This is a genomic window from Nocardia sp. CWNU-33 (genome assembly GCF_046764895.1).
Lineage (GTDB): Bacteria > Actinomycetota > Actinomycetes > Mycobacteriales > Mycobacteriaceae > Nocardia.
This window is the reverse complement of record NZ_JBKOQN010000039.1, coordinates 1-55520: the sequence shown is the minus strand read 5'-3', so window position 1 is coordinate 55520 and position 55520 is coordinate 1. Positions and strand designations below refer to the sequence as shown.

The window sequence follows — 55520 nt, the reverse complement described above, 5'->3', positions numbered from 1 at the left end:
CCAGAACGGCAGGGCGGCCACTCCTTCGAAACCACCCAGCGGCAAGAACTGATCAGCCACACCCCGCCGCCCTGGGCATTCAAGGCACCCGGCCCTGAACACCTACAACCTTATGGAGAACTGATGGCGGACAACGAATTCGGCTACACCGCCTGGGGCATGGACTGGGTTCGCCTTGCCGAGCCGATACGCCAGACCCGTCCCGAACCACTGCTCCCCCGAGCCCGCAGCATCGCCCGCAACAACGGCGTTCAGGCCACGATCGAGGGCCGCATCGTCCGCGGCGCCATCCACCGCGGCGGCCAGGCCTCGGTCACCCACGTCGAGGTGACGCCGCTGCCACGGGCCGCCGTCACCGCGATCGCGGAGATCATCACCGACCCGACGGTCCTCACCGACGACATGCACCGGGCACTCGTTACAGCGAGCGTCGCCACCGCGCCCGTGCTCGCAGGTACCGACTGCTCATGCTCGGCCCGTTCGGCCCGCTGCGTGCACGTCTTGGCGGTGTTCTACGAGGTCGCCCGCCGCGTCGACGAGAACCCGCGCCTCGCCCTCGAACTCCAGGGCTATTTCCGGCCGGCCCAGGATGCGGCGGCGACCACAGTGGAAGCACCGCGATGGGTGCCGATCAACACCCTCGACCCCGCCGGCTACTTCGGATCGCACCCGAGCTGACCGGCTGAGGTCGCGACCTTGGGGATTGCACTCGCTGTCGACGTATGAACCCGAAGACTCGCGGGGTGCCGTCGCCGATCTTCACGGGGTTCCTGGCCGATGGGCACGGAATCGGAAACTGCCTGCGCCGGTGTCGATCTCGATATCGGTGAAGCCGACCCTGGCGAGACGCTCCGCGGCATCTTGCGGGAGTACCGGCAGGCAGGTGTCGCTCAGGTGCATCAGGCGGAAGACTCGGGTGTCGAGTCCATCGCTGCCCGCGAACACCCCGCCCGGCTGCAGCACCCGGAACGCCTCGGCGAACAGTGCGTCCTGCTGCCGGACCGTCGGGACGTGGTGCAGCATGGTGAAGCACACCACGGTGTCGAATTCGCGGTCCGGCAGCGGCATTTCAGCGCCGTCGCCCTCGACCACGGTCATCGCGCCGCCGTGCCGGTCACGCAGGCGGTCGGCCAGTGCGGTGTCGATCTCGAGTCCGGTGAGGGTGCTGGTTCGCTCCAGCAGGGCGCGCACGTTCGCACCGTAGCCGGGGCCGATCTCCAGTGCGGAGGAACCGAGTTCGAGACCCGACAGCGCCCACGGAATGATCTTCGTCGCACTGGCCCGCTCCCACATCGCCGACCGGCAGAGGATTCGGTGGAAGTAATTCATCGCCATCAGCTCACGCTAGGGGCGCGCGGGCACGGCCACGACAGGCTACGGTGACACACTGTGTCGCAGAACGGCCAACCTTCGGTCTTCGGCCGATCCCTGGTGCTCCCGGCCACCGCCGGCGACACCGCGATGGTCTTCGGTGACCGCGTGCTGCCCGCAGGCCACTGGTTCGACACCCACGAGCATCCGCAGCATCAAATCGCCTGGGCCGCACGGGGTGTCCTCGTGGTCGAGATCGGCGACGGCCACTGGGTGCTGCCACCCACCCGGGCGCTGTGGATTCCCGGCAACACCGGGCACCGGACCGGGACCTCCGAGGGGGCCACAATGCACGGCATCTTCGTGGAACCGGACCGGTGTCCGGTCGCCTTCGGCGCGCCGACCATGCTGCGGGTCACCCGGCTCCTGCACGAATTGTTCGACCATCTCACCGCACCCGACACTGCCCCCGCGCCACGTCGCCGCGCGGAGGCAGTGGTTTTCGATCTGCTCGAACCGGTCGAGGTGATCCCGATCGGCGCGCATCCGCCGTCGGATCCACGAGCCAGGCAGGTGGCCGATGCGCTCGCCCGTGATCCGGCCGATGCTCGCACCCTCGGCCAGTTCGCCGTCCACGTGTCCGCCGCGCCGCGCACGCTGGCCAGACTGTTCGTCGCGGAGACCGGAATGAGCTTCGGCCAGTGGCGAACTCAGATCCGGCTTGCCGCCTCGCTGCCGCCGCTGGCCGCCGGCGTGCCGATCGCGCGGATCGCCGGGCGGGTCGGATACTCCACACCGAGTGCGTATGTTGCGGCGTTCCGGCGCGCGGTCGGCGTATCGCCCGGGCGCTACTTCGCGCGCTGATCAGGAGTTCGTACCGCCGTCGACGGTGAAGAACGCACCGGTGATACTGCGGCCGGTTTCCCCCGCGAGGAAGGTCACCATTGCGGCAATGTCGTCGGCAGTGCCGAAACGACCGAGCGCGGACAGTTCCCGCTGGTGGGCGGCATGGTCGCCGTCGGCCGGATTCATGTCCGTGTCGGTCGAGCCCGGCTGCACCAGGTTGACCGTGATGTTGCGCGGACCGAGTTCGCGCGCAAGCGCTTTGGTGAATCCGTTCAGCGCGGACTTGCTGAGGTTGTACAGCGAAAGCCCACCGAACGGCGCATGCTCGGACAAATTGGTGCCGATGCTGATGATGCGGCCGCCGTCGGTCATATGCGCCACCGCGGCCTGTGCGCCGACGAAAGCGGCGCGGGCGTGGATGTTGAGCGCGCGGTCGACCTCCGCCACCGTGAACTCCTCGAACGGTTTGGCCGGGAAGATGCCCGCATTGTTGACCAGCACATCGAGCCCGCCCAGTACGGCGGCGGTCCGGTCGACGGCGCCCTTGACATCGGCGGCGTCGGCGCTGTCGGCCTGAATCGCGATGGCCCGGCGACCGAGCGCCTCGATCTCGGCGACCACGGACTTCGCCAGCACATCGGCGCTCTGGTAGGTCAGTGCCACATCTGCACCGGCGGCGGCCAGCTGCCGCGCGATCGCGGCGCCGATCCCCCTGCTGCCACCGGTCACCAGCGCCACCTTGCCTGTCAGGTCCGACATTGTCGCTCCTCCAATTTCTGTGTCGATCAGTACATAAATAGCTAAGCGCATACCCGGGCCCGCGTCAAGGGGTATATTTAACGATCGACACAGAAAGGAGACCGCCATGGCGACCCGCGGACGCCCGCGTGCTTTCGACCGCACCGAAGCATTACGACGCGCCATGGAGGTGTTCTGGGAGCACGGCTACGAAGGTTCGTCGATGAGCGACCTCACCTCCGCGATGGGCATCAACTCACCGAGCCTGTACGCCGCATTCGGCGGTAAGGAAGCACTGTTCCGCGAGGCTATCTCGCTCTACGGGCAAACCGAAGGCGGCTACACCGACCGCGCCCTACGCGAGGAACCAACCGCCCGCGCCGGCATCGAGGCAATGCTGCGCGACAACGCGGTCGCCTACACCGTCGAGGACAAGCCGCACGGCTGCATGGTCGTGCTCGCGGGCTCCACCTACACCACCCGCAACGAGAGTGTGCGTGACTTCCTCATCGAAAAGCGGCGCGAGACAACCGAAAACATCCGCAGACGGCTCGATCGCGGTGTCGCCGAAGGCGATCTGGCCCCGACTGCCGACACCGCCGCACTGGCCAGCTTCTATACGACGGTCCTCTACGGGCTATCCATCCAGGCCCGCGACCGCGCCGATCTGGCCGAGCTGACACGGTCGATCGACTGTGCCATGGCGGCCTGGCCCGCCGACATCTCGGTGCCGAGCGCGCCATGAAGGACGCTCCGAACTACAGGCGCGGATCGTGCATCAGCCGAAAGCTGTGCAGCGCAGTCGAATCACCGATCGCGGTGAACTCCCGGCCGACCACCTCGACCGCCGAGATATCGCAGTCGTCGGCGATATCCTCGACCGACAGCCGCATCGGCCGATCGGCACGATGCCACGGCGTCACCGCGTACGCGGCATCCTCGACCGCCAGCATCACCCAGAGCGGAATGCGGCCGTCGGGCAGAACTCGGTAGTTGCGTGACACCCGGCGCTACTTCCTCCGCAGCGCCGCGATGCGCTCGACCAGCTGATCCGCTGTAGCCAAAGCTGTTGGCGGGCCGCCACATTCGCGGCGCAGCTCGCCATGGATGACGCCGTGCGGTTTGTTGGTGCGGTGATGGTGCATAGCGACGAGACTGTTGAGCTCGCGGCGCAGCTCGCCGAGCCGGTCGGCCGTCGCGACTCGCTGCGCCGCACTGGCGACCTGCGGGCCGGGGTCGGGGGTGCTCGACTCGCCGCGCTCGGCGATCTGTCTGGACTGGCGATCGCGCAACAACGCCCGCATCTGATCGGCGTCGAGCAGACCAGGGATGCCGAGATAGTCCGCCTCCTCGGCACTGCCCGCGATGGTGGCGGTGCCGAACGAAGAACCCTCGTAGATCACCTGATCGAGCTCGGCGTCGGCGGCCAGGGCGACAAACGGCTTCTCGTCCTCGCCCGGCTCGTCCTTCTGCTTGTTGGCATCGATCAGCAGCTCGTCGTCGAGGCCGTCCTTCTCCCGATGCGGCTTGCCGATGACGTGGTCGCGCTGCAACTCCAGCTGCGCGGCCAGATCCAGCAGCACCGGCACCGAGGGCAAGAACACGCTCGCGGTCTCACCCGGCTTGCGCGCACGCACGAAGCGGCCGACGGCCTGGGCAAAGTACAACGGGGTCGAGGCGCTCGTGGCGTACACGCCGACCGCGAGGCGCGGCACGTCGACGCCCTCGGACACCATCCGCACCGCGACCATCCACGGCTGGGTGTTATTGCTGAACTCGGCGATCCGCTTGGAGGAGTCGGGATCATCCGACAACACCACCGCGGGCCGCTCCCCCGAGATGTGCTCCAGCAGTTCGGCATAGTCGCGGGCGCGCTCCTGATCGGTGGCGATCACCAACCCGCCCGCGTCGGGCATGCCGGAGGTGCGTTTCTGCCGCAGGCGGGTGTCGGCGGCGCGCAGCACCGCGGAAATCCAGTCGCCGGCCGGGTCCAGCGCGGTACGCCAAGCGCGTGCGGTGTGCTCGGCGCTCAGCGGCTCGCCGAGGCGCGCAGTGTATTCCTCGCCCGCACTGTCGCGCCAGTGTGCCTCGCCGGAGTACGCGAGGAACACCACCGGCCGCACCACGCCGTCGGCGAGCGCCTCGGCGTAACCGTAGGCGTGGTCGGCGCGCGAACGCGGGAACCCACCCTCGTCGGGTTCATAGGTGACGAACGGGATCTGACTGTCGTCGCTGCGGAACGGGGTACCGGTCAGCGCGAGTCTTCGGGTGGCATCGCCATAAGCCTCGGCGGTCGCGTCACCCCAGGTCTTGGCGTCGCCCGCATGGTGGATCTCATCGAGAATCACCAGGGTCTTGCGGTTCTCGGTGCGCACCCGATGTCGGGAAGGATGCGAGGCAACCTGCGCGTAGGTGACCACGACACCGTGGTAGTCGCCGGAGGTGCCGCCCGTCGCGTTGGAGAATCGCGAATCCAGCGCGATGCCGACCCGGTTCGCGGCCTGCGCCCACTGGTGCTTCAGGTGCTCGGTCGGCGCGACAACGGTGATCTGGTCGACGGTGCGGTCGGCGAGCAACTCTGCGGCGACCCGCAGTGCGAAGGTGGTCTTACCCGCGCCGGGGGTGGCAACCGCGAGAAAGTCCCGAGGCTTGGTCGTCAGATATTTCGTCAGTGCGCGACGCTGCCACGCACGGAGCGAACCACCTGAAACCGTGGCGCTCGATGCTTCCGAATCGCCCGGCGTTGCCGCTTCTCCCGCCACAGCGGCGCCCGACCCAGTCACGCAGAAGACCCTACTGGCCCGGTAGGGCGTGTCGCCAAACCGACGCGGCCGAGGCGACCGGCATCACATATCGACCCTGGAGTTCCCGCCGCGTTCACCTGCCGCACGCCGACACATTGCACCGTCGAAGCGGTGCCGAACCGACTTGTGCGGGATGCTGTAGAGACCATGACCGACGACAGTGCCCTATCGAGCGCCACCACCGCTATCCACAGCGGCGGCGGCGCTGAACCCGTCGGGGGGGCCCGCTATGTCCGCGGCACGGCCGCCTGGCTGGCGCGCGCGGGCCGGCAGAGCGGCAGGCTCGTCGCCCGCGTCGCGGTGAAGGCATGGAACGATTCCATATTCGCGAAGTCCGCGGCCGCGGCGTTCTGGCAGACGATGTCGCTGGCGCCGCTGCTGCTCGGTGTGCTCGGCAGCCTCGGCTACGTCGGCGAGTGGTTCGGGCCCGACACGGTGGAGATCGTCGAGCAGAAGATCATCGCGTTCAGCCGGGATCTGTTCAGCACAACCGTGGTGTCGGACCTGATCGAGCCGACGGTCACCGATGTGCTCGGGCGCGGGCGGGCCGCCTTCGTGTCGGTGGGTTTCGTGTTGTCGCTGTGGGCGGGATCCTCGGCGATGGCGACCTTCGTCGACTCCATCGTCGAGGCGCACGGACAGCAGGATGCCCGGCATCCGGTGTGGCAGCGGATCTTCGCGTTGCTGCTGTATGTGCTGTTCCTGATCGCGGCGGTGTTCATCCTGCCGCTGATCGCACTCGGACCGACGCTGATCGGGCGAGCATTACCGGACTCGTGGCGCGAGCCGGGACTGCGCTTGATCGACTCGTTCTACTACCCAGGTGTCGGCTTGCTGCTGATCATCGGCCTCACCACGCTCTACAAGCTGGCATTGCACCGATCGCTGCCGTGGCACCGGCTCTTCGGCGGGGCCCTGGTCGCGGGTGTGTTCTTCATGGCCGCCAGCGAGGGATTGCGCCGATATCTGTCATGGGTGACCAAGACCGGTGTCAGTTACGGCGCACTCGCCACCCCGATCGCGTTCCTACTGTTCACGTTCTTCCTCGGGTTCGCGGTGATCCTCGGCGCGGAATTCAATGCCACGGTCCAGGAGTTCTGGCCTGCCGGCAGCACCCGCATCGATCAGATGAAGGAGTGGCTGTCCAACCAGATTCTCGGTGATGTGGCGGATGACGAAGAGCCGGCCGCCGACGTTCCCGCCTCGGACACCGCGAGCGCCGATACCGAATCCGCGCCGAATCGCGCGGCGGAGACAGAATCCGTGCGCCTATCGAAGACGCCGCGGCCCGAGACAGCACAAAGCCCCGAGCCGAACTCGGGGCCGCAGGCACGATCGAATACCCGGACGGCATCGATCACGACGCCGCCGGGTGGGGCCGACTCGACTCAGTCGCCCTTGCGTAGCCCGTCGTAGACCTTCTTGCACTCGGGGCACACCGGCGAACCGGGCTTCGCGGAGCGGGTTACCGGGAAGACCTCGCCGCACAGCGCAACCACGTGGGTGCCCATGACGGCGCTCTCGGCGATCTTGTTCTTCTTCACATAGTGGAAGAACTTCGGGGTGTCGTCGCCCGTCGTCTCGTCGGTAGTCGTGTCCGGGCGAACCAGAGTCTCGGTACTCACGGATTCCATGATGCCGCATCCGCGCGCGAGTGGCCGAACACGGTGGCGGCACAACTCGCTGACCAGGTCATGTGCGGTTGACCGCCGACAGTGGGAGACTCGAGAGTATGCAGCAGTACGGCGATTCCCCCAACGCCGACGACATCGGCCGCGGTGATCGCCCGGACGTGACGGTGCCCACTCCCGAACGCTCCTCCGGCTACTTTCCCGGCAGCGACGACAAACACCCGGTGCTGATCACCGAGGCCGCACCGTCGCTGGAAGATCAGCATCGCGCCCGCGTCCGCAGGTACACGATCATCATGGCCTTCCGCATCCCCTGCCTGGTGCTGGCCGCGTTCGCCTACAGCGCCTTCAGCAATGCCCTGATCTCGATTCTCATCATCGCCGCATCCATCCCGCTGCCCTGGATCGCGGTGCTGATCGCCAACGATCGCCCGCCGCGCCGCAAGGACGAGCCGAGCCGCTGGGACGAACGCCGCAAGGCCATCGAATCGCGTCCACACAACGCCATCGACAGCTGAGTTCCCGCCCGAACGAGACTATGTGGGAACCGGGGCGGTCGTGCGCCGAATTCCCGCCGAGAGCAGTGCCGCGATACCGCAGAGCCCACCCGCGATATACCAGGCCGTGGTGTAGCTGCCCTGGAGATCGCGGATGACGCCCGCACCGGTCGCGGCGATCGCCGAACCGATTTGGTGCGCGGCGAACACCCAGCCGAAAGCGACCGGACCATCCGCGCCGAACAGTTCGCGGCACAGCATCACCGTCGGCGGGACGGTGGCGATCCAGTCGAGGCCGTAGAAGATGATGAACACCCACATGCTGGGCTGGGTGTGCGGCGAGAACAGCGACGGCAGGATGAGCAGCGACAGTCCGCGCAGGGTGTAGTAGCCGACCAGCAGGTAGCGGGGGTCGACCCGGTCGGTGAGCCAGCCCGAGGCGATAGTGCCCGCGACGTCGAAAATACCGACCAGCGCGAGCAGGCCGGCCGCGGTGGTGGACGGCATGCCGTGGTCGTGTGCGGCGCTGACGAAGTGGGTACCGACCAAGCCGTTGGTCGATGCGCCGCAAATCGCGAATCCGGCTGCCAACAGCCAGAATCCGGGTCGGCGCGCAATGGTGGCGAGCACGGTCAGCGCGCGCATCGCACCGCCGGTCGCGGGCGTGCGCAGGCCCACCGAGCTGCCCGCTTCCGCGCCGTAGGCGGAAACACCTGCGTCGCTGGGGAAATCGCGGATGAACAGCCACACCAGCGGCACCACGGCCAACGCGGCGCCGGCGACGATCAGCGACGGCACCCGCCAGCCGTGATCGTGTGCCGCCGCCGACACCAGTGGCAGGAAGATCAGCTGCCCGGTCGCGCCGGCGGCGGTGAGCACTCCGGTGATCAGTCCACGCTGGCGCACGAACCAGCGGCCGGTGATGGTCGCCACGAACGGCATCGACATCGAGCCGACGCCGACACCGACCAGCAGACCCCAGGTCAGCACCAGATGCCAGGGCTGTGTCATGAACACGGTCAGCCCGCTGCCCGCCGCGACGAGCAGCAGTGCGCACGCCACCACTTTGCGGATGCCGAAGCGATCCATCAGCGCGGCCGCGAACGGTGAAATCAGGCCGTACAACAACATATTCAGCGAAACTGCCGCGCCGATCGTGCCGTGCGACCACCCGAATTCCTCGTGCAGCGGATCCATCAGCACGCTCGGCACGGACCGGAAAGCCGCGGCGCCGAGCAGTGCGACGAACCCCACACCCGCCACGATCCATGCCGGATGCAGCCACGGCCGGTTCATGGAATCGATAGGTCCCTGCGCCGGGGGCGTCTGCAGTTCGGTCACCTGCTGAGCGTGCCGGAATCTCCCTCGGGGAACGAGTGGCCGGGATGCCATTAACCGCCAAGATCGTGCCACTCCGGCGCGACCGGCACCGCCTCGACAGCGCACCGGCCGCCCCCTACTGTGTGGCGGGGGAATTCGACAGAACGTCATTGTGGCGTGGCACACCGTCACGCGGCAGGCAAGAGGCGCAGTGCCGCACCAGCGTTCACGCGGCCGTCGGGGCATACCCCGCAGGACAGAGGAGACAGCATGATTCGGTGGGCCTGGGCCTTCCTCGATCGGCCCGCGCAGCGTTTCGACGACTGCGCGACGTTCTGGTCCACCATCACCGGCACCCAGCTCTCGCCCCGCCGCGGCGCGAACGACGAATTCCTCACGCTCCTACCGGATCCCGCGCTGTTCGCCGCCGCAGGGGTCAAAATGCAGTCGGTCACCGGCCTCGGCGGCGTGCACATCGACTTCGATGTCGACGACATCGCCGCCGCCGTCCGCATCGCGCTCGACCTCGGCGCCGACCTGGTCGCCAACCACCCGGACTATGCCGTCCTGCGCTCGCCGTCGGGCCAGACGTTCTGCTTCACCCCCAGCGGCCGCGCCAAGGGCCAGCCCGCGCCGGCCGTCAGCGCGCCGGACGGCACGCTGACCCGTTTGGATCAGGTGTGCCTGGACATCGGCGCCGCCGATCACGAGGCCGAGTCAGACTTCTGGACCGTCCTGACCGGCTGGGATCACCAGCAGGGCAGGCTGCCGGAATTCTCCCGGCTGCGCGCAAAGAATCAGCTGCCCCTGCAACTGCTGCTGCAGCGCCTCGGTGCGGACCGCCCGACCAGTGCGCATATCGACCTGTCGTCGTCGGATATCCACGCCACCGCCGCCTGGCACGAATCCCTCGGCGCGACCCGAATCCAGAATCACGAACACTGGATCGTCATGTCCGACCCCGCCGACGCCACCTACTGCATCACCTCCCGCGACCCCAGCGGAGTCTGACGGCCGCCGAGCGGCACCCGGCCGAGCGTCGACGGTACGCGGATCTGTGACACGGCGAACACCTGGCGAGTGCTGCGCGGTTGCGGTGGCAGAGTACCGATGTGCCTACGAACCAGACGACGACCGGATCGCTGCTCACCGCGTTGTGCCCGGATCTGCGGACCGCGCTGACCCGAGTCCGCTACGACGCGGACACGCTGCTCGAGGTGCTCGGAGTCGATGTACACGCGGCGCTCGGTCGGTCGGAGCCGGTGCCGGTGCGGCGCGCCGCACGGGACGCGGGCGAACTCGGCACCCTGATCCGGTTGCTGTTGCTCGGCGACGCACTGCCCCAGCGAGACGTCGCCGCCGCGCTCGCACTCGTGGATATCGAGCGCGCCGTCGAGGCAGGATTGCTGGACCGGGACGGTGATCTGGTGCGCGCGGCATTGGACCTGCGCCCTTTGGACGTTGGCGTCGGCACTCGGTGGATCCTGTCCGATCTCGACGACTCGATGCGAAGGCGCACGCTGACCGAAGAGCATGTACTCGGTGTCGGCCACGCTTCGCTGTCGCTGCTGCGCGCGACGCCGACCCGCAAGGTCGGTTCGGTACTCGATCTCGGCACCGGCTGTGGCGTGCAGGCCGTGCACGCGGCCTCCTATTCCGACCGGGTGACCGCCACCGACGTGAACCCGCGCGCGTTGTGGCTTGCCGAAGCGACCGCCGCACTCAACGGCCTCGACATCGAGCTGCTGGACGGTTCCTGGTTCGAGCCGGTGGCCGGACGTCGCTTCGACCAGGTGGTGGCCAATCCACCCTTCGTCGTCGGCCCCGCCCGCATCGAGCACACATACCGCGATTCCGGCCTCGCCCTCGATGGCGCAAGCGAACTGGTGATTTCCCAGGCCTCGGAGTTACTCGCCCCCGGCGGCACCGCGGCGATGCTCGCGGCGTGGGTGCATGTGGACGGCGAGGACTGGCGGCACCGGGTGTCGTCCTGGCTGCCCGCGCACGGCGTCGACGCCTGGGTGGTGCAGCGCGATGTCGCCGACCCCGCGTTGTATGTGGGCACCTGGCTGCGCGACGCCGGGCTCGATCCGCGCGACCCGGCCGCGCAGGCCCGTGCCGAACAGTGGCTCGACGCCTTCACCGCGGCCGATGTCGAGGGCATCGGCTTCGGCTTCGTCTATCTGCGCGCCATCGACGGCCCGACCGAATTGCTCGCCGAGGACCTCACGCACGGCTTCGACGACCCGCTCGGCGACGAGGCGACCAGGTATTTCGAGCGCTCGGCCTGGCTGCGCGCCGCCGCAGGCGACGAAAACCTGGCCTGGTCTTCGCGTTTCGCGGTGGATCCGGCGACCGCGCTGGAACGTGTCTATCTGCCGGGCGAGGACGGCTGGGCTCAGGAGGTCGCTCGGCTGCACCGCGGTGACGGACCACGCTGGCAGCACGAGGTTGACGAATCCACCATCGCCCTCGTCGCGGGAATGCGGGCGGACGGGATGCCGTTGTACGAGTTGATCGAACTGCTGGCGGTTGCCACCGGATCCGACGAGGTAACCACCGAGTTCATGGCCGACGCACTGTCGGTGGTGGCCGGACTGGTCCGCCACGGATTGGTGCGACCCGTCTGACCGACGGCCGCACCGGTGGGCGGCGGACGCGCTCGACAACGAGTGTTCCGATTCCGGATGCTTCTCAGGAACTTCTCAGACGGAAGTGACGGAACCCGCAGTTCAGAGCGGTTTATCTGGGCGGTAGCGGGGAACTTTCTCATTGTCGGGTCCGTTGTTCGGAGTGAGACACCACCGACAGGAGGCAAGTCATGACCAGCCCCGCCACCACTCGTGTGCGCACCAGCGATATGGACCTCGACGCCCAGAGCCCCGCCGCCGACCTGGTACGCGTGTACCTGAATGGGATCGGTCGCACTGCACTGCTCACGGCCGCCGACGAGGTCGAGCTGGCCAAGCGCATCGAGGCGGGCCTCTATGCCCAGCATCTGCTGGAGACCGGCAAGCGTCTATCGGCCATGCGCAAGCGCGATCTGGCCATCGTCGTCCGCGAGGGCCAGTCCGCCCGGTCTCATCTGCTCGAGGCCAACCTCCGCCTCGTGGTCTCGCTTGCCAAGCGCTACACCGGCCGCGGCATGCCGCTGCTGGACCTGATCCAAGAGGGCAACCTCGGCCTGATCAGGGCGATGGAGAAGTTCGATTACGCCAAGGGCTTCAAGTTCTCCACCTACGCCACCTGGTGGATTCGGCAGGCCATTACCCGCGGCATGGCCGATCAGAGCCGCACCATCCGGCTACCGGTCCATCTGGTCGAGCAGGTCAACAAGTTGGCCAGGATCAAGCGCGAGCTGCATCAGCAGCTCGGCCGCGAAGCCACCGACGCCGAGCTCGCCAACGAGTCGGGCATTCCGGTCGAGAAGATCTCCGATCTGCTCGATCACAGCCGCGACCCGGTAAGCCTCGATATGCCGGTCGGCAACGACGAAGAGGCCCCGCTCGGCGATTTCATCGAGGACTCCGAGGCCACCTCGGCCGAGTCCGCGGTCATCGCGGGTCTGCTGCACCACGATGTGCGCAGCGTGCTCGCCACCCTGGACGAGCGCGAACAGCAGGTCATCCGGCTGCGCTTCGGCCTGGACGACGGCCAGCCGCGCACCCTCGACCAGATCGGTAAGCTCTTCGGACTCTCCCGCGAGCGGGTGCGTCAGATAGAGCGCGAGGTCATGTCGAAGCTGCGCAAGGGTGAGCGGGCCGATCGGCTGCGCGCCTACGCGAGCTGATCACAAGGTAATTCGCGACCGCGACCCCGGCACCCCCATGGCGCCGAGCCACTTCGAGGCCGGTTCGGCGCCCCGGCTCGGTGACCGTATCGGTCACCTGGAAACGCCGACCGGTGTCCGCGCATCCCGTCCCCTCCGGGTTCGCGCGAGCCGGTCGGCGACGCTTACTTCCGGCGGCCGGCAGTGCTCATTTGTGTCCCGCTCAGCCCAAGCGCCGCGGGCCCGCGTCGAAACGGCTGGGTTCCGGGCCTATTCGGGCTCGGGCGTAGAGGATCGAGGCCGAGGCCGCCGAGGCGAGAACCGGATCGAAGGACAGTTCACGGAGTTCGGGGATGTCGTCGAAGAGGGCCGAAATGCGTTGGGCCAGTTCGGCGAGGGCAGCCTTGTCGACACGCGGGCTGGCCGGGGTGCCGGACAGCAGTGGCGCGGCGCGCGGCGCGTCGATCAAGGCGGTGGCCTCGTCCTCGGTCAGCGGCAGAGCGCGGTAGGCACGGTCGCCGAGAAGTTCGATGATCAGACCGGACAGACCGAATTCGATCACGGAACCGAACGACGGATCGTCCTGCACGCGTAGGACACAACCGACGCCGGGGGTCGCCATCTTCTGGATATGCAACACGGGGTCACCACTGAGTTCTGCCAGATGGGCGTAGGCCTGGCGCACCGCCTCGGGCCGCCACAGATCAAGTCGGACACCACTGAGGTCGGGCCTGCGCCGCCACAGTTCCCCGGTCGCCTTGGCCGCCACCGGATAACCGAGTTCTGCTGCCGCTGCGACGGCCTCGTCGGCGTTGTGCACTTCGCGATATTCCACAACGTGGATGCCGTAACAGTCCAGCAGGTCGACGGTTTCCTGGTCGGTCAGCCTGCGTCCGGCAGGGTCCGCCATCCATTGCGCCACCAATCCCCTGGCCCGCTCGGTGTCGATGTCGTTCGGGCGGCGGACCACCGAGACCGGCTTGGTGCGCCACTGTGCGTAGCGCCGCACCCTGGCCAGCGCACGCGCGGCACGTTCGGGGTCCGGGTAGGACGGTATCGAGCCGCGCACGGCCGCCCCGCCTTGCCCGCGCATCGCCAGCAGGTTCGGAATCCCCTGTTCGGCAACGAAGGTGGTCAGGATCGGCTTGCCGGAGTCGGGCACGGCCATGGCCGCCTCACGGATGGCGTCGGCGAATCCGGCTATCGGCAGCGGCACCGGAGGGGCGAAAACCACGATCACCGCGTCGATCTCATCCGACCGCAGTGCCGCGACCACGGCGTCCAGGTAGGCGCCAGGCGTCGCCTCCGGGCCGAGGTCCACTGGCTCGCCCACCGACTGCTCGTCGACGCCGCGCTCGGTCGGACGGGGGCGTCGAGCGCTCTCGGTCGCGTCACTCGTCGGTCGTCGCACCTCCAGCCCCTCCCCTCGGGCCGCATCGACGGCCAGCCAGTTCAACGCGGCGCTGTTGCCGATCACCGCGACCCGGGGACCGGCGGGCAGCGGCTGGTAGCCCAGCAGAGCCGCGCAGTCGAACAGCTCCGAGATCGAGTCGACCTGAACGATGCCGGCCTGCGCGAACAGATCCCGCACGATCGAGCGGTCCATATCGCCGGTCGGCTGGGCCCGCGCAGCGAGCCTGCCGCTGCTCACTGCGACGATCGGCTTGGTCCTGGCGACCCGGCGCGCAATGCGAGAGAACTTCCGCGGATTACCGAAACTCTCCAGATACAGCAGGACTACCTCCGTGGCGGCATCGGTGTCCCAGTACTGCAGCAGGTCATTGCCGGACACGTCGGCGCGATTGCCCGCCGACACGAAGGTCGACAATCCCAGATTGCGTGCGGCAGCCTCACCGAGAATCGCGGCGCCCAACGGTCCGGACTGACAGAAGAATCCGATGCGCCCACGTCCCGGCAGCAGCGAGGCAAGGGTCGCGTTGAGCGCGACCGCCGGATCGGTATTGGCGATGCCGAGCGCGCTGGGACCGACCACACGCATCCCGTGCCCGCGCGCGGCGGCGACCAACTCGCGTTCGGCGGCGTCGCCGTCCGCGCCGGTCTCCCCGAAACCCGCGGTCAGCACCACCAAACCCTTGACGCCTTTGGCCATACAGTCGTCGAGGACCGAACCGATGGCCGCGGCAGGCACGGCGACCACCGCCAGATCCACCTCGTCCGGAATGTCGCGCACCGTCGGATAAGCCCGCACTCCGCGCACCGACTTCCGATTCGGATTGACCGGAAACACCGGCCCCTGGAACGCACCGGAGAGCAGATTCGCCAGCACAACCCCACCCACCCGCCCGGTGCCAGGGGTCGCGCCGATGACGGCCACCGAACCCGGCGCGAGCAGATTGCCCACACTGCGCGCCTCAGAGGCCCGCTCACGCGAATCACGCACCGAGAGCAGGGCTTCGGTCGGGTCGATGGCAAATTCCAGGTGCAGCACCGAGCCGTCCCTGCTGCGCTCGACCTGATAGCCCGCGTCGCGGAAGACCGTCACCATGACGGTGTTCTCGGCGAGGACCTCGGCGACGAACGTCTCGATCTTGTTCTCCGCGGCGGCGCCTGCCAGATGTTCGAGCAGAATCGAGCCCAGGCCGCGGCCCTGATGCTCGTCGGCCACTACGAACGCGACCTCCGCGGCGCGCGGTCCGGTGCGAGCGAGTAGCTCGTAGCGGCCGACCGCGATGATCGCCTCACCGAGTTCGAGCACCAACCCGACTCGGTCGTGGTGGTCCACGTGGGTGGAGCGGTAGAGGTCTTTGGGCGAAATCCGTGGGTACGGACCGAAATAGCGCAGATACCTGGTGCGGTCGGACAGCGCGGCGTGGAACTGCTGCAGTCGATCGGCGTCATCGGGAGTGATAGGGCGAAGCCGCACCACGCCACCGTCGGAGGCGAGCACGTCGGCGAACCAGTGCTGGGGCGGCGCCGCGGGGGTGTCCGGAGAATCCGGGACAGGTGTCGGCTCAGTCACGGGGGTCCTCCGGATCCAGGCCGAGCAACCCGAAGGTGGCCCGACGCGTGGCCAATACGGCCGTGTCGATGGCACGTTGAGCGCGGTCGATCCGCGCGTCCCCAGTCTCCCCGGTGCCGCCGGGCCCGTCCCACCGGTGGTAGGCGATGTCGCCACCGTCACCCATGGTCCACGGCAGGTCGACGGCAGGCGCTTCGACGCGAACGCGGTCGATCCAGTCCTGCGGCACTGCGGTTTCCGGTGCGACGGTGCGGTCGAGCGCAGTCGCCAGCAGGTGCGTCCAGGCCCGCGGCACCACCCGGACCAGGCCGTATCCGCCGCCGCCGACGGCCAGCCAACGGCCTTCCGCATGCCGGTCGGCCAACTCTCGCATAGCGAGGAAGGCCGCGCGCTGGCCGTCGACGGTGAGCTCGAGATCGGCCAGCGGATCCTCGCGATGGGTGTCGACGCCGCATTGGCTGACGATGATCTGTGGCCGGAATGCCGCCACCGCACCGGGCACCACCGCGTGGAAACCGCGCAGCCACTGGGCGTCTCGGGTGCCCGGCAACACCGCAAGATTGATCGCGGTGCCCTCGGCGGGACCGCTGCCGGTCTCCTCCGGCCATCCGGTGTTGGGCCACAGAGTGGCCGGATGCTGGTGGATCGATATCGTCAGCACCCGGGGATCGGAGTAGAAGGCCCGCTGCACGCCGTCGCCGTGGTGTACATCCACGTCGATGTAGGCGATGCGGTCGAAGCCGTGATCGAGCAGCCATGAGATGGCCACCGCCGCGTCGTTGTAGATGCAGAACCCGGCGGCCGAATCGGCCATCGCGTGATGCATGCCGCCGCCGATGCTCACCGCCCGCCGCGTGCGACCCTCCGCGATTTCGCGGGCCGCGGCCAGGGTCCCGCCCACGATCACCGATGCGGCCTGATGCATCCGGGGAAATATCGGGTTGTCCGGCGAACCGAGTCCGTAGTCCGGCGCCAGCGGCAAGCCGACCGGCGCGGTGGCGTGCGCCACGGCCTCGATGTACGCCGGGGTGTGGATGCGCAGCAGATCCGCGACGTCGGCTGCGGCGGGCTCCAACCGCTCGACACCGTCGAGCAATCCGAGACTTTCCGCCAACGCCATGGTGAACTTCAGCCGCGCCGGTTTCATCGGATGCTGCGGCGTCCAGGCGTAGTCGAGGAACCGGTCGGTCCAGACAACGGTTCCGGTAGCGGTGGCCATGGTTGCCACGCTAGAGCGTTGCGAGCCGCTTGTCGGTTCCTGCCGGTATAGCAGCGCAGATGTCGATCGAGTTGTCGACACGCTCCGGCGGGAAGCTAACAACCCCACAGGTTGTTCGTATGCAGTAGAACTACAGGCAAGTGCGAACACGGCGACGCCGTGCGCCGACAGGATTCCCGCAGCACAGTGCATTGGATCGTGACACCGGAGCGCGAAACGGTCCGGCACACGATGGTGCCGCTGTGCGTGGGTAGAATTCGTGCCGACGAAGGGGTAATACAGGTGAAGGATCTGGTCGACACCACGGAGATGTACCTCCGTACCATCTACGACCTCGAGGAGGAGGGCGTGGTGCCCCTCCGCGCCCGGATCGCCGAGCGCCTCGAGCAGAGTGGTCCGACGGTGAGCCAGACCGTCGCTCGCATGGAGCGCGACGGTCTGCTGTTGGTCGCCGGTGACCGTCATCTCGAGCTGACCGACAAGGGACGAAGCATGGCTGTCGCGGTGATGCGCAAACATCGCCTCGCCGAACGCCTGCTGGTCGACATCATCGGCCTGGACTGGCAGAACGTGCACGCCGAGGCGTGCCGCTGGGAACACGTCATGAGCGAGGATGTCGAGCGGCGGCTGGTCGAGGTGCTCAACCATCCGACCACCTCCCCCTACGGCAACCCCATCCCTGGCCTCGACGAACTGGGCATCATTCCGCCCACAGGCTCCGAGGAGACCCTGGTGCGACTGTCGGATCTGCCGCACGGGCAGGTGCACGCAGTCGTCGTGCGTAGGCTCGCCGAGCACATCCAGACCGACCCCGAGGTCATCGGCCAGCTGCGTGAGGCGGGCGTGGTGCCCGACGCGCGCGTGACGGTCGAGACCAAGCCGGGTTCGGTGGTCATCACCGTGCCGGGCCATGAGGGTTTCGAGCTCTCGGACGAAATGGCCCACGCCGTCCAGGTGAAGCTGGTCTGACACGTGAAACTTCTGGTCACCGGCGGCGCAGGCTATGTCGGCGGGGTGTGTGCACAGGTCCTGCTCGAAGAGGGTCATGAGGTCGTGGTGGTCGACGATCTGTCGACCGGCAATGCCGACGGCGTCCCGGCCCGCGCCCGCTTCGTCGAGGGTGACGTTGCCGGTGCCGCGCCCGCGCTGCTTGCCGCCGAAACCTTCGACGGCGTCCTGCATTTCGCCGCGCAATCGCTGGTCGGCGAGTCCGTGCAGCAGCCGGAGAAGTACTGGCAGGGCAACGTGGTGAAGACACTGGAGCTGCTGGAGGCGATGCGCAGCACGGGCACGCCACGGCTGGTTTTCTCCTCGACTGCGGCCGTCTACGGCGAGCCCGAGCAGGTGCCGATCACCGAGGATGCGCCGACCCGCCCGACCAACCCGTACGGCGCGTCGAAGCTTGCCATCGATCACGCCATCACCTCCTACTCGAACGCGCACGGGCTGGCAGCGACCAGCCTGCGCTACTTCAACGTCGCGGGCGCTTACGGCGGGCTCGGCGAAAACCGGGTGGTGGAAACTCATCTCATCCCCCTCGTGTTGCAGGTCGCCCTCGGGCACCGCAAGGCGATCTCGGTCTTCGGCACCGACTGGCCCACCCCCGACGGCACCGCCGTCCGCGACTACATCCACATCCGCGACCTCGCCCAGGCCCACCTGCTGGCGCTGGACACCGCCGAATCGGGCACACACCGGGTCTTCAACCTCGGCAGCGGCACCGGATTCTCGGTCCGCGAGGTGATTTCGGCCTGCGAACGCGTCACCGGCCTGCCGATCGCCGCACAGGATTCCCCGCGCCGCGCGGGCGATCCCGCGACTCTGATCGCCTCCAGTGATCGCGCGGTCGCCGAACTCGGCTGGCTCCCGAAGCACAACGACCTCGACGAGATCGTCGCCGACGCCTGGGAGTTCCTGCGCGCCTTGGGTTCTCGCGCCCACTCGGCACCCTAGACGAGCGCCGGGAAGCGGAAACCCACCAACTGGGCCGATCCGGGGCCGCGTGCGCAACCATCGACCTGCTGTCTCGGCGAGCGTTCGCGGACCGGGCGCACCGGCGCACCATCAACAGCCCGAGCGCAGGGGGCCCTGCCGTCGTCGACGCAATGAGCCGGCGGCCGTGGTGGCCCCGCTGCCATCGTTCAGCACAACTCGATGCCGAGATCGGCTGCGGTCTCCAGACCGGAGCGGGCCAGTCTGCGCAACTGATCCGGCCGCATGCCCGCGTGCAGCGCAGTTTCCAATAGGATCGCCATCTGATGTGACGGGTCGGCCTCCAGCGCCGCGTGGAAGGCGATGCCCGCCAGCGGGCCGTCACCGCGGACGTAGGCGCTGTAGCCGAGCAGCGCGGCGGCATCGGCGCGATCGGAATCCGACAGCACTCGGACCAGCTCCGCCCATAGTCGCTCTGCCGAAGCGGCGTGGTCCCCGACCGCCAGCGCGAACAGCGCATCACGCACCACTCGATCACGCAGTGCAGCAGCCAGTTCCGCCAGTTCTCGCGCCGTGAGCCTGGTGCCGAATTCGGTATTGGCGATCTGCCACAGGACGTGCTCGAGCATGCGGCGGTGGTAGCCGTCCGGATCGCCGCGCCGGACCGCCCCCGCATACCGTTCGCGGGCGGCGGTGACCGCGTCCCCGAGCTGGGCCGCGACCTGTGAGCGCAGTGCGTCGTCCGCGGCCACCATGGCGGTCAGCTCCGAGCGGGCGCGGTGGATGGGCCTGCCGTCGAGCACATGTGCCACCGTCACCATCGAGGTAGCCGGATCCGGCAGCGTCCCAAGCCGTTCCGCGTCTGGCAGGCTCCACCAGCGCTCATCCTTGTCGATCGCGCGGACAGCCCAGGCGCCCCCGAGGATGACGCCGTGATCGTCGACGAGCCGCCGAGCGAAGGTGGCGATCAGTGCGCCGTGCGACCCGGTGCGGGGGACGCGGCGAGCGTCGGAACGCTGTCGCGCCGGTGCACGAAGGCGGTCGTCGATGATCACCGCCAGCACCTCGCTCGCGTTCTCGCCGTGGCAGATCCGTCCGACCTGCTCCGCGAACACCGCCGCCAACCCGCATCTGCCGCGGTGACCCTGTTCCAGATCGAACCGGACCACCGCGTCGATGATCGGGATGTCGACGTGCTCGGGAGCGGCGCGCAACACCGTGACGACGAGCGAGCGCTCCGGCACGAACCCGACCATTGCGGGCAGCGCCGCGATCAATTCGCCTGGATCGTCGATGTGTAGCTGCATCGGTGCGGCAGACTCGAACCGCGGGGCTTGCTCCGCGCAAGCGACGGTGCGGCGCATGCGATCGCCGGAATCCTCGACTGGGGCGGGGTTGACGGGAGTGGTCATGCGTCGAGAGTGCGCTCGCCTGTCACCATGTCCGGGTGGCCGACCAGGCCTTTCCGCTGCCCTGGGGAAAACCCTTGTCCTGTGGGCGATTAGGCCCCTGGCACCGGAGCAGTTGCCCGGCCTTGTCGGTGCCGCCTGCTACTGTCCGCCGCCGGTCCCGCTGCGCGGCCTATGCCTGCTTGACCCGCTGCACCGCCGTCGTGAACAACTCGTCCAGCGCGACCGTATCCGGCTTCACGGCGCTGAAGGACATGTAGGTCACCGCAATCCGCACGTCACCGACCTGACCGGTCAACGTCTGCATGGATTGGGTCAGCCCGGCTCCGCCGACCTCCGGCGCCACGGTGCGCCGCAACGCCAGCGTGTCGTCGGCGGCGATCGGCGGCGGTGGCTGCAGTTGGGTGGTGACAGTCGTGGTGGCGCCGGCTCGGGCGACCTGCAGCGTTTCGCACCGCTTCAGCTGGTTGCGCAGCGCAGACAGCGGCTGGTCGGTCCTGGTCAGCTCGACGGTCACGGAGGCGCGGCTGTCGTTGTCGGTGCCGACCGCGATGGCCGTCTGATCAGGCCCGAACCGCTGCTCGGGCGGCAGGCAGCCCTCGGGCCGCACGGTCGAACCCCGCCCGATGCCGGTGAGATCGCCGGCGGCCTGTGCGGCTGCCTCCGGTGGCAGCACGACCGCAGGATACCGAGCCGGGAACTGCGCGGGATCCGGTAACAGCGCCGCGAGTTGGGCGCCGATGTGGCGCTGCACAGCGGTCGGTGCGGACACGACCGGGTGACCGGTCACCGTCGATGCACAGCCGGCGAGCAGCAGCGCACCCGCAACGACAGGCAGCCGGCCCGACATCGCGGATTTGAGTTGCCCCCTGCGCATCGAATCGGGCACAGTCACTCGACCACTGTGCCAAATTCCTGGTGCCCGACCGCGATGCCACGCCGGGCGCGGCCGACGCGGGAATGCGGCGAGCAGCACGGCGGTTGGCTGTTGATATGGGTCGGGGTCCGGCCGTGAGCGCGACCGTCTGCGCCATGGGGGACAATGGACAGTGGTTCGCCCGCTGCGAGACGGCAACACGCCGAAGACCTGGAAGTTCTTCGGATAGCTTGCGGCTCGCATCGGTGAACCGCGCAGGAAGGAGTACGCGATGGACCACGAGTCGCGAATGTACGAGTTGGAGTTCCCCGCTCCGCAGCTGTCATCCGACGATGGCTCGGGTCCGGTACTGGTGCACGGACTGGAAGGCTTCACCGATGCCGGGCATGCGGTGCGGCTGGCGACTACGCACCTGCGCGAGAGCCTCGAAAGCGAACTGGTCGCCTCGTTCGATGTGGACGAGCTGTTGGACTACCGCTCGCGGCGCCCGCTCATGACGTTCAAAACCGATCACTTCTCGGATTACGCCGAGCCCGAGCTCAACCTATGGGCGCTACGCGACACCGCAGGCACGCCGTTCCTGCTGCTTTCGGGCCTGGAGCCGGACCTGCGCTGGGAGAAGTTCACCACCGCGGTTCGGCTGCTCGCCGAACAGCTCGGCGTGCGGCGCTGCATCGGGCTGAGCGCGATTCCGATGGCGATCCCACACACCCGTCCGCTCGGCATCACCGCGCATTCCTCCGACAGCGACCTCATCACCGAGCATCAGCGCTGGCCGGGCGAGCTGCAGGTGCCCGGAAGTGCGTCCTCGCTGCTGGAGTACCGGATGGCGCAGCACGGGCACGAATCCGTCGGCTTCTCGGTGCATGTGCCGCACTACCTCGCACAGACCGCCTATCCGGAGGCCGCGCAGACGCTATTGGAGAATGTCGCGGGCAATGCGGGTCTGGAGATTCCGCTGGCCGCGCTCGGTGAGGCTGCCGCGCGGGTGCGTGAACAGGTCAACGAGCACATCGCGGGCAACTCCGAGGTGGAGACGGTCGTGCACGCGCTGGAGCGCCAGTACGACAGCTTTGTGACCGCGCAGGAACACCAGTCGAGCCTGCTCGTCGGCGACGGCGAACTGCCCAGCGGCGACGAGCTCGGCGCGGAGTTCGAGCGCTTCCTGGCCGAACAGGGCGGCTACGACGGCAACGCCGACGCCGAGGGCGACGAGACCAAGTAAGGGATTCAGCGCCGATCACCGGGCGGTCGGCCACCGGAAGGTAGCCCGTAGGGTGGTCGGAGTGGATCTGACCGAACTGCTCGAGATACCGGGAACCGACGCCGACGCACTGTACGAGTCGTTCGGGACGTGGGCGGCCGAGCAGGGCACGCCGTTGTATCCCGCACAGGACGAAGCGCTGCTGGAGCTGGCGTCCGGATCGAATGTCATCTTGGCTACCCCGACCGGCTCCGGCAAATCACTGGTCGCCGTCGGCGCGCACATGTTCGCACTGACCCGAGGTCAGCGCACCTACTACACCGCCCCGATCAAGGCGCTGGTCAGCGAGAAATTCTTCGCGCTGTGCGAGGTGTTCGGCGCCGACAAGGTCGGCATGGTGACCGGCGACGCCGCGGTGAACCCGGAGGCGCCGATCATCTGCGCGACCGCCGAGATCCTGGCCAACATGGCGTTGCGCGAGGGCACAGCCGCCGATGTCGGCCAGGTGGTGATGGACGAGTTCCATTTCTACGCCGACCCCGATCGCGGCTGGGCCTGGCAGGTGCCGCTGCTGGAGCTGCCGCGCGCCCAATTCCTGCTCATGTCGGCCACCCTCGGTGAAGTCGACTTCTTCGCCGCCGACCTGGAGCGCCGCACCGGCAACCCGACCGCCGTGGTCGCGGGCACCGAACGCCCGGTGCCGCTGAGCTATTCATATGCGCGCACGCCCATCACCGAGACGCTCGAAGACCTCGTCACCACCAACCAGTCCCCCGTCTATGTCGTGCACTTCACCCAGGCCGCCGCGCTCGAACGCGCCCAGGCACTGACGAGCGTGAACTTCGCCAGCCGCGCCGAAAAAGACGCCATCGCCACCGCTTTGGGGGATTTCCGCTTCTCCTCGGGATTCGGCAAGACCCTGTCACGATTGATCCGCCACGGCATCGGCGTGCACCACGCGGGCATGCTGCCCAAGTACCGCCGCCTGGTGGAACGCCTGGCCCAGGACGGACTGCTGAAGGTGGTGTGCGGCACCGACACCCTCGGCGTCGGCATCAATGTGCCGATCCGCACCGTGCTGCTCACCGGCTTGACCAAATACGACGGCGTGCGCACCCGCAGGCTCAAAGCCCGCGAATTCCATCAGATCGCCGGTCGCGCGGGCCGCGCCGGATTCGACACCCTTGGCACGGTCGTGGTGCAAGCGCCCGACCACGAGGTAGAGAACACCAGACTGATTGCCAAGGCGGGCGACGATCCGAAGAAGCAACGCAAAGTGGTGCGGCGTAAACCGCCGGAGGGCTTCGTGTCCTGGAGCGAGGAGACCTTCGATCGCCTGGTCGCCGCGGCCCCGGAACCGATGGTGTCGCGCTTCGCGGTCACGAACTCCATGCTGCTCAACGTGATTGCCCGACCGGGCAACTGCTTCGAGGCGATGCGTCACCTACTCGAAGACAACCACGAGCCGCGCCCCGCCCAGCGCCGCCACATCCTGCGCGCCATCCGCCTCTACCGGGCGCTGCGCGATGCCGGTGTGGTGCAACAGCTTCCGGAGCCAGACGCACAAGGCCGCAGAGCCAGGCTCACCGTGGACCTGCAACGTGACTTCGCCCTCGACCAACCGCTCTCGCCGTTCGCACTCGCGGCATTGGAGCTGCTGGACAAGGAATCTCCCGCCTATACCCTCGAGGTCGTCTCGCTCATCGAGTCGACGCTGGAGGATCCGCGCCAGCTGCTGATGGCCCAGCAGCACAAGGCCCGTGGCGAGGCGATCGCCGAGATGAAGGCCGACGGCATCGAATACGACGAGCGCATGGAACTGCTCGAAGAGGTCACCTGGCCCAAACCTCTTGCCGAGCTGATCGATCCGGCCTTCGAAACCTACCGTGGCGGGCATCCGTGGATGTCGGAGTTCGCGCCGTCGCCGAAGTCGGTGGTGCGCGACATGATCGAGCGTTCGATGACCTTCGCCGAACTGATCTCGCACTACGAGCTGGCCCGCTCCGAGGGCGTCGTGCTGCGCTACCTGGCCGACGCCTACCGCGCATTGCGCCGCACCGTACCGGAGTCGGCCCGCACCGAGGACCTCGACGACATCACCGAATGGCTCGGTGAACTCGTGCGCCAGGTGGACTCGAGCCTGCTCGATGAATGGGAGCAGCTCACCAACCCAGGCGCGGAGACCGACGCCGACCAGCTCGCCTTCGGCGCCGAGACGATCCGCCCGATCTCCGCCAATGAACGCGCCTTCCGGGTGATGATCCGCAACGCCATGTTCCGCCGCGTTGAGCTGGCCGCCCTACGCCGCTGGGACCTGCTCGCCGGGATGGGCACCGGCCCGGACTGGGAAGCCGACCTGGCCCCTTATTTTGCCGAGTACGAACGCATCGGCACCGGTCCCGACGCGCGCGGTCCGCAACTGTTCCAGGTGGAACAACGCCCCGAGTTCTGGCACGTGCGCCAGGTGCTCGACGACCCCGCCAGCGACCACGGCTGGGCCCTGGAAGCAGTCGTCGATCTGGCCGAGTCCGATGCCGCAGGTGAGGTCGTATTCGACGAGGTCACGGTGTCCGCGGGGTGATCATGGTCAAGGTGTCGTCAACGAGTTCGTAATCGGGGCCATTGCGCTGATACTCTCTCGCGCGGTACCTGAACGAAGGCAACAGACCAAACCATGGAGAGTTCCCTTAGATTGATCAGTTCAAACATGCCCGAATCACCCTTCTTGGTCATCGACCCTGAGCGGGTGCGCGATAACTTCCGCGCACTCCGCACCGCGCTACCCACGGCGCGAATTCGGTTCGCGGTCAAGGCAAGTCCGGTTCCGGAGCTCATCCGGCTGCTGGCGAAGGAGGGTGCGGAGTTCGACGTCGCCAGCGTCGGCGAGATCGAACTGTGCCTGCGTGCGGGTGTCGACCCGGCACGGATGTGCTACGGGAACCCGATCAAAAAGGCCGCCCACATCGCGGCCGCCGATGCCGCGGGCGTGCGCCGCTACGCCTTCGACACCGAGGACGACCTACTGCGCATCGCTGCACACGCACCGGGCTCCGAGGTCGAATGCCGCTTCCTGTCCGCGGCCCCCGAATCCAAGACCCCGTTCGGCACCAAGTTCGGCTGCAGCCCCGCCGAGGCGTTGCGCCTGCTGGTGCGCGCCCGCGATCTCGGGCTGATAGTGGCGGGACCGTACTTTCACGTCGGTTCGCAACAGCTGGACCCCGAGGCCTGGCGGATCGGTATCGAACAGGCCGGAGATATCGCTGTGGCGTTGGCGGACAAAGACATTCAGGTCGAGTCGGTGAACATCGGCGGCGGCCTGCCCATCTCCTACGTCGAGGCGGCGCCCGCGCTCGACGACATCGCGGCCGTTGTTGCGGCCGCGACCGCTGAATTCCTGCCCGAGACCGCCGGACTCGTCATCGAGCCGGGCCGTGCGCTCGTGGGGTCGGCGGGCACTATTCACGCCGAGGTGGTCGGCGTGCGCATCGCGCCGGATGGACGGCGCTGGGTGTATCTCGACATCGGCCGCTACAACGGGATGGCCGAGACAGAGAACGAGTACATCGCTTACCGCTTCGTCACCGAACGTGACGGTGATCCCGTAGACGAGGCGGTGGTGGCCGGTCCGACCTGCGACGGCGACGATGTACTGTATCAACGCACGCGAGTCCTCCTTCCGACCACGTTGCGAGCCGGTGATCGCATTCAGATCCTCGACACCGGCGCCTATACCGCGAGCTATTCGTCGGTGTCCTTCAATGGTTTTCCGCCCTTGACCGTTCATGTCTCGGGCGCTGAGCGAGAGTGAGTTGCCCCATGACGGCGGAATTCACCGGCTGGCACGTGCTGGCCGAGTTCGGTGGTGTCGACGCGGCCCTCTGCGATGACCTCGAACGACTCGAAGCGGCGATGCGAAAATCGTTGATCGCCGCGGGAGTCACGATCTGCGATGTCGTGCACAAGAAATTCGAGCCGCAGGGCGTCACCGTGCTTGCGCTGCTGTCGGAATCGCATGCCTCCATCCACACCTACCCGGAGTCGGGTGACATCTTCGTCGACGTCTTCACCTGCGGGAGCATCGGCGAGGGCGCCTCGAAGGCCGTGGAGCTGCTTCGGGATGAGTTGTCGCCCAAGGAAGTTCGCATGTCGACCATCCGACGCGGCCGGGCCGGGCATCGCGTCGAGGAGCCGGTCGGCGAAGGGTTGACCCGTATCTGGGATGTCTCCGACGTCATCGTCGACACCCACACGCCCTTCCAGCACATGCTGATCGCGAAGACCGAGCAGGGCATCAGCCTGTTCTCCGACAACGATCGGCAGTCCACCGAGTTCTCGCAGCTCACCTACCACGAGGCGATGATGGTTCCCGCCTTCGTGCTGGCCGAGAAGCTGGAAAACGTGCTGATCATCGGTTCCGGTGAGGGCGTGGCAAGCCAGATGTCGGTGGCGGCGGGTGCGACCCATGTCGACCATGTCGACATCGATCAACTCGAGGTCGAGCTGTGCGCCGAGCACCTGCCCTACGGCTACACGACCGCGGAGCTGACCGCAGCGGTCGAGGGCGAGGGCCCGATCACGGTGCACTACGCCGACGGCTGGGACTTCCTCGCCGAGGCAACCGAGGCGGGCACCCGCTACGACGTCATCGTGATCGACCTGCCCGACGAGCGAGTCGAGGACGCGCAGCACAATCGCCTGTACGAGGCGGAATTCCTGCAGCGATGTCGGGCCCTGCTCGCACCCGGCGGTGTGCTGTGTGCGCAGGCCGGTTGCGCGACCATGTGGCGCAACGAAACCCTCAAGCGGTCCTGGCAGCGCTTCCACGAGCAGTTCGGCACGGTCGTGCACTACGGCAGTGACGAGCACGAGTGGTCGTTCCTGTTCGGACTCGTCGAGCCGATCGCCGACCCGGTGCAGGCCATGACCAACCGGCTGGTCACGCTGCCCTACCGTCCGGAGACGATCGATGATCGCGCCCTGGTACGCGGAGCCATCGAGCCGCACGCACTGCGCGCGCAGCAGTAATTGTCGATAGACCGAGACGCACCGGCTCCCTGCGGAATTCACCGCGGGTGCCGGTGCGTTCGGGGATGTCGGCCACTATTGGACGACCGGGTGCCCTGACGGGTTCGCCCTGGATACCGTCGCCACCGGCACGGTATGTTCGACTCCCCTGCCGACGACGGCTCCGCGAGCGGTTTCGGCTCCTCGCCAGTGGGTCCGAAGACCCGGCCGTTTTTCCAAGCGCTGCGCTCGAACATGCGCTGCACCGGCGTCGCGATGAAGGTCGTGACCGTGGTCATCACCACGAGGATGGTGTAGAGCTCCAGCGTGATCAGCCCGGCGGTCAGGCCGATGTGCAGCAGCACCAGCTCCATCAATCCGCGGGCGTTGGCCAGTGCGCCCATCGCACCCGCCTCCCGCCAGCCCATGCCCTGGGTCCGGGCGACCAGGCCCACCGCACCGAACTTGCCGGCGAACGACACCACCAACACCACGGCAGTCATCACTACCACCGCGGGTTCGACGATCACACCGAGTTTCGTGTTGAGTCCGGTGTAGATGAAAAAGGCAGGCAGCAGTAGATATCCGACCAGCGGCTCGAAGCGCTGCCGGATCTGCTCCACGAGTTCGCCGCGCGGCATCACCAGACCCGCGACAAACGCACCGAGCACCGAGTGGATGCCGACGAAATCGGTGAAGCAGGCGGCCAGCAGGACTACCAGCAAGACGACGGTCAGCGGGGCGACCGGCAACCCGCCCGCGCGCTCGGCGTCGCCGCGGCGCGGCACCCAGGTGTCGAGCCTGGCCAGCCAACGTCGCGTTAGCGAGCACGGACAGTCGAAGATCGCCGGAACGGCCCCGAGCGCAACTCCGTCTTCCCCGTATCCGGAGGGTAACTCGCGCGACTTACCGTTTTCATGCCGCGCGCCTGGCATACACCGCGAGCGGCTGAATGCCTTGCGGTGCAGGCTAACTCGATTCGACGGGCCGGCTAAGGCCGGGGGTCGACGGGCGTCACAACCCCCACCGCATTCTCGATGACACCCGCCGCGGCCAGACACAGGTCCTCTCGGTACATTCCGCCGATGATCTGCACGCCCTGGGGCAGGCCATCGGTCACACCGACGGGAACTGCCACCGCGGGGACTCCCACCAGGGAGCTCGCCGTGCACAACCGCACCGGCCCCATCATTCGCTCATGCTCCTGCGCATCGGTCGGGACCAGCGGAGCCGGTGGCAGCTCGGTCGACACCGGCCCCAAGAGCAACGGATAGCGCGCGAAGAAGCTCGCCCACTGTCGCTGCACCCCCAGCCGGGCAGCGGTCAGCTGGACGTATCCAGCCAGGTCCAACGGCGGTCGCCGCTGCATGATCAGCTCCAGGTGCCGTCGGCCGCTCACACTCAACAACGGTCGGATATTCGACCACACCAAGGAGAACTCGGTGCTGATCAGGCCCGCATAGACCTCCAACGCCTCGGCCAACGCGGGCGTTTCCACCTCCTCGACCAGGTATCCGGCCTCCCGCAAGACCGCCGCCGCGGTCTGCACCGCAGCTCGGACGTGGGGGTGCACGCCGTGGCTACCCGGGTCGACAACCAGTCCGATCCGAACCGGTCCAGCGAGCGCCGCGCCGTCCACGGGCGCGGGCACCGCCCGCGGGTCCTGCGGGTCGGCTCCCGCCAATACCTCGTACACCAGCCGCAGATCTGCCACCGACCGCGCCATCGGCCCATCGACGGGCAGCACCTGTGAGGCCAACGTCGGCTCCTGCCCACCGAGGCGGTGATCCGCCGCGAACCGCCCGTAGCTCGGTTTGAGCGCGGCCACGCCGTTGAACGTCGCAGGAATGCGCAGTGAGCCACCGGAATCGTTGCCGAGCCCCAGCGGCGTCATCCCGGTGGCTACCGCAACACCATCGCCACCGCTGCTGCCGCCCGGGCTACGGCTTGCCAGGTCCCATGGGTTGCGGGTGTCGCCGTAGAGCGTGCTGGTCGTGTGCATGCCCGCGATCGTCAAGTCCGGCAGGTTGGTTCGGCCGATGGGTATCGCCCCCGCAGCCCGCAGTCGCCGGACCGGTGGCGCATCCTCCGGAGCCACCAGGTGACGTAACCGCGGCACCCCCATCGTCGTCGCCGACCCCGCGACGTGGATGTTCTCCTTCACGGTGAAAGGAACCCCGGCCAGCGGCCCCACCCGCGCACCGGCAGCCAGCCGCCGGTCGACCTGCTCGGCCGCCTTCAGGGCACTGTCGGCCAGCACATTCGTCACCGCGTTCACCACCGGGTCGACCGCCTCGATGCGCGCCAGGTGCGCGGTCATCACCTCGACCGCACTGACTGCTCCGGCCGACACCGCCGCCGCGAGCTGTTTCGCGGTTGCTCCACAAATCTCCACGTTCAGGAAGATACATACCTGTATCCAGATACACTACTGAATATGAAGGAGCGACTTACCCGTGAGCAGAGCCGACAGCAGACCCGCGATCGACTGCTCGCCGCTGCCGCCGAACTGTTCGTCGAGCGGGGCGTCAACGGCACCTCGGTGGAACAGATCGCCGAACGCGCCGGCTACACCAGAGGCGCTGTCTACGGCAACTTCACCGACAAGCACGAATTGATCGTCGAACTGCTCGTCCGGCGAACGCAGCGCGAAATCGACGAGGTCAGCCGGCTCGACCACACCACCCGCGAGCCGCTGCGACAGTTCAACCGCGATCGCGCCGAGCATCTCACCGACTGGCTCGCACTGCGCCTCGAGCTCATACTGCACATCCTGCGCAACCCCGACCTGCGACCACGCCTCGCCGAGCGCGAACTACTCGCCCGTGCCGCCATCACCGCGGGCGTCGCCGACGAGCTACCACGGCCGCCGGCCGATCCCGCCTTCCTCGCGCTGATCATTCACGCACTGGAGGACGGTCTGCTCATCCAGAAATTGCTGACACCCGAAGGGATTCCGGACGACGTCGTCGCGGTGGCAAGCGAGCTGCTCATCAACTCTTGGGCCGCACTGTCGGAATCTCGAGGTAAGAAGTAGCTCCGCCGAGACACGTTCGGGCGCCCGGCGTGCGCGCCCGAACGTCGACTAGAGCCTATTGCGCGCGGTACTGCTCGACGTTCATGCCGCCGATACCCCAATCGGTCAGCTCGACCTCATCGATCACCACAAACGTCGTCGCGGGATCCTTACCGAGCACATCCCGCAGCAGATCGGTGACTCCCTTGATCAACTGCGACTTCTGTTCCCGCGTCACGCCCTCGTTGGTGACTTTGATGTTGACGTACGGCATTACGCAGCCCTTCCCGAGATGAACCCGCCGTCGACGGGGAGGATGTGACCGGTTGTGAACGTGGCATCCGCGAGATACAGCACGGCGGCACTGGTTTCACTCACCTCACCGATCCGATTCAGCAAAGCCAGCTTGCCCGAGGAGCTTTCATCGCCGTCGTCGAACAACGGGGTGCGAATGATCCCTGGCGCAACAGCATTCACCCGGATGCCGTCGGCCGCGAGCTCGGCGGCGAGGCTGGTGGTCAGCGCATGAACGCCGCCCTTGCTGACCAGTGCCGCGGAGGCGGGCAGCCCGGCCAGCGCGTGATTGATCAGCACGGTGCCGATATTGACGATGCTGCCGCCGCTGCGCTGCGCTCGCAACTGCCGGACCACTGCCTGGGTGGTGAAGTAGGTGCCCTTGAGGTTCCCGTTCAGGTAGCTGTCGAGGTCTGCCTCGGTGACGTCGACGAACGGCTTGGCTCCGAAGATCCCCGCGTTGTTCACCAGCACGTCGACCCGGCCGAACCGCTCGACGGCGACCCGAACCAGCTCGGTTCCCGTTGCAGGAGAGCCGATATCGCCTGCGAACATCGCCACCTGATCCGCCGCGGACAGCTCGTCGGCCACCGCCGCGAGCTTGTCCGCGTCACGCCCGTTGAGCACGACGTTGTCGCCACGCTCCACGAAAGCCCGTGCGGCATCGCGCCCGATCCCGCTGGAGGATCCGGTCACGATGACCGTTTTCGATGTGGACATATCTTCTCGCTTTCTCGTGAACTTCTTGATACGACCGGTCGTCTTGGAATGTGCAGCACATGATCCGTACGCAATGCGGAGGGAACTATGGCCGGAAGTAGTCGTCCAGCAGTCGGCGCAAACACTTCTGCAGCGGTTCGAGCGAGCGGTCGATCTTCATCCGGATCACCGCCCCCTCCCAGGACTCCAATAGCAGGTCCGCGAGATCCATCGCGTCGATATCGGCGCGAATAGCACCCGATTGCTGCGCTTGGCGCAGCGCCTCCGCCACCCCGTCGCGCCACGAATGCCATGCGCCGGCAAGCGATTCGCGCAGCACATCGCTACCCTCCAGCTCGCCGCCGAGGTTCGCAATCAGGCACCCGCCCGTGTACTCGGCCTCGACGAACTCCCCCATCAGCCGCCCGAAGAACGCCCGCAGCCCCGCCACCGGATCCGGCGCAGCGCCCAGCGCCTCGGCCAGGTTCCGCTGCACACACAGCGAATGATGGTCGATGATCGCCTGCCCGAAGGTTTCCTTGCTGTCGAAGTAGTTGTAGAACGAACCCTTGGGCACACCGACTGCATCGAGCACCTGCTTGATTCCGGTGCCGTGATATCCGTTGGCCAAGAACCCGGCAGCACCTTCCTCGACCAGAAGCTGCCGAGTGTCGTCACTCCGTCGCGGTCGCGCCATGAGACCAATATACGACCGGTCGTCTTGGAATGGCAAATGCGAATCCGGCCGAAGCGAGTGCTCGTCGTTGGCCGCCGCGGCACAACCCGCGTGATCGACCCGGAATGCCCCGATAGGTCCGGCTAGAACGCGGACAAGCCGGCACGCCACCGCACGCACCTGGCGGTGAACTCGGCCAGATGATCGAGCGCGAACCGGTCGACATCCCAGTCCCCCGGCGAGACCTCCGCCGTCCAAACGTAGGTCAGGACTCGCGCATGTCCGGGGATTACCAGCGGACTCAGGTCGTACTCGGCATCCTCGAAGGCGTCCAACACTTTCCACTCGGCGTTGGTAAGTCCGGTGAGCAGTACACCGCGAGCCACCGACGCAGGCCGTGACACGAGTCCGGGATACACGCGACCCGGCAGCGCCGCCACCCGCCAGCCCGACACCTCGACCGGCTCCAGACTCGGACAGTGACCGAGCAGTTCGATCAATACCGCAGGAAACTGCAATGTCCCGTATACGAAGAGCACATCGTCCGCGCCGCGGACAAACCCGAGCCGCCGCGGATCTGCCGTGCCGTTGCCGATCGGCGCCACCGCGCGCGCATCCGCGTCAGACGTCTCGAACCGCTCCACTGCTACCTCCTGTTATCGCGCCTTCGGCCGCTGGACCGATATCGCGAATGATCTCGGCCAGCTGCGCGTAGTCCTCGGTCCGCGCCGTAGAAGCCCGGAAGGCGAGCCCCAGGGTGCGGCCCGGCGCGGGCGCCGCGAAGCGTGCGGTTTCCAGTGTGCCGCGGGCGGTTTCGGCGGCAACCGCCATCTCTGGAATCAGCGTTACACCCAAACCTCCTGCCACGCACTGCACTACAGTTGCCAGCGACGCCGCACGTGTGTCGCCGACGCCAGCAGGATGCACGTCGGAGGTGCGACACAACTCCAGCGTCTGGTCGCGCAAACAGTGCCCCTCGTCCAGTAGCAGCAGCGGCAGCGCATCGAGGGCCGCCGGCGCGATGTCGGTGCGCCCGGCCAGTTCATGACCGCGCGGGGTGACCAGCACGAATTCCTCGGTATACAGCGGTATCTCGACCACTCCGGACATTTCCGTCGGCAGTGCGAGCAGCGCGACATCCAGCACTCCGGTACGCAGACCGTCGAGCAGTCGCGCGGTCCGGTCCTCGATCACCTGGGGCACCAACGCGGGTACCCGCGTACGCAATTCGGGCAGTAGCGCAGGCAGCACATACGGGGCGACTGTCGGAATGATGCCGAGACGCAGTGTACCGCCGAGCCCGTCACCAGCCGCTGAAGCGACGAATCGGTCGGCCGCTTCGAGGGTCGCGATCGCCTGCGGCAGCAGCCGCATCCCGGCGGCGGTGACGAGCACGCGCCGCGTGCTGCGTTCGATCAGTTGCAGCCCGAGGCCGTGTTCCAGCGCCGCGAGCGCCTGCGATAGCGTGGGCTGGCTCACACTGAGCCTGGCTGCCGCAGTGCCGAAATGGCGATATTCCGCGATCGCGACGAACGCACGCAGCTGCGACAGGGTCGGCTGATAAGTCTGATCAGTCACGCCTATCAGTGTAGTGCGACTGATCACGTTTACCTTTCACCGGGCTTTGGGCAAGATCACAAGTGAGCTTTTCGCACAGCGCTAGCAAACCAACATGACGAGGAGAAAAGCATGGCCTTGCTGACCATCGGCGACCAATTCCCGGCATACAACCTCACCGCGGTCATCGGCGGTGACCTGTCGAAGGTCGACGCTCAGCAGCCTGACGATTACTTCACCCAGATCACCTCCGACGACCACGCGGGCAAGTGGCGGATCGTCTTCTTCTGGCCGAAGGACTTCACCTTCGTGTGCCCCACCGAGATTGCCGCCTTCGGCAAGCTCAACGAGGAGTTCGCAGACCGCGACGCGCAGGTGCTCGGCGCCTCGGTCGACAACGAGTTCGTGCACTTCCAGTGGCGCGCCCAGCACGAGGACCTCAAGACCCTCCCGTTCCCGATGCTCTCGGACCTCAAGCGTGAACTCGCTTCCGCCACCGGCGTTCTCAATGCCGACGGCGTCGCCGACCGCGCCACCTTCATCATCGACCCGAACAATGAGATCCAGTTCGTCTCGGTGACAGCTGGTTCGGTCGGCCGCAACGTCGACGAAGTACTGCGGGTGCTCGACGCGCTGCAGTCCGACGAGCTGTGCGCCTGCAACTGGAAGAAGGGCGACCCGACCATCGACGCGGGCGAGCTGCTCGCCGCCAGCGTCTGAGATCCTTCGCCCGAGTACACCGAAAACCCAGCATGAGTAGAGGATTCGCCGAATGAGCATCGAGACCCTGAAGAACTCCCTCCCCGAGTACGCCAAGGACCTCAAGCTCAACCTGTCGTCCATCGCACGCACCACCGTGCTGAACGAGCAGCAACTGTGGGGCACACTCCTCGCGTCGGCGGCCGCAACCCGGTCGGCGACCACGCTGCGCGAGATCGCCGAGGAAGCCGCCGACACCCTGTCGTCGGAGGCGTACAACGCCGCACTCGGCGCGGCCTCGATCATGGGCATGAACAATGTGTTCTACCGAGGCAAGGCGTTCCTCGGCGGCCGCTACGACGACCTGCGGGCCGGCCTGCGCATGCAGATCATCGGCACGCCGGGCGTCGACAAGGCCGATTTCGAACTGTGGTCGTTCGCCGTGTCCTCGATCAACGGCTGTGCACACTGCCTGGAGGCGCACGAGAACGTGCTGCGCGAGGCGGGCGTCTCACGCGAGGTGATCTTCGAATCGCTGCGCGTGGCCGCCATCGTCGCCGGTGTCGGCCAGGCGGTCCAGTCCACGGAGGCATTGGCCGCCGCCACGGTCTGACGTCTCATACCCCGACGGCCCCGTCCACCCAAGACCAGGACGGGGCCGTCGTTCGTCTCACGGCCGGGAGTTGTCGGACGCCGTCGCTAGCCTGTCGGCGAAACACCCAGCGCCACAGAGGGAGACGGGCCGATGGCCGTCCGCACACCACCGACGAGCGAAGACGACTGGGCCGTACCGAGGGCCTGGTGGTCGAAGTCCGATCTGTTCCGCGGGCTCGGTCACACACGAAAACTACGGTGAACGCGGCAGCCGCTGCCGCTGTGGCCGATACGCTGGCGCGGTCGGCCGACAAGATTCGCTCGGTGCTATGGCATCCACGCTCGCACAACCTATTCCGGCAGCGTGGCCTGGCCTACCTGTTCGCACCCCACGCCGATCCGATCGGCGCCGCCGTCTACGCGGCAGTCGGGATCGACGCCTGTATCCTGAATCCCGACGGCATCGGCAGGTACTTCGACGACAACACGGATCTAGCCGACTATCTGGTCCACACCCACGGCTTCGAACTCGCCACATCGATCACGGCCACGCTCGCGGGCATCCACTGTGACCAACACCTGCTGACCGAGGCCATACCGGACCTGACCGCGTGTTCGACACCCGATGACGCGAGCACACCGGGATCTCCGACGATGCCCCGATGACTTTTCGCTCCACGCCTCCCCCGATTAGGTGACCAATCCCCATGGCCGAGCGACAATTCAGACTTATAGGACAAATTTCCGCGCGTCCATCGGCTCACGCCCACGCCGGCACAGACAGATAGCCGATCGGTTGCAAGGATCGCCGGCCCAGTCGGATCTCGACCCTATCCATACCTGGGAGCACGCCTGAAGTCCCGGTAGGCTCACGACCATGGGCACACAGGATGAGCTGGAGGTCATGAGCACGCGGGTCGAGGTTGTGCGGGTGTTCACCGACGCGGCCGGACGGTTCGGAAACGAGCTGGGAATCGCCCGTGCGGACGAGGTTGCCGACGCAGACCGGCAGGCGCTCGCGGCGCGTGTCGGTTTCAGTGAAACCGTCGTAGTCGACGACCCCGTGGAGGGATCCGCCCGGGTGCGGATCTTCACGCCCGCCGTGGAACTGCCCTTCGCTGGTCACCCATCGGTAGGCACCGGGTGGTGGTTCGCCGAGCAGGGCCTCGAGGTGCAGGTGCTCGATCTGCTCGCGGGACCGGTGGCCGTCGAACTGACCGACGGGCTCACCTGGATCACGGCCCGGGGCGAATGGGCGCCCGAATTCACCTTCCATCAGCTCGCCGACATCGAGGAGCTGGCGGCGCTGAACCCGGACGACTTCTCCACCGGACATCACTACCTGTGGGCGTGGACCGATGAGCACCGCGGCGCGCTGCGCTCCAGGATGTTCGCACCCTCCATGGGCATCGCCGAAGACGAGGCCACCGGCGCCGGCGCCGTCGCGCTGACCGCACTACTGCGCCGCGGCCTGGTGATCACCCAGGGCAAGGGCTCCCAGCTTTTCACCGAATGGGACTCCGACGGCTGGGTACGCCTCGGCGGACGCGTCGTCGCGGACTCGGTCATCGACATCTGAGTCACCCGTAGACCACGGCGATCAGCATGTAGGCGGTCCCCACGTCCATCACGACGTGGGGCACGATCGCCGAGGAGAGCACTCGCGCGGCCGGCGCACCGGCCGGATGACCGAGCCAGTGATACCGCCACCCCGCGCTCACCGCGACTATCGCCACGACCGCGTCCACGGCGAAAAGCATCGCCAAAACCAGGGCGGGGCCGGGTTCGGGTCCGCCGCCGTGCCCACTGTCCCGATGCCCCGACATCGCGTACAGCATCGCCCCCGCGGCCACGACGTGATATCCGAGCGCGACCATCCGATCGGCGGGCATCGCTCGACTCTCGCTGTGCCACTCTGCGATCCGGCCGAGCAGCAACACCGCGAATACCACCGTTATCGCGGTCAGCACCCCGCGTAACGCAAGCGGATTCGCCCCCGCAGGAAAGACCAGCATGGTCAACATGACCAGGCACATGATCAGATGCGCGGCATCGGACTCGTGACAGGTATCCGGCCCGTCGCTGTCGATCGAATTGTCACGCCGCCGCGCATATTCAGCCCGCACATCCCCAGCCGGACGCGGCATCGCACCGGCTGCGGACGGCGTCGCCAACCGGAAAACCACGATCACCGACGCACACAGGAACGCCACCACCACCGACCACCGCAACGCGGCGTACTCCTGAACGAACTCCGCCACACTCCACCACCTCTCGTCGCGGGCAGCATCTCCATGCTCGCACCCACGCACCCTTAGGGCACCCTTTTCCGACGGAGGCTTTCGCCGCACCCTCACGCAGCTGCTCCAAGCGCGGTTCCCACTGCTGTACCTCGAATCGTTCGAAGAACAACGCGCGCTCGACGAGATCGTCGCCACCACGGCCGCGCTGAAGACGCCGCGGCCGGTCTGGCGGTGGTCTGCCACCGACGGCCTGTGCCGGGCGGGGACAGGCGCCCGAGCGCGGCACCAACGACCCGGTCGCCACGGTCCGCGCGGCGCAGCGGGTTACCGAACGGGCGGTATTCGTATTCCACGATCTGCACGGCTTCCTCGGCGAGGCAACCCGACCGGCAGATCCGCAGGTCGTGCGCACGCTGCGAGATCTGGTGCGCGCCTTCCGCACGGGTGATCTCGCTCGCACGGCGATCCTCGTTTCAACGATCCTGCGGATTCCACCGGAGCTCGAAAAGGACTTCACTGTAGTCGATTTCGCACTACCCGGCGAGGACGAGATCCGCGCCCTGCTCGATGGCATGATCACGGCGAACGCCGACACCGTGCCCGTACGCCTCGACGACCGGGGCCGCGATCGGCTGACCAGGGCCGCGCTCGGACTCACCCTGGCCGAGGCCGAAAATGCGTTCGCGCTGGCCATGGTCGACGGCGGCAGCCTGACCGAGTCGGGCGTCGAGGTGGCGCTCGCAGAGAAGGCTCAGACGATCCGGAAATCAGGCTTGCTCGAGGTGATCCGCACAGCGGGGCACGGCGGGACGGTTGCGATCGGTAGCGGCGCGGGCGAATCGGCCCGGTGAGATACCGCGCCACTGCTTGAACGCGGTCGAAAAGCTCGGCGCGCCCGAGTAACCCATCCGGAAGGCGACATCCTCCACGGTGAGCCCGGTGGCCAGCAACTCCTCGGCCAGATTGCCATAGGTCTCGACGCACAGCTGACGGTAGGACGTGCCCTCCTCCGCCAGCCGACGACGCATGGTACGCAGACTCATATGCAGGCTCGCCGCCACATCCTCCTGCGCGAGGCGACCGTTGAGCCGGTGCATCAGCAGCTCGCGCACCGAACCGGATAGACCGTGTCGAAGACCGCGCCGTTGCAGCAGATCGGCGCATTGCTCTTCGAAAAACAGGGCCGTGAGGGGGCTGGCCTGTGGCATCGGGGCGTCCATGCCGGTGGCGTCGAATATCGCGAGGTGCGGGCCTGCGGCATCGGTGCTCGGTATTTCGAACTGCTCCAGCAGCGGCAGCAACCGCTCACGGTTACCGCCCCCGATTTCGCCGCGCAGTACCGGCGGCGCGACGCCGAACACCAGCGCCCAGTTCGTCAGCAGCGCGGCGACGTCACGCTCGCCGAGGAAGCCGCGCACATCGGCGGGCACATCCTGATCGTCGACGTAGAGCCACAATTCTTCGTCGTTATAGACATGCCAGGCCCGCGAGAACGACGTCATCAGGCTGAAGTAGCGCATGGCGACCTCGGTGGCCGAACGCATCGTCGGACTGCTCATGACGGCAAGTCCGAACACGCCGAGGGTGGTGATGTGCGTACGTACACCCGCCTCGATGCCGAGACCCCATGGATCGCCGAGCGCGGTGACGATGTTGCGGACAAGTTCCAATTCCTGTGCCGCGGTGACCTCGGCGCTGGGTGTAATCAGCAGCTGCGGCGCGATGTCCGTGCCACGCAAACACTCCGAGAGACCGAGTCCATGGCTTTCGGCGACTTCGACGAGGATCGCCGAATTCGCCACCGACCGCCGCCACTCCCACGAGGCCACTGGCTCATCGTCGTCCAGGTTGTCCGAAGCCCGCAGGAAAATGGCCAGAGTTCGGATGGCCGAATTCTCGTGCGGTCGAACGGCCTTCGCACCGCAACCCGCAAATTTCCAGCTGGCCGGTATCCGCAAGGCCATGACCCGATATCGCATGGAGTGCCGCCGGTCGACGCCATAGTGTCGAAGCAAGACGAAAGCGGGCGAAAACAAATGTCGAAGAAGACACTTGCCGGCAAGCGCGTCGTGATCACCGGCGGCACCGACGGCATCGGCAAAGAAGCGGCATTGGCCTTCCTGGCCGCGGGAGCCGAGATCGCGATCGGCGATTCCGATGCTGGAAGAGTTCGCGCAGTCACGAATCAGTTCAACCGCATCCACAGCGGCACCGCGCTCGGCTTACCGCTCGATGTCACCGACAGTGTCCGATTCGCCGAGTTTCTGTCCACCGCGGAACAGAAGCTGGGTGGGTTGGACGTGGTGGTGAACGCCGCAGAAATCCTGCCTACCAGTTCGTTTCTTTCCGAGTTCGATACGGACACCGACCTCCAGATCGAAGTCAATCTGCGCGCGGTCATCACCGGGTCCCGACTGGCGGGCGCACGCTTCATCGAGCAGGGCCACGGCCAGATCGTGAACATCGGCTCGGCAGTCGGGGTCACCGCCGCACTCGGAGCCGCCGTCTACAGCGCGACCAAGCACGCGGTCGTCGGACTCGGCACGGCCCTGCACCGCGGACTCGCCGAACAGGGCGTCATCGTCAGCACCGTCGCGCCCGGTTTCGAGCCCGACGCCGAGGCGGTGGCCGACGCCATCGTCGACTGTGTCGAGCACCGACGCGGCGGACTGCTGGTGGTGCCGCCCTCGGGCTGGTTTCGTACCGCCATGCCCGATCCCGTGCATCTGCGCCACACGATGCGCCGCATGCTCGGCATCATGTAGCGGCTCGGGTCACCGATCAGGCCGACAGCTCACGCAGCACGCGCTTGAGCACCTTTCCGGTCGGATTGCGCGGCAGTTCATCGATGAACAGCACGTCGCGAGGGACCTTGAAGCGGGCAAGATGGGTCTTGACGTGCTCGCGGACCTCGTCTTCGGTGAGGGTGTGCCCGTCACGGACGACGACCACCGCGCGCAGGCGCTGGCCGTACTTCTCGTCAGCGACGCCGAACGCACTCACCTCCGCGACGGCCGGGTGCGCGGCGAGCAGTTCCTCCACCTCGCCGGGGAAGACGTTCTCGCCGCCGGAGACGATCATGTCGTCGTCGCGTCCGTCGACGAAAAGTCTTCCCGCCCTATCGAAGTGGCCGACATCGCCGGTCGACATCAGGCCGCCGATGCGGGCCTTGTCGCCGCCGCCGGTGTAGCCCTCGAACTGGTAGTTGTTGCCGACGAAGATGCGGCCGGTCACGCCGAGCGGCACCTCGGTGTCCTTGCTGTCGAAGATCTTCACGACGGTGCCGGGCACAGGGGTGCCGACACACCCCGGCTCGACGGCAAGATCGGCGGGCGTGGCAATGGTCGCGTAGGCCACCTCGGTGGACCCGTAGACGTTGTAGACCACCGGGCCGAAGGCCGCTGTCACCCGAACGCACAGCTCCGCACCCAGCTGCGAACCGGCGACGAAGATAATGCGCAAGCGTGGGAAGCGGTACCCGGCGAAGCCTTTCGGGCCGGCATCCACGAGACGCTGCAACATGACCGGCACGGCGATCAGCGCGGTGGCGCGATGCCGGGCCAAGCTGTCGAGCACGGCCTGCGGATCGAAGCGACGCCGGATCACCAGGGTGGAGCCGAAGCCGACGGCCAGGATGGCGTGCGCGAAGCCGAGCGTATGGAACAGCGGCGCAGGGCATTCGGTGATCTCGCGGGCCCGGAACGGCACTTTGCCGAGTATGGCACCCAGCGGCGCGAGCGAGGTCGGCTCGTTGCGCGGCGCACCCTTCGGGGTGCCGGTCGTCCCGCTGGTCAACAGGATGATCTTGGCGGTGGTGGTGGCCCGACGTGGCGCCATGTGCGCACCGCCCGCGATCAGATTGTCGAGGGTGTCGACGCCGGGCTTGTCGGCCCAGGCGCGATAGCGGCCACGCCGCGGCGTGAGATCACCGAGCATGCCGGAGTATTCGTCGTCGAAGACCAGCAGATCGGCGCCCTCACGGGCAACGACCTCACACAGCTGCGGACCGGCGAAATCGGTGTTCAGCAACACGATTCGGGCTCCACACTTGGCCGCGGCGAACACCGCGTAGTGGAAGCCGCGGTGGTTGCGCGCCAGGATCGCGACACCCTCACCGTCGCGCAGACCTCGGGCGCGCCACGCATTGGCGAGCGCGGTGCTGCGCTCGTCGAGTTCGCGGAACGTAACGGTCCCGATTTCGTCGATGATGGCGACGCGATCCCGATAGCGCAGGGCGGCCACCGTCGGCAGCCCACCGAGCATGCCCGAGCGCAGCACCGCCACACCCATCCTGGCGAGCCGGTCCGGGCGCTCCGGCGCCGCCAGTCCGGCGCGGACCGTGAGCGCGGCGTAATACGTTTCATCGGCGGCCCGACGTACCGCGGTAGCGGCCAGCGCCCCGACTTTGTCGGTCAACTTCATGATTCAGCTCCCCTGCTGGGCAGTGCCCGACCGAACGCCGTCGACCGGGGTGTGCTCGTGGCCGAGGTCTTGCTGATCCGCACCCATCGATGCGGGTGTTGCATGGTCGGCCGTACCCGAGGTGAGGGCGAGCGCCCTCACAGTAAAGCGTGCCGAACGTGTTCGTCGAGTGAGCGGCACCCCACCCCGCACGCACGGCCCGAGGATCCGGTCCATGATGGACGAATGCCGAGCGACACCGATGAGCACCTACTGCGACCGCACCCACCACGGGCGTCGACAACCACGCCCCCGGTCCAGATCATCGTCGACGACCTCTCCGGCCCCCGGATCGCCGCTCTGCTCGGCGAGCATCTGGCCGACATGCAGGCCAACTCCCCCGCCTGCAGCATGCACGCTCTCGACCTCGACGCGCTGCGTGTCCCCGGCATCACCTTCTGGAGCGTGTGGGACGACACCGACCTCCTCGGCTGCGGCGCCCTCAAACAACTCGATCCCACCCACGGCGAGATCAAGTCCATGCGCACCGCCGCCGCCCACACCGGCCGCGGCATCGCCACACTGCTGCTCGACCACATCATCACGACGGCCCGCTCCCGCGGCTACCACCGCCTCAGCCTGGAAACCGGCGCCTCGGACTTCTACACCCCCGCCCAACGTCTCTACACCCGCCACGGCTTCGAACGCTGCGCGCCGTTCGCCGACTACACCGCCGACCCGCACAGCGTCTACATGACCCGCACCCTCTGACCGAACCGGACCGATCGGATGCGAACACCAGAAATATTCACTCGCCTCGACGGCCGCACATCAGTGCTGATCGCGGGGGCGGGTGGTGGATTCGACGTATACGCCGGTCTCCCACTGGCATTCGCGCTCCGCGCGGCAGGAGTTTCGGTCCACCTGGCCAATCTCTCGTTCACACGACTGGAGACTCTCGACCCTGCGGTGTGGTTGAACGGCAGGGTCGCAGCGATCACCCCCGATGTCGCGGGCTCGGAGAACTATTTTCCCGAACGCACCCTGGCGAGGTGGCTCGCGCTGCACGACGAGCCATCGACGGTCTACGCTTTTCCGCGCACCGGTGTCCGGGAGCTCCGGGCCGCGTATCGGACACTGCTCGAGCTGCTCGATATAGACGCCGTCGTATTGATCGACGGCGGGACCGACATCCTGCTTCGCGGCGATGAGTATCTGCTCGGCACACCTGAGGAGGACGCGGCCAGTCTTGCCGCGGTCGCCGGAATCGATGAGACGCCGGTGCGACTGGTCGCCGCACTCGGCTTCGGCATCGATGCGTTTCACGGGGTCAACCATGTCCAGGTGCTCGAGAATATCGCCGAGCTCGACACGGCAGGCGCCTACCTGGGCGCGTTCTCGATACCCGGCGATTGCCCGGAAGCTCGACGCTACCGCGCGGCCGTCGAGCATGCCGCCGCGCTGACGCCCAAGCGCCCGAGTTTGGTCAACGGGCAGATCGCGGCTGCACTATCCGGGCGGCACGGCGACGTGCCGATCGGTGGCAGAAGCCGGGCCACCGACCTCTTCGTCAACCCGCTGATGGCGATGTACTTCACTTTCGACCTGCCGGGGCTGGCAGCACGCAACGCGTATCTGCCGACTCTAGAAGACACCGTGGATATCGCCGATATATCGCTCCGGATCGGGCAGTACCGAGCGCAGATCACCGTGCGGCCGCCTCGTACGTTCCCGCACTGACCGCCACGCGCCTGCGGGGGTCAGCCGAGGGCGGCGGTGAACCCCGCGACCAGCTCGACGACCTGATCATCGGTCATCACGAACGACGGCGAGATCTGCATCGCCCCCTGACCCGCCGCGCGACCCGAAATACCATGTGCACGAAGGGTTTTCACCAGAGGAAGCCCTTCCGAGGGGTCGGCGAGCTGGATCGCGGCGACCGCACCGAGACCGCTGCGCACTTCGGCGACGCGCGGATGCTCGGCCAACGGTGCCAACTTGTCGTGCAGGGTCGATTCCAGGCGCTTCGCCTCGTTCAACAAGCCCTCGCGCTCGACGATCTCCAAATTCGCCAGCGCGGCCGCGGCGGCGCCGGCATGACCGCCATAGGTGTAGCCATGACGCCACCACACGCCCCCACTGAAGAACGGTTCCGCAATGCGCGGGGCGATGAAGACCGCACCCATCGGAACATAGCCGGAAGTCAGGCCCTTCGCGGTGGTCATGAGGTCGGGCTCGAGATCGAATCGGGATGAGGCGAACCAGGATCCGCCGATACGGCCGAACCCCGTGACGACCTCGTCGACCACGAACAGGATGTCGTTGTCGCGGCAGATACGGCGGACCTCGGCCAGATAACCATCCGGCGGCAAATAGATACCGCCCGCGCCGATGATGGGTTCGCAGAAGAACGCCGCGATGCGTTCGGCGCCGATTTCCTCGATCAAGGCAAGCAGCGATTTCGCGTCATCCCACTCGACGGTGCGCGCATCGGCCATCAGTTCGCCGTAGCCTTCCCGATTGACCGGGATGCCCGCCAACGCCGTTCCCGCGATATGCATTCCGTGATACGCGCGCTGACGGCCGACCACGATCGTCTTGTCCGGCCGCCCCATCTCGTGCCAGTACCGCCGTGCCAGCTTCGCCGCGGTGTCGACCGAATCCGAGCCACCAGAGGTGAAGAAGATCTTGCTGTCGGGCACCGGTGCAATCGTCGCCAGCTTCTCCGCGAGCAGCTGGGTGGCGGGTTCGACGAAGTCGCCGAAGTTCGAGTAGTGCGCGATGGTGCGCAGTTGCGCGGCGACAGCATCGGCGATCTCGGCGCGCCCGTGCCCGACATTGGTGAACCACAGGCCCGCGGTCGCATCCAGATACCTGGTACCAGCCTCGTCCCAGATGTAGGCGCCCTCCCCGCGCGCGACAACGAATGCCCCGTCCCGTTCGACGGCACCCATATCGGCGAACCCATGCCATAGCGCACTCATACCAACCACCTTTACCTCGAGAACCGAATCATTCGTCCGCACCCCGCCAGCGGCTGCTCAGATCGCCGAGGGCGGCGACTGCACCTGCGAGCAGCGCGGACGCCACAACCAGAACCACCAAGCCGATGGTCATCGACACATACCCCTGACACCGCGGGTCGATGAACGGGTACGGATACCACTCCACGAAAACGCCCTGGAACAGGGTGTAAGCGCTATATGCCACCGGGTAGGCCAGCCAGCCCGCGATCAGCGGACCGTTGACCCTGATCGCCACCGGCACCGGCGCCCAATCCGCGATCATCGCGATCGGCATAATCCGATGGAGCACGTCATCGGCCCAGGGCTGTTCGGTCCCGGCGTGGATGTGCGCGAGCAGTACCGCGTACACGATGCCGGCAATGACCAGATACAGCGTGCCGGCGCCGCGGACCAGCTGCCACCGCTGATCGATCGGATCGAGCAGCGCGCCGACCAGCAGCACGATCACTCCGAGAATGTTCGATTGGATCGTGAAATAGCTGAAATGGTTGTCCAGCGAGTAGCCGAACGATCCATGGTCGTGGATAGGACCACAGATCAGCGCCACCAGCCCCAGCGCAGCGAACCCGATACGCAGGACACGAACCCACCATGGAGCCATCCCGACGGCGTTCACGGTGCGATTGTTGCATAGCGTGGGAACTGCCAGACCATTGCTCAGGGGGTGCCGGAGCCGAGCGGTGCACCTTCGTGTTGGCCATTGTCGGTGCGGACCAGTCCAATGTCGGACGCGCCCAGCCGAATTCGAACGCACCCGAGGGGTGAGTGACCGCGCTCAGTCCGTCGTCGCAGGTTCGCGCCGGCGGGCAGTGAGTACACCGAGGGAGACAACGGCTATGGCAAGCAGGGCGAAGACGCCCGAGAGGATCACCAGACCGATGATCAGCGAGATGTAGCCCTGCTCGCGGGGATCGAGGAAGGGATAGGGGTACCAGTCGACTATCGCGCCGCGGATGAGGGTGTAGGCGCCGTAGCCGGCCGGGTAGATCAGCCAGGCGCCGACCAGTGTGCGGGTGATGCCGAGGGTTGCGGGGACCAGGATCCAGTCCAGCACCACGACGATGGGCAGGATGCGGTGCAGGACGTCGTTGATCCACTTGTCGGTAAGCATCACGTCGACCTTGGCAAGCAGGACGGCATAGACGACGCCGGTGATGAGCAGGTACAGCGTGGTCGCGCCACGGATGGCCTGCCAACGGCGATCACGGGGGTCACGCACGGCGCCGACCAGCAGGACGATGACAGCGAGAACATTGGATTGGATGGTGAAGTAGCTGACGTAGTTGGCGACGGAGAAGCCGGCGTCGTCGAGGTTGCGGATAGGTATCCACACCAGCGCGAAGATGCCGAGTGCGGCAAACGCGAAGCGCGGGATACGAATCCACAGCGGAGCAGCACCGGCGGTCATCTCTGGATCGTCGCACATCAGTATGGCTTTCACGGGTGAACACAGCTCGTCGGCATCGCAGTGTCACCGCCGTCACGCACGGTGTGCTCGCTGGATGCCCGGACCCGACTGGGGTTCAACGAGCGGTCCGCAGGAGCGTTTCGCTACGCTGGTAGACGCAATGACCAGGACAGCCGACCCGATTCTCCGCGAGCTTCGTGACCGCCTGGCCGCCGTAACCCTCCGCGACGAACACCGGTTGCGCCGACGCCTGGACCGGGCCCGTGGCGACGATCTCAGCGCCGTCGCGGTCGATATCGCGGCGGCCGAGGGACGCATCGAGGCCCGCCGCGCAGCGGTACCCGAAATCCGCTACCCCGAACAGCTGCCGGTCTCCGCACGCCGCGAAGACATCGCGAAGGCGATCGCCGAGAACCAAGTGGTGATCGTGGCAGGCGAGACCGGCTCCGGTAAGACCACCCAGATCCCCAAGATCTGCCTGGAGCTCGGCCGCGGCATTCGCGGGACGATCGGGCACACCCAGCCGCGCAGGCTCGCCGCACGCACCGTCGCCGAACGCATCGCCGAGGAGCTCGGCACCGAACTCGGTGACGTTGTCGGCTACACCGTGCGGTTCACCGATCAGGCGTCCGATCGCACGCTGGTCAAGCTGATGACCGACGGCATCCTGCTCGCGGAAATCCAGCGCGACCGGCTGCTGCGCCGCTACGACACGATCATCATCGACGAGGCGCACGAACGCAGCCTCAATATCGATTTCCTGCTCGGGTACCTCAAACAGTTACTGCCGCGCAGGCCCGATCTCAAGGTGATCATCACCTCCGCGACCATCGACCCGGAACTGTTCGCACGCCACTTCGGTGACGAATCCGGTACTCCCGCACCGATTGTCGAGGTCTCCGGCCGGTCCTATCCGGTGGAGATCCGCTACCGGCCACTCACGCTCGAACTACCCGGTTCCTCTGACGAAGAAGACGACGAAGACACCAGGGTCGTCGACCGCGACCCAGTCGACGCCATCGGCGACGCGGTCGGTGAACTCTTCACCGAGGGCGACGGCGATGTCCTGGTGTTCCTGTCCGGCGAGCGCGAAATCCGCGACACCGCAGACGCGCTGCGCGACCTGAAGCTCCCGCGCACCGAGATCCTCCCGCTGTATGCGCGCCTGTCGACCGCCGAGCAGCATCGGGTGTTCGCCCCACATCCCGGGCGTCGTGTGGTGCTCGCCACCAATGTCGCGGAGACCTCGCTCACCGTGCCTGGCATCCGCTACGTCATCGACCCCGGCACCGCGCGCATCTCCCGGTATTCGATGCGCACCAAGGTGCAGCGCCTGCCCATCGAAGAGGTCTCGCAAGCCTCGGCCCGGCAGCGCGCCGGGCGCTGTGGTCGCGTGGCCGACGGCATCTGCATTCGCCTCTACTCCGAGGACGACTTCGAATCCAGGCCCGCGTTCACCGAACCGGAGATCCTGCGCACCAATCTGGCCGCTGTCATCCTGCAGATGACCGCGCTCGGCCTCGGTGACATCGAGAACTTTCCGTTCGTGGAGGCGCCGGACCGTCGCGCCATCCGCGACGGCATCGCGTTGCTGGAGGAACTCGGGGCACTCGCTCCGCGCGCTACGGCCGAACCCACGCGGCGGCGACCCACGTCGACCGAAATCGACGACCGGGCACAGCGCGGTTCCGACCGGGGCGCAGGCGAGCAACAGCAGCGTGACGACAGCGCCGCACACACACCGGTTCTCGACAGCGAGCCGACCGGTGACGCCACGCTGACGCTGACGCCGATCGGGCGCGAAATGGCGCAACTACCGGTCGATCCGCGCATGGCGCGCATGCTTGTCGAGGCAAACCGAAACGGCTGCCTGGCCGATGTCCTGGTCATCGTGGCCGCGCTATCGATCCAAGATGTGCGTGAACGCCCCGCCGACCACCAGCAGGCCGCCGACACCAAACACGCACGGTTCATCGTGGAGGGCTCGGATTTCCTCGCCTACCTACGGCTATGGGAGTACCTCACCGAGCAGCGGAAATCGCTGTCCGCCAACCAGTTCCGCCGGATGTGTCGCGACGAGTTCCTGCACTACCTGCGCATTCGGGAATGGCAGGACCTACATGGGCAACTGCGGACCATCACGCGGGGACTCGGCTGGTCGACACAGCCCGACGGCGGCGCCCCCGGCGGCCGGATATCCGATTCCCCAGCAGATGGCGATCCCGGCCCGCGCCGCGGACGCCGCGACAGACGTGCATCGAACCCCAAGGCCGACAACGCTTCCACTGCTGCCGCATCCGGACAGCAGACCGGATCGCGGCGTGGTAGACAGCCCGAGTCCACAGTGCAGGCAGCACCCCTTGACGATGACGGCACCCCCTGGGATTCCACCTCGATCCACCAGGCACTGCTGGCAGGCATGCTGTCGCATATCGGTGTCCGAGAAGCGGAATCACGCGAGTTCGTCGGCGCACGCAACGCCAAGTTCATGATTTTCCCCGGCTCCTCCCTCGCGAAGAAGCCGCCGCGCTGGGTGATGGCCGCGGAACTGGTCGAGACATCGCGGCTGTGGGGCCGGATGGCCGCCAGGGTGGAACCGGAATGGGCCGAGCGCCTAGCCGGAGATCTGGTGAAACGCACCTACTCCGAACCGCATTGGTCTGCCAAGCGCGGCGCCGCCCGCGCCTACGAGCGCGTCACCCTTTACGGCGTCCCGCTGGTGACCAGCCGCCCCGTCGATTACGGGCGTATCGATCCTGAGCTGTCGCGCGAACTGTTCGTTCGACACGCACTTGTGCAGGGTGAATGGCAAACCCACCACGAGTTCTTCCACCGCAACCGCGCCTTGCTCGACGATGTGGCCGATCTGGAGCATCGTGCCCGTCGGCGCGACATTCTCGTCGATGACGAGGTGCTCTTCGAGTTCTACGATCGGCGCATCCCGGCCGACATCGTGTCGGTGCGGCATTTCGACACCTGGTGGCGCACCGCGAAGCGTAAAGATCCCGCACAGCTGGACTTCTCGACCGACACCGTCGTCAACGAGGGCGCGGCGACCCTTGATCCGACCGATTTCCCCGATGCGTGGCGTCAGGGCGAGCTGAGCTTCCCGCTCACCTACCAATTCGAGCCGGGCAACGACGACGACGGCGTCACGGTCCGCATCCCAGTAGCACAGCTGGCCCACGTTCGGCCGGTCGGGTTCGACTGGTTGGTGCCGGGCATGCGCGACGAACTCGCCGCCGCCATGATCAAGATATTGCCGAAGACGTTGCGCCGCACAGTTGTTCCGGCGCCCGACTTCGCCGCGGCGGCACTCGCCGCGCTCACCCCGCGCGCCGAACCGCTGCGCACCGGTCTGGCACGGGAGCTGTCGCGCCTCGGCTCGGTCACGATCACGCCGAAGGATCTCGACCCTGCCGCTCTGCCCGACCATCTGCGCATGACCTTCGCGGCCACCGACGCCTCCGGGCGCACCCTGGCCAGCGGCAAGAGTCTTTCTCAGCTGAAAACCCAGCTGGCCGCACAGGTTTCCGCCTCCGTTGCCCGCGCCACCGCAGGCGCGGAGCGGGCCCCTGCCACGGTGTGGACCTCGGAGTCCCTCGGCACGGTCGAATCCACCGTTCGCCGCGAAGTGGCCGGTCAGACGGTCACCGGCTATCCGGCGCTGGTGCCGGAGGGCGACGGTGTCGCCGTGCGGGTACTCAGCTCGCCGGTCGAACAGGTCGCCGCGATGCGGGCGGGCACGCGCGCGCTGGTGCTGCGTGCGATTCCCACCTCGCCGCGTACCGTGACAGCCGGGCTGTCCGCCGCGGACCGGCTTGCGCTGAGCCAGAACCCGTATGGTTCGTTGGAGGCCCTCGTCGAGGACTGCCGGGCCGCGGCCGCCGACGAACTCATCACCGCCGCGGGCGGTCCCGTTCGCAGTCCCGACCGTTTCGACGCCCTCGTCGCCGCTATCCGGCCGAAGCTCGCCGACGCCGTTACCCGCTACGTGCGCCTGGTGGTCCCGGTCCTTGCTGGCGCACACCAGCTTTCGGTGGCACTCGCGGCGGCCACCGACCGCGACATCGCCGACGATGTCCGCCATCAGCTCGGCGAGCTGGTGTTCCCCGGCTTCATCTCCGAATGGGGCGGCACCCGGCTTCGCGAACTGCCCCGGTATCTGCGGGCAGCGACCGTCCGCCTGGAGTCACTGCCCGGCTCGGCCGTCCGCGACCGTCAGGCCACGATCGAGCTCGACCGGGCGCTGGCCGCCTACGACCGGCTCATCGCTGTCCTTCCGGAACACCGCAAGCACGCCACCGCCGTCACCGAAATCTGGTGGATGATCGAGGAATTCCGGGTCAGCCTGTTCGCCCAGAAGCTCGGCACACCGTACCCGGTCTCGGCCAAACGCATCGAGAAGGCGATCGACACGGTACGTCGCTAGGTACGGCCGTTTGGTTCAGCGTGGCGTCAGTCGACGGTCGCCGCGACAGTCGCCTCGTCCCGATGTCGGCGCAGGTCCGCGATCTCGCGCTCGAAATCGTCGGCGGAGGTGAAGGACCGATAGACCGAGGCGAAGCGCAGGTAGGCGACCTCGTCGAGATCACGCAGCGGGCCGAGGATGGCCAGTCCGACTTCGTGGCTCGGCACCTCTGGCGAACCCTTGGCCCGCACGGCGTCCTCGACCTGCTGGGCCAGCAGGTTCAGCGCATCCTCGGCGACCTCGCGTCCCTGGCAGGCACGACGCACACCGCGGATGACCTTCTCGCGGCTGAACGGCTCGGTGACGCCACTGCGTTTGACCACGGACAGAATCGCGGTCTCGACCGTGGTGAAGCGTCTGCCACACTGCGGGCAGGAACGACGGCGGCGGATGGCGGCGCCTTCCTCGGCCTCACGCGAGTCGACGACCCGCGAGTCAGGGTGTCGGCAGTACGGGCAATGCATCCGGGAGATCCTTCGTCGATGCGCGCACTCGCGTCCGGGCCGGGCTCCGATTGGGGTGACCATTCCGGCGAGCACGTGTACAGGGGTCTAGACCTATACGTCCATAGCACTTCGAGGATACCCGGGCCGGGTCGGTGGCTTTCCCTCGCGTCACTCGCCGATCCGCCACTGCGTTGTCATGTCCGCGATAAGTTCGGGGATTCGCTGGATCACCCTGCCGCGGGCGAGCTTGTTCCAGAACGACTCACCGAGCCAGGCGGCAGCGAACGGCGGATTGCGCTCCATGTCCACATGGCGCGGCACCAGGTCGCCGGTGATGTAGGTCCAGCGGGTGTCCCGGTCGGCCCAGTTGAAGTCCGGCAGCGGGGTGCGCAGCGCCACGGTGCGTCCGGCAACGTCGGCGCGGACGGTCGCCGGAGCGAACACTCCCGGCGCCAGGACGCCCGGCAGGGCAGGCTTACCCACCACGGTGCTCATGTAGGTGAGGATCCGGCCGATCGTGCCGCGGCCTGCGGAGGTCGCGTCCCACTGATCGGCAATGACGCGATTCTGTTCACGATCGGTCATCCGGACCAGCGCGTCTTCGTACCCGCCCGGTGTGTGCGAGTCGATCAACTGCCAGGCGGCACGGATATCCGCGTCGATCACCCCCGCGGCATACATCTCATCGATCCCCGCCATCCCCAACGCAACATAGGCTTCATGCATGGGCACCAGGTCGGTGAAGATGTGCTTCTGCATGATCATCAACCGGGTCTGATACCAGGCAAGGTCCTCGACGCTCAGGCGTGCGCCTTCGGTGGCGAGCAACCTGATGTCCGCAGGCACCTTGCGCACCAATTCCTCTGGGGTAGCGCGCAACAGGTCCGCCACCGCATTGCCGAGCTGATGGATGCCGGGCACGTCGAGCACACCACCGATATCACCGAGATCGAAGAATCCCGAGGCGAAGGAGCCACCCGCGATGCCGGCGAGGCCCGCCCACCAGAACTCCGGATGCTGGTTGGCGAGCCGGAAGTAGTTGACATACACCAGATTGAAAGTGTTCTGGTTGGCGCGTACACCGCGCGCCGGATTCCAGGTCGCCAGGTCTATCGCGGCGTTGCGGGTGGAGACCACCAGCCAGTACTGATGCAGCAGCGTGGCATACCGTTGCGGGGCGACCTCGTCGGCTCTGGCCTCGTCGAGCGCCGCGCGCAAGGCCGATTCGTCCAGCGGGACAACCGGGTTCAGGCCGCCGCCTGCACCGCCGTCGCCGTTGATCGTGGGCAGATCCAAATATGCCTCATACGCGGGGGCCGCATGCGCAGCGGGAATAGTCGTGAACCCGACAACAAGACAGGCGAACAGCCCAACGACCCGAGCAAACGACCGAGCGCGGTGTCCGGCCGAGCCGAGCCGATTCATCAGGCCGGGCCGATCGGAACCGCCTGATCGTCCGCCGGCGCTCGGTCGGTCGGTAGTGCCGATGGTTCGAGCGGTACTGAGGTGCGTCATCGCATGGAATCCTGTTGCCTGAGTCACGTTTTCAGGACAGTAGCAACATGTTCTACTTTGCGATCAACAAATTCGGCCACCATTGGTAGCGGATCGGTCGATGCCCTCCGCCACAGCGGCCCGCACTAGCGCGGCACCCCGGCTCCAGCAACGTCGGGGACGAGCTGCCCGTCGACACCCTGCTCGAACACTGCGGGCACCGCCGTCGGCCCACCTTTGTCGAAAGCGCCCGCCCGCAGGTGCGCGAGTCCGATCAAAGCCGTGACAACCAACGCACTCAGCAACGCAGCCACCGCGAGCACCGCGAACCCGACCTGAGCCTGCTCGACCATCTCCGCCGGGTGCGGGCCGCGCGCCTGCCGCACCGACGGCGTCTTCCGCACCCGACGCTCGTACAACGCCAGCGTGCCACGCGGCCGGTTTCCACGCGGGCGTCGGTCCGCGACAGACCGTTGCGCCGAGTCGAACACCCGCACCGCACCGCGATGCGGACGCTGCACCCGCGGAACAGAATCGAAACCGAGATCGACATCGGCCCGGCCTTGGGCCGATTCGACGGCGCCGGCCGCGCCGATGGTGCTGATGTCGCTGATCGCTGTGCTCATCGGACAAACCTCCGTGGTGGGCTGCTGACTGGAGACTCGATGGGGTAGCTATTCGATCACGTGTTCGAAGAACTTGTGTTCGATTTCTACCACGAGACATCGATAAAGTCAGTAGAAACGCCCGACATGCCTCGAACAGATGTTTGAAACATCGGCTCGACCGGACTAGATTCGTAAGACGAAATCAACGACGGGTGAAGGGCGGTTGCGGTGAGCCACACAGACGACACGGGCGACGAGAGCGTAGGAGGCACCGACCCATCCGGGGCCGGGGCGGATCTCACCGTGCGTCAGCGCAAGGTACTGGAGGTCATCCGCACCTCGGTGAGCGAGCGCGGCTACCCGCCGAGCATTCGGGAGATCGGCGATGCCGTCGGGCTGACCTCCACGTCGTCGGTGGCCCACCAACTCAGGACGCTGGAACGCAAAGGCTTTCTTCGCCGCGACCCGAATCGTCCACGCGCCGTGGATGTTCGCGGTCTCGACGAGGCAGTCCGCGCGGTCACCAGCCTGTCCTCGGTCGAGGAATCCGACCCGAACAGGCCGACACCGACCTTCGTCCCGGTCCTCGGCCGAATCGCCGCCGGTGGCCCGATCCTGGCCGAACAAGCGATCGAGGATGTCTTCCCGCTGCCCCGTGAATTGGTCGGCGACGGATCACTGTTCCTACTCAAGGTCGTCGGTGAGTCGATGATCGACGCGGCGATCTGTGACGGCGACTGGGTGGTCGTGCGTCAGCAGAACGTCGCCGATAACGGTGACATCGTGGCCGCGATGATCGAGGGCGAAGCGACGGTCAAGACCTTCAAACGCACCGGGAAGGATGTCTGGCTGATGCCGCACAACCCGCTGTTCGAGCCGATCGCGGGCAACGACGCGCGGATCCTCGGCAAGGTCGTCACCGTCATCCGCAAGATCTGACGCGATTGTCATTGCGGTGCGCGAGACCCCGAGGCCCGCGCACCGCGTCGGCTACCACCGCGTCGGCTACCACCGCGTCGGCATAGTCGACCAGAAGTCCGCCTGATGCTCGGCGGCATAGTTGTCGACGAGCCTGCTTCCGCCTGGTCGGAACGACATGACTTGCGGCGCGGCCGAATCGTAGGCCGGGATGGGTTGGAGTCCGGCCGGATCGGGACTGCCTGCGATCGTGAAACGAGCCCAGTACCTTCGCATTTCGCTGGCCAGGCGCTGCTGATCCGGGCTGGTCACCGCGCTGTAGACCCAACTCAGGTCCCGCATGCTGAACAGCCCGAGCAACTCGCTCGCGTGATAAGCGCCCATCGGAAAGCGGAAGGTGGCCCGAGCGGCGCGGGATCGTCGAACGAGTACACACAGGTCGGGTTGGTGCAGCTCAATTCCGCCAGACCGGGCCGTCCGGCACTGTTCCGGGTCGGGACGCCCGGTCACCGCGACCCCGAGGACACCCCGTCGCCGGGGTCAGCGCATGACCGCGACACCGCTGCGCCGCTCCGAATTGCCCCACTATCGCTTCATTGCGACGAACTGGGCGAGAGATCCGTTGCAGTAGAAGTCACCTCGGCTCAGACCTGCCGCATCGAGCCAACCGAGAAGTTCGTCGGCGGTACATGGCGGACCGAACACACCGACCTCACCAAGAGCCTGAATCTGCCGGTCATAGCGAGCGGCGACACCCGAAACCACGCAGCTGCCCACCATGGTGCCACCAGGGCGAAGGACACGGGCGAGCGACACAATCGCTGCACCCGGTTCTGGCATGCAGTGCAGGCCCGCGAAGGTCACCACGAGGTCGAACTCGGCATCAGCGAAGGGCAGCTCGACAACGTCCGCCCGCACGTACTCGATCTCGGACAGACCATTGCGCTCGGCAACGCGCCGCGCCCAGCTGGTGGTCGGAGATGTCCGCGGCGACATAACGAACCTTCTGGTATGGATCGAGACGGCGCAATGTGATGCCGCCGCCGACTGGCAGATCCAAAATGCTTGCGCCGTCCGATATCCGGTTCACGACATCCATTGCCGCATACATCCGGTCGGTGTCGCACCCCCACAGCGCCCGGCCCACCGGCCTCGCGATCGAAGGGCGGTCGAGGACCGCATCGTAGACCCGGGCGCCGACAGCGCCGAACATCGGATTCTGCCAAACCTGCCTGACGTCAACCATTTTCACTCCCTCGGCACGGTCCGGTCAACATAATCATCGGGAAGTGTCTGCGTGTATCTCGTCAGTAAACGACGAAAGCCCCCCGACCGAAGTCGGGGGGCTCTCGTGAATGATGTTCCGGCGGTGTCCTACTCTCCCACACCCTGTCGAGTGCAGTACCATCGGCGCTGGCAGGCTTAGCTT

The 55520-nt window shown here is 67.0% G+C and carries 53 protein-coding genes; 25 read left to right on the top strand and 28 right to left on the bottom strand.

Annotated features, from left to right (window positions below; genetic code table 11):
• Positions 1 to 678 (top strand): SWIM zinc finger family protein (locus tag ACLMAL_RS33820; RefSeq protein ID WP_412002784.1); only part of this gene is annotated, 678 nt, incomplete at its 5' end.
• 81 nt (positions 679 to 759) lie between these two features.
• Here ACLMAL_RS33820 and ACLMAL_RS33815 read toward each other — a convergent pair.
• Positions 760 to 1335 carry a class I SAM-dependent methyltransferase gene (locus ACLMAL_RS33815; RefSeq protein WP_412002783.1) on the bottom strand — a complete coding sequence of 192 codons (576 nt, stop codon included), beginning with the start codon at positions 1333 to 1335 and terminating at the stop codon, positions 760 to 762.
• Between the two features lie 54 nt (positions 1336 to 1389).
• On the opposite strand from ACLMAL_RS33815, the gene ACLMAL_RS33810 reads away from it, so the two are divergent.
• Complete coding sequence (locus tag ACLMAL_RS33810) at positions 1390 to 2175, top strand: AraC family transcriptional regulator (protein ID WP_412002782.1); 786 nt, start codon at positions 1390 to 1392, stop codon at positions 2173 to 2175.
• On the opposite strand, the gene ACLMAL_RS33805 is transcribed toward ACLMAL_RS33810, so the two are convergent.
• Positions 2176 to 2916: an SDR family NAD(P)-dependent oxidoreductase gene (locus ACLMAL_RS33805; RefSeq protein WP_412002781.1), complete on the bottom strand. Its 741-nt coding sequence runs from the start codon at positions 2914 to 2916 to the stop codon at positions 2176 to 2178.
• Positions 2917 to 3022: 106 nt separating this feature from the next.
• Here ACLMAL_RS33805 and ACLMAL_RS33800 point away from each other — a divergent pair, with 106 nt between their 5' ends.
• Positions 3023 to 3640, top strand: a complete 618-nt coding sequence (locus tag ACLMAL_RS33800) for a TetR/AcrR family transcriptional regulator (RefSeq protein WP_406231263.1) — start codon at positions 3023 to 3025, stop codon at positions 3638 to 3640.
• Between the two features lie 13 nt (positions 3641 to 3653).
• On the opposite strand, the gene ACLMAL_RS33795 is transcribed toward ACLMAL_RS33800, so the two are convergent.
• A complete protein-coding gene (locus ACLMAL_RS33795; RefSeq protein WP_328403533.1) occupies positions 3654 to 3899 on the bottom strand; it encodes a hypothetical protein in 246 nt (81 codons plus the stop codon).
• Positions 3900 to 3905: 6 nt separating this feature from the next.
• Positions 3906 to 5657, bottom strand: a complete 1752-nt coding sequence (locus ACLMAL_RS33790; protein ID WP_412002786.1) for a DEAD/DEAH box helicase — start codon at positions 5655 to 5657, stop codon at positions 3906 to 3908.
• A gap of 189 nt (positions 5658 to 5846) precedes the next feature.
• Between ACLMAL_RS33790 and ACLMAL_RS33785 the strand changes: the two genes are divergently transcribed.
• Positions 5847 to 7115, top strand: coding sequence for a YihY/virulence factor BrkB family protein (locus ACLMAL_RS33785; protein ID WP_412002780.1), 1269 nt, complete (start codon positions 5847 to 5849; stop codon positions 7113 to 7115).
• Here ACLMAL_RS33785 and ACLMAL_RS33780 read toward each other — a convergent pair.
• Entirely contained in the window at positions 7088 to 7324 is a 237-nt protein-coding gene (locus ACLMAL_RS33780) for a DUF3039 domain-containing protein (RefSeq protein WP_328403537.1), read from the bottom strand. The two genes, ACLMAL_RS33785 and ACLMAL_RS33780, sit on opposite strands and share 28 nt — an antisense overlap.
• 107 nt (positions 7325 to 7431) lie before the next feature.
• On the opposite strand from ACLMAL_RS33780, the gene ACLMAL_RS33775 reads away from it, so the two are divergent.
• Entirely contained in the window at positions 7432 to 7848 is a 417-nt protein-coding gene (locus ACLMAL_RS33775) for a DUF3099 domain-containing protein (RefSeq protein ID WP_412002779.1), read from the top strand.
• A gap of 18 nt (positions 7849 to 7866) precedes the next feature.
• Here ACLMAL_RS33775 and ACLMAL_RS33770 read toward each other — a convergent pair whose 3' ends face one another.
• Entirely contained in the window at positions 7867 to 9123 is a 1257-nt protein-coding gene (locus ACLMAL_RS33770) for an MFS transporter (RefSeq protein WP_412002785.1), read from the bottom strand.
• A gap of 294 nt (positions 9124 to 9417) precedes the next feature.
• Here ACLMAL_RS33770 and ACLMAL_RS33765 point away from each other — a divergent pair, with 294 nt between their 5' ends.
• The 3 genes from ACLMAL_RS33765 to ACLMAL_RS33755 all read left to right on the top strand — a co-directional run bounded on the left by ACLMAL_RS33765 (position 9418) and on the right by ACLMAL_RS33755 (position 12937).
• Positions 9418 to 10158, top strand: a complete 741-nt coding sequence (locus ACLMAL_RS33765) for a VOC family protein (RefSeq protein ID WP_412002778.1) — start codon at positions 9418 to 9420, stop codon at positions 10156 to 10158.
• Positions 10159 to 10259: 101 nt separating this feature from the next.
• A complete protein-coding gene (locus ACLMAL_RS33760; RefSeq protein WP_412002777.1) occupies positions 10260 to 11777 on the top strand; it encodes a methyltransferase in 1518 nt (505 codons plus the stop codon).
• A 191-nt stretch (positions 11778 to 11968) separates the two neighbouring features.
• Positions 11969 to 12937, top strand: coding sequence for a sigma-70 family RNA polymerase sigma factor (locus tag ACLMAL_RS33755; protein ID WP_328403545.1), 969 nt, complete (start codon positions 11969 to 11971; stop codon positions 12935 to 12937).
• 202 nt (positions 12938 to 13139) lie between these two features.
• Here the strand turns inward: ACLMAL_RS33755 and ACLMAL_RS33750 are convergent, their stop codons facing one another.
• Together ACLMAL_RS33750 and ACLMAL_RS33745 are read right to left on the bottom strand one after the other, a co-directional pair.
• Positions 13140 to 15896, bottom strand: a complete 2757-nt coding sequence (locus ACLMAL_RS33750) for a GNAT family N-acetyltransferase (protein ID WP_412002776.1) — start codon at positions 15894 to 15896, stop codon at positions 13140 to 13142.
• Complete coding sequence (locus ACLMAL_RS33745; protein ID WP_412002775.1) at positions 15889 to 17115, bottom strand: acetoin utilization protein AcuC; 1227 nt, start codon at positions 17113 to 17115, stop codon at positions 15889 to 15891. Before ACLMAL_RS33745 ends, ACLMAL_RS33750 begins: the two co-directional genes overlap by 8 nt.
• A 282-nt stretch (positions 17116 to 17397) precedes the next feature.
• Here ACLMAL_RS33745 and ACLMAL_RS33740 point away from each other — a divergent pair, with 282 nt between their 5' ends.
• A complete protein-coding gene (locus tag ACLMAL_RS33740) occupies positions 17398 to 18084 on the top strand; it encodes a metal-dependent transcriptional regulator (RefSeq protein WP_328413207.1) in 687 nt (228 codons plus the stop codon).
• A 3-nt stretch (positions 18085 to 18087) separates the two neighbouring features.
• Entirely contained in the window at positions 18088 to 19068 is a 981-nt protein-coding gene (gene galE, locus ACLMAL_RS33735) for a UDP-glucose 4-epimerase GalE (RefSeq protein ID WP_412002774.1), read from the top strand.
• Positions 19069 to 19256: 188 nt separating this feature from the next.
• On the opposite strand, the gene ACLMAL_RS33730 is transcribed toward galE, so the two are convergent.
• Positions 19257 to 20459 carry a DUF4192 domain-containing protein gene (locus ACLMAL_RS33730; RefSeq protein WP_412002773.1) on the bottom strand — a complete coding sequence of 401 codons (1203 nt, stop codon included), beginning with the start codon at positions 20457 to 20459 and terminating at the stop codon, positions 19257 to 19259.
• Positions 20460 to 20628: 169 nt separating this feature from the next.
• The gene (locus ACLMAL_RS33725; protein WP_412002772.1) at positions 20629 to 21351 is read right to left on the bottom strand and encodes a sensor domain-containing protein; all 723 of its coding nucleotides are present in this window, start codon (positions 21349 to 21351) and stop codon (positions 20629 to 20631) included.
• Positions 21352 to 21604: 253 nt separating this feature from the next.
• On the opposite strand from ACLMAL_RS33725, the gene ACLMAL_RS33720 reads away from it, so the two are divergent.
• The 4 genes from ACLMAL_RS33720 to speD all read left to right on the top strand — a co-directional run bounded on the left by ACLMAL_RS33720 (position 21605) and on the right by speD (position 27562).
• The gene (locus ACLMAL_RS33720) at positions 21605 to 22558 is read left to right on the top strand and encodes a PAC2 family protein (protein ID WP_412002771.1); all 954 of its coding nucleotides are present in this window, start codon (positions 21605 to 21607) and stop codon (positions 22556 to 22558) included.
• Positions 22559 to 22619: 61 nt separating this feature from the next.
• Positions 22620 to 25118 (top strand): DEAD/DEAH box helicase, encoded by a 2499-nt coding sequence (locus ACLMAL_RS33715; RefSeq protein ID WP_412002770.1) that lies wholly within the window; start codon positions 22620 to 22622, stop codon positions 25116 to 25118.
• A gap of 126 nt (positions 25119 to 25244) precedes the next feature.
• Positions 25245 to 26345: a type III PLP-dependent enzyme gene (locus ACLMAL_RS33710; protein WP_412002769.1), complete on the top strand. Its 1101-nt coding sequence runs from the start codon at positions 25245 to 25247 to the stop codon at positions 26343 to 26345.
• A gap of 8 nt (positions 26346 to 26353) precedes the next feature.
• On the top strand, positions 26354 to 27562 hold the full coding sequence (gene speD / locus ACLMAL_RS33705; RefSeq protein ID WP_412002768.1) for an adenosylmethionine decarboxylase: 1209 nt from the start codon (positions 26354 to 26356) through the stop codon (positions 27560 to 27562).
• A 38-nt stretch (positions 27563 to 27600) separates the two neighbouring features.
• Here the strand turns inward: speD and ACLMAL_RS33700 are convergent, their stop codons facing one another.
• Complete coding sequence (locus ACLMAL_RS33700; RefSeq protein WP_412002767.1) at positions 27601 to 28476, bottom strand: cation:proton antiporter; 876 nt, start codon at positions 28474 to 28476, stop codon at positions 27601 to 27603.
• Positions 28477 to 28532: 56 nt separating this feature from the next.
• Complete coding sequence (locus ACLMAL_RS33695) at positions 28533 to 29936, bottom strand: amidase (protein WP_412002766.1); 1404 nt, start codon at positions 29934 to 29936, stop codon at positions 28533 to 28535.
• A gap of 42 nt (positions 29937 to 29978) precedes the next feature.
• Here ACLMAL_RS33695 and ACLMAL_RS33690 point away from each other — a divergent pair, with 42 nt between their 5' ends.
• A complete protein-coding gene (locus ACLMAL_RS33690) occupies positions 29979 to 30578 on the top strand; it encodes a TetR/AcrR family transcriptional regulator (protein ID WP_412002765.1) in 600 nt (199 codons plus the stop codon).
• A 55-nt stretch (positions 30579 to 30633) separates the two neighbouring features.
• Here ACLMAL_RS33690 and ACLMAL_RS33685 read toward each other — a convergent pair whose 3' ends face one another.
• The 5 genes from ACLMAL_RS33685 to ACLMAL_RS33665 form a co-directional block, all read right to left on the bottom strand.
• Positions 30634 to 30831: a 4-oxalocrotonate tautomerase family protein gene (locus ACLMAL_RS33685; protein ID WP_328403569.1), complete on the bottom strand. Its 198-nt coding sequence runs from the start codon at positions 30829 to 30831 to the stop codon at positions 30634 to 30636.
• A complete protein-coding gene (locus ACLMAL_RS33680) occupies positions 30831 to 31571 on the bottom strand; it encodes an SDR family NAD(P)-dependent oxidoreductase (RefSeq protein ID WP_412002764.1) in 741 nt (246 codons plus the stop codon). The genes ACLMAL_RS33685 and ACLMAL_RS33680 overlap by 1 nt, the downstream gene beginning before the upstream one ends.
• A gap of 85 nt (positions 31572 to 31656) precedes the next feature.
• Positions 31657 to 32247, bottom strand: coding sequence for a TetR family transcriptional regulator C-terminal domain-containing protein (locus tag ACLMAL_RS33675; RefSeq protein WP_412002763.1), 591 nt, complete (start codon positions 32245 to 32247; stop codon positions 31657 to 31659).
• 122 nt (positions 32248 to 32369) lie between these two features.
• Positions 32370 to 32870, bottom strand: coding sequence for a gamma-glutamylcyclotransferase family protein (locus tag ACLMAL_RS33670; protein ID WP_412002762.1), 501 nt, complete (start codon positions 32868 to 32870; stop codon positions 32370 to 32372).
• Positions 32848 to 33804 carry a hydrogen peroxide-inducible genes activator gene (locus ACLMAL_RS33665; protein WP_412002761.1) on the bottom strand — a complete coding sequence of 319 codons (957 nt, stop codon included), beginning with the start codon at positions 33802 to 33804 and terminating at the stop codon, positions 32848 to 32850. The genes ACLMAL_RS33670 and ACLMAL_RS33665 overlap by 23 nt, the downstream gene beginning before the upstream one ends.
• Positions 33805 to 33915: 111 nt before the next feature.
• Here ACLMAL_RS33665 and ACLMAL_RS33660 point away from each other — a divergent pair, with 111 nt between their 5' ends.
• From ACLMAL_RS33660 to ACLMAL_RS33645, 4 genes are all read left to right on the top strand, one after another.
• The gene (locus tag ACLMAL_RS33660; protein WP_328403577.1) at positions 33916 to 34503 is read left to right on the top strand and encodes a peroxiredoxin; all 588 of its coding nucleotides are present in this window, start codon (positions 33916 to 33918) and stop codon (positions 34501 to 34503) included.
• Between the two features lie 52 nt (positions 34504 to 34555).
• Positions 34556 to 35095, top strand: a complete 540-nt coding sequence (locus ACLMAL_RS33655) for a carboxymuconolactone decarboxylase family protein (RefSeq protein WP_328403579.1) — start codon at positions 34556 to 34558, stop codon at positions 35093 to 35095.
• Positions 35096 to 35334: 239 nt separating this feature from the next.
• Positions 35335 to 35742 (top strand): hypothetical protein, encoded by a 408-nt coding sequence (locus ACLMAL_RS33650; RefSeq protein WP_412002760.1) that lies wholly within the window; start codon positions 35335 to 35337, stop codon positions 35740 to 35742.
• Between the two features lie 238 nt (positions 35743 to 35980).
• The gene (locus tag ACLMAL_RS33645; RefSeq protein WP_328413212.1) at positions 35981 to 36655 is read left to right on the top strand and encodes a PhzF family phenazine biosynthesis protein; all 675 of its coding nucleotides are present in this window, start codon (positions 35981 to 35983) and stop codon (positions 36653 to 36655) included.
• Position 36656: 1 nt separating this feature from the next.
• Here the strand turns inward: ACLMAL_RS33645 and ACLMAL_RS33640 are convergent, their stop codons facing one another.
• Positions 36657 to 37337 carry a DUF5134 domain-containing protein gene (locus ACLMAL_RS33640; RefSeq protein ID WP_412002759.1) on the bottom strand — a complete coding sequence of 227 codons (681 nt, stop codon included), beginning with the start codon at positions 37335 to 37337 and terminating at the stop codon, positions 36657 to 36659.
• Positions 37338 to 37723: 386 nt separating this feature from the next.
• Between ACLMAL_RS33640 and ACLMAL_RS33635 the strand changes: the two genes are divergently transcribed.
• Positions 37724 to 38170: a hypothetical protein gene (locus tag ACLMAL_RS33635; RefSeq protein ID WP_412002758.1), complete on the top strand. Its 447-nt coding sequence runs from the start codon at positions 37724 to 37726 to the stop codon at positions 38168 to 38170.
• Here the strand turns inward: ACLMAL_RS33635 and ACLMAL_RS33630 are convergent.
• Complete coding sequence (locus ACLMAL_RS33630) at positions 38087 to 39148, bottom strand: AraC family transcriptional regulator ligand-binding domain-containing protein (RefSeq protein WP_412002757.1); 1062 nt, start codon at positions 39146 to 39148, stop codon at positions 38087 to 38089. The genes ACLMAL_RS33635 and ACLMAL_RS33630 overlap by 84 nt on opposite strands.
• Positions 39149 to 39355: 207 nt before the next feature.
• Here ACLMAL_RS33630 and ACLMAL_RS33625 point away from each other — a divergent pair, with 207 nt between their 5' ends.
• The gene (locus tag ACLMAL_RS33625) at positions 39356 to 40084 is read left to right on the top strand and encodes an SDR family NAD(P)-dependent oxidoreductase (protein ID WP_412002756.1); all 729 of its coding nucleotides are present in this window, start codon (positions 39356 to 39358) and stop codon (positions 40082 to 40084) included.
• Positions 40085 to 40100: 16 nt separating this feature from the next.
• On the opposite strand, the gene ACLMAL_RS33620 is transcribed toward ACLMAL_RS33625, so the two are convergent.
• On the bottom strand, positions 40101 to 41741 hold the full coding sequence (locus ACLMAL_RS33620; RefSeq protein WP_412002755.1) for an acyl-CoA synthetase: 1641 nt from the start codon (positions 41739 to 41741) through the stop codon (positions 40101 to 40103).
• Positions 41742 to 41966: 225 nt separating this feature from the next.
• Between ACLMAL_RS33620 and ACLMAL_RS33615 the strand changes: the two genes are divergently transcribed.
• Complete coding sequence (locus ACLMAL_RS33615; protein WP_412002754.1) at positions 41967 to 42491, top strand: GNAT family N-acetyltransferase; 525 nt, start codon at positions 41967 to 41969, stop codon at positions 42489 to 42491.
• Between the two features lie 18 nt (positions 42492 to 42509).
• Positions 42510 to 43460, top strand: coding sequence for a DUF1152 domain-containing protein (locus ACLMAL_RS33610; protein ID WP_412002753.1), 951 nt, complete (start codon positions 42510 to 42512; stop codon positions 43458 to 43460).
• 20 nt (positions 43461 to 43480) lie between these two features.
• On the opposite strand, the gene ACLMAL_RS33605 is transcribed toward ACLMAL_RS33610, so the two are convergent.
• From ACLMAL_RS33605 to ACLMAL_RS33595, 3 genes are all read right to left on the bottom strand, one after another.
• A complete protein-coding gene (locus ACLMAL_RS33605) occupies positions 43481 to 44704 on the bottom strand; it encodes an aspartate aminotransferase family protein (RefSeq protein WP_412002752.1) in 1224 nt (407 codons plus the stop codon).
• Positions 44705 to 44732: 28 nt separating this feature from the next.
• A complete protein-coding gene (locus ACLMAL_RS33600; RefSeq protein WP_412002751.1) occupies positions 44733 to 45362 on the bottom strand; it encodes a Pr6Pr family membrane protein in 630 nt (209 codons plus the stop codon).
• 159 nt (positions 45363 to 45521) lie between these two features.
• Entirely contained in the window at positions 45522 to 46154 is a 633-nt protein-coding gene (locus ACLMAL_RS33595) for a Pr6Pr family membrane protein (RefSeq protein ID WP_412002750.1), read from the bottom strand.
• A 160-nt stretch (positions 46155 to 46314) separates the two neighbouring features.
• On the opposite strand from ACLMAL_RS33595, the gene hrpA reads away from it, so the two are divergent.
• On the top strand, positions 46315 to 50586 hold the full coding sequence (hrpA, locus tag ACLMAL_RS33590; protein WP_412002749.1) for an ATP-dependent RNA helicase HrpA: 4272 nt from the start codon (positions 46315 to 46317) through the stop codon (positions 50584 to 50586).
• Positions 50587 to 50612: 26 nt separating this feature from the next.
• Here hrpA and nrdR read toward each other — a convergent pair whose 3' ends face one another.
• From nrdR to ACLMAL_RS33575, 3 genes are all read right to left on the bottom strand, one after another.
• A complete protein-coding gene (gene nrdR / locus ACLMAL_RS33585) occupies positions 50613 to 51089 on the bottom strand; it encodes a transcriptional regulator NrdR (protein ID WP_328403605.1) in 477 nt (158 codons plus the stop codon).
• Between the two features lie 150 nt (positions 51090 to 51239).
• On the bottom strand, positions 51240 to 52586 hold the full coding sequence (locus tag ACLMAL_RS33580) for a hypothetical protein (protein WP_412002748.1): 1347 nt from the start codon (positions 52584 to 52586) through the stop codon (positions 51240 to 51242).
• Between the two features lie 125 nt (positions 52587 to 52711).
• On the bottom strand, positions 52712 to 53191 hold the full coding sequence (locus tag ACLMAL_RS33575) for a hypothetical protein (RefSeq protein ID WP_412002747.1): 480 nt from the start codon (positions 53189 to 53191) through the stop codon (positions 52712 to 52714).
• Positions 53192 to 53401: 210 nt separating this feature from the next.
• On the opposite strand from ACLMAL_RS33575, the gene lexA reads away from it, so the two are divergent.
• Complete coding sequence (lexA, locus tag ACLMAL_RS33570) at positions 53402 to 54112, top strand: transcriptional repressor LexA (RefSeq protein ID WP_328403611.1); 711 nt, start codon at positions 53402 to 53404, stop codon at positions 54110 to 54112.
• A 66-nt stretch (positions 54113 to 54178) separates the two neighbouring features.
• Here lexA and ACLMAL_RS33565 read toward each other — a convergent pair whose 3' ends face one another.
• Positions 54179 to 54475, bottom strand: coding sequence for a hypothetical protein (locus ACLMAL_RS33565; protein ID WP_412002746.1), 297 nt, complete (start codon positions 54473 to 54475; stop codon positions 54179 to 54181).
• A 201-nt stretch (positions 54476 to 54676) separates the two neighbouring features.
• Positions 54677 to 55087, bottom strand: coding sequence for a class I SAM-dependent methyltransferase (locus ACLMAL_RS33560; RefSeq protein ID WP_412002745.1), 411 nt, complete (start codon positions 55085 to 55087; stop codon positions 54677 to 54679).
• Between the last annotated feature and the right edge of the window lie 433 nt (positions 55088 to 55520).

Excerpts from the sequence above, each read along its gene's own strand:
- ACLMAL_RS33815 (WP_412002783.1), bottom strand. The coding sequence starts at position 1,335 with ATGGCGATGAATTACTTCCACCGAATCCTCTGCCGGTCGGCGATGTGG.
- ACLMAL_RS33805 (WP_412002781.1), bottom strand. The coding sequence starts at position 2,916 with ATGTCGGACCTGACAGGCAAGGTGGCGCTGGTGACCGGTGGCAGCAGG.
- ACLMAL_RS33800 (WP_406231263.1), top strand. The coding sequence starts at position 3,023 with ATGGCGACCCGCGGACGCCCGCGTGCTTTCGACCGCACCGAAGCATTA.
- ACLMAL_RS33785 (WP_412002780.1), top strand. The coding sequence starts at position 5,847 with ATGACCGACGACAGTGCCCTATCGAGCGCCACCACCGCTATCCACAGC.
- ACLMAL_RS33775 (WP_412002779.1), top strand. The coding sequence starts at position 7,432 with ATGCAGCAGTACGGCGATTCCCCCAACGCCGACGACATCGGCCGCGGT.
- ACLMAL_RS33770 (WP_412002785.1), bottom strand. The coding sequence starts at position 9,123 with ATGAACCGGCCGTGGCTGCATCCGGCATGGATCGTGGCGGGTGTGGGG.
- ACLMAL_RS33765 (WP_412002778.1), top strand. The coding sequence starts at position 9,418 with ATGATTCGGTGGGCCTGGGCCTTCCTCGATCGGCCCGCGCAGCGTTTC.
- ACLMAL_RS33755 (WP_328403545.1), top strand. The coding sequence starts at position 11,969 with ATGACCAGCCCCGCCACCACTCGTGTGCGCACCAGCGATATGGACCTC.
- ACLMAL_RS33745 (WP_412002775.1), bottom strand. The coding sequence starts at position 17,115 with ATGGCCACCGCTACCGGAACCGTTGTCTGGACCGACCGGTTCCTCGAC.
- ACLMAL_RS33730 (WP_412002773.1), bottom strand. The coding sequence starts at position 20,459 with ATGACCACTCCCGTCAACCCCGCCCCAGTCGAGGATTCCGGCGATCGC.
- ACLMAL_RS33720 (WP_412002771.1), top strand. The coding sequence starts at position 21,605 with ATGGACCACGAGTCGCGAATGTACGAGTTGGAGTTCCCCGCTCCGCAG.
- ACLMAL_RS33710 (WP_412002769.1), top strand. The coding sequence starts at position 25,245 with ATGCCCGAATCACCCTTCTTGGTCATCGACCCTGAGCGGGTGCGCGAT.
- speD (WP_412002768.1), top strand. The coding sequence starts at position 26,354 with ATGACGGCGGAATTCACCGGCTGGCACGTGCTGGCCGAGTTCGGTGGT.
- ACLMAL_RS33700 (WP_412002767.1), bottom strand. The coding sequence starts at position 28,476 with ATGCCAGGCGCGCGGCATGAAAACGGTAAGTCGCGCGAGTTACCCTCC.
- ACLMAL_RS33690 (WP_412002765.1), top strand. The coding sequence starts at position 29,979 with ATGAAGGAGCGACTTACCCGTGAGCAGAGCCGACAGCAGACCCGCGAT.
- ACLMAL_RS33685 (WP_328403569.1), bottom strand. The coding sequence starts at position 30,831 with ATGCCGTACGTCAACATCAAAGTCACCAACGAGGGCGTGACGCGGGAA.
- ACLMAL_RS33680 (WP_412002764.1), bottom strand. The coding sequence starts at position 31,571 with ATGTCCACATCGAAAACGGTCATCGTGACCGGATCCTCCAGCGGGATC.
- ACLMAL_RS33675 (WP_412002763.1), bottom strand. The coding sequence starts at position 32,247 with ATGGCGCGACCGCGACGGAGTGACGACACTCGGCAGCTTCTGGTCGAG.
- ACLMAL_RS33660 (WP_328403577.1), top strand. The coding sequence starts at position 33,916 with ATGGCCTTGCTGACCATCGGCGACCAATTCCCGGCATACAACCTCACC.
- ACLMAL_RS33655 (WP_328403579.1), top strand. The coding sequence starts at position 34,556 with ATGAGCATCGAGACCCTGAAGAACTCCCTCCCCGAGTACGCCAAGGAC.
- ACLMAL_RS33645 (WP_328413212.1), top strand. The coding sequence starts at position 35,981 with ATGAGCACGCGGGTCGAGGTTGTGCGGGTGTTCACCGACGCGGCCGGA.
- ACLMAL_RS33625 (WP_412002756.1), top strand. The coding sequence starts at position 39,356 with ATGTCGAAGAAGACACTTGCCGGCAAGCGCGTCGTGATCACCGGCGGC.
- ACLMAL_RS33620 (WP_412002755.1), bottom strand. The coding sequence starts at position 41,741 with ATGAAGTTGACCGACAAAGTCGGGGCGCTGGCCGCTACCGCGGTACGT.
- ACLMAL_RS33615 (WP_412002754.1), top strand. The coding sequence starts at position 41,967 with ATGCCGAGCGACACCGATGAGCACCTACTGCGACCGCACCCACCACGG.
- ACLMAL_RS33610 (WP_412002753.1), top strand. The coding sequence starts at position 42,510 with ATGCGAACACCAGAAATATTCACTCGCCTCGACGGCCGCACATCAGTG.
- ACLMAL_RS33605 (WP_412002752.1), bottom strand. The coding sequence starts at position 44,704 with ATGAGTGCGCTATGGCATGGGTTCGCCGATATGGGTGCCGTCGAACGG.
- ACLMAL_RS33595 (WP_412002750.1), bottom strand. The coding sequence starts at position 46,154 with ATGACCGCCGGTGCTGCTCCGCTGTGGATTCGTATCCCGCGCTTCGCG.
- hrpA (WP_412002749.1), top strand. The coding sequence starts at position 46,315 with ATGACCAGGACAGCCGACCCGATTCTCCGCGAGCTTCGTGACCGCCTG.
- nrdR (WP_328403605.1), bottom strand. The coding sequence starts at position 51,089 with ATGCATTGCCCGTACTGCCGACACCCTGACTCGCGGGTCGTCGACTCG.
- ACLMAL_RS33580 (WP_412002748.1), bottom strand. The coding sequence starts at position 52,586 with ATGACGCACCTCAGTACCGCTCGAACCATCGGCACTACCGACCGACCG.
- ACLMAL_RS33575 (WP_412002747.1), bottom strand. The coding sequence starts at position 53,191 with ATGAGCACAGCGATCAGCGACATCAGCACCATCGGCGCGGCCGGCGCC.
- ACLMAL_RS33565 (WP_412002746.1), bottom strand. The coding sequence starts at position 54,475 with ATGGGCGCTTATCACGCGAGCGAGTTGCTCGGGCTGTTCAGCATGCGG.
- ACLMAL_RS33560 (WP_412002745.1), bottom strand. The coding sequence starts at position 55,087 with ATGTCGCCGCGGACATCTCCGACCACCAGCTGGGCGCGGCGCGTTGCC.